General features: G+C 71.8%; 61 protein-coding genes (1 of these 61 cut by a window edge). 23 read left to right on the top strand and 38 right to left on the bottom strand.

The features are described from left to right. Nucleotides 1–509 carry the 5' portion of a DUF4157 domain-containing protein gene (locus tag VF746_15545; protein HEX8693836.1) on the bottom strand. 1,390 nt of this gene lie to the left of the window's left edge, so the window shows 509 of its 1,899 coding nt (coding positions 1–509); its start codon is at nt 507–509; the stop codon falls past the left edge of the window. A gap of 647 nt (nt 510–1,156) precedes the next feature. Here VF746_15545 and carB point away from each other — a divergent pair. Genes carB through VF746_15530 form a run of 3 tightly spaced genes read left to right on the top strand, consistent with a single transcriptional unit; the run spans nt 1,157 to nt 5,234 of the window. Further along, nucleotides 1,157–4,390 (top strand): carbamoyl-phosphate synthase large subunit, encoded by a 3,234-nt coding sequence (gene carB, locus VF746_15540; GenBank protein HEX8693835.1) that lies wholly within the window; start codon nt 1,157–1,159, stop codon nt 4,388–4,390. After that, a complete protein-coding gene (locus VF746_15535; protein HEX8693834.1) occupies nt 4,387–4,647 on the top strand; it encodes a hypothetical protein in 261 nt (86 codons plus the stop codon). The genes carB and VF746_15535 overlap by 4 nt, the downstream gene beginning before the upstream one ends. A gap of 5 nt (nt 4,648–4,652) precedes the next feature. Next, nucleotides 4,653–5,234, top strand: a complete 582-nt coding sequence (locus VF746_15530) for a hypothetical protein (protein HEX8693833.1) — start codon at nt 4,653–4,655, stop codon at nt 5,232–5,234. Nucleotides 5,235–5,249: 15 nt separating this feature from the next. Here the strand turns inward: VF746_15530 and VF746_15525 are convergent, their stop codons facing one another. Continuing rightward, a complete protein-coding gene (locus VF746_15525; GenBank protein HEX8693832.1) occupies nt 5,250–6,437 on the bottom strand; it encodes a DUF4157 domain-containing protein in 1,188 nt (395 codons plus the stop codon). Between the two features lie 510 nt (nt 6,438–6,947). Here VF746_15525 and VF746_15520 point away from each other — a divergent pair. From VF746_15520 to VF746_15505, 4 genes are all read left to right on the top strand, one after another. Beyond that, nucleotides 6,948–9,086: a S9 family peptidase gene (locus VF746_15520; GenBank protein HEX8693831.1), complete on the top strand. Its 2,139-nt coding sequence runs from the start codon at nt 6,948–6,950 to the stop codon at nt 9,084–9,086. 174 nt (nt 9,087–9,260) lie between these two features. Further along, a complete protein-coding gene (locus VF746_15515; protein ID HEX8693830.1) occupies nt 9,261–9,881 on the top strand; it encodes a hypothetical protein in 621 nt (206 codons plus the stop codon). A gap of 10 nt (nt 9,882–9,891) precedes the next feature. Next, nucleotides 9,892–10,182 (top strand): hypothetical protein, encoded by a 291-nt coding sequence (locus VF746_15510; protein HEX8693829.1) that lies wholly within the window; start codon nt 9,892–9,894, stop codon nt 10,180–10,182. Next, entirely contained in the window at nt 10,166–10,432 is a 267-nt protein-coding gene (locus VF746_15505; GenBank protein HEX8693828.1) for a prolyl oligopeptidase family serine peptidase, read from the top strand. Before VF746_15510 ends, VF746_15505 begins: the two co-directional genes overlap by 17 nt. Before the next feature lie 363 nt (nt 10,433–10,795). On the opposite strand, the gene VF746_15500 is transcribed toward VF746_15505, so the two are convergent. The 3 genes from VF746_15500 to VF746_15490 form a co-directional block, all read right to left on the bottom strand. Then, the gene (locus VF746_15500) at nt 10,796–10,990 is read right to left on the bottom strand and encodes a hypothetical protein (protein HEX8693827.1); all 195 of its coding nucleotides are present in this window, start codon (nt 10,988–10,990) and stop codon (nt 10,796–10,798) included. A 70-nt stretch (nt 10,991–11,060) separates the two neighbouring features. Beyond that, nucleotides 11,061–11,465: a hypothetical protein gene (locus VF746_15495; GenBank protein HEX8693826.1), complete on the bottom strand. Its 405-nt coding sequence runs from the start codon at nt 11,463–11,465 to the stop codon at nt 11,061–11,063. Between the two features lie 90 nt (nt 11,466–11,555). Next, nucleotides 11,556–11,939, bottom strand: a complete 384-nt coding sequence (locus VF746_15490; protein ID HEX8693825.1) for a VOC family protein — start codon at nt 11,937–11,939, stop codon at nt 11,556–11,558. A 423-nt stretch (nt 11,940–12,362) separates the two neighbouring features. Between VF746_15490 and VF746_15485 the strand changes: the two genes are divergently transcribed. Beyond that, nucleotides 12,363–12,698 (top strand): hypothetical protein, encoded by a 336-nt coding sequence (locus tag VF746_15485; GenBank protein ID HEX8693824.1) that lies wholly within the window; start codon nt 12,363–12,365, stop codon nt 12,696–12,698. Between the two features lie 108 nt (nt 12,699–12,806). Here the strand turns inward: VF746_15485 and VF746_15480 are convergent, their stop codons facing one another. The 4 genes from VF746_15480 to VF746_15465 all read right to left on the bottom strand — a co-directional run bounded on the left by VF746_15480 (nt 12,807) and on the right by VF746_15465 (nt 15,278). Further along, on the bottom strand, nt 12,807–13,289 hold the full coding sequence (locus VF746_15480) for a hypothetical protein (protein ID HEX8693823.1): 483 nt from the start codon (nt 13,287–13,289) through the stop codon (nt 12,807–12,809). Further along, the gene (locus VF746_15475; GenBank protein HEX8693822.1) at nt 13,286–14,482 is read right to left on the bottom strand and encodes a hypothetical protein; all 1,197 of its coding nucleotides are present in this window, start codon (nt 14,480–14,482) and stop codon (nt 13,286–13,288) included. The genes VF746_15480 and VF746_15475 overlap by 4 nt, the downstream gene beginning before the upstream one ends. Next, the gene (locus VF746_15470) at nt 14,479–14,940 is read right to left on the bottom strand and encodes a hypothetical protein (GenBank protein HEX8693821.1); all 462 of its coding nucleotides are present in this window, start codon (nt 14,938–14,940) and stop codon (nt 14,479–14,481) included. Before VF746_15470 ends, VF746_15475 begins: the two co-directional genes overlap by 4 nt. Before the next feature lie 95 nt (nt 14,941–15,035). Continuing rightward, a complete protein-coding gene (locus VF746_15465; protein HEX8693820.1) occupies nt 15,036–15,278 on the bottom strand; it encodes a hypothetical protein in 243 nt (80 codons plus the stop codon). 599 nt (nt 15,279–15,877) lie between these two features. On the opposite strand from VF746_15465, the gene VF746_15460 reads away from it, so the two are divergent. Continuing rightward, the gene (locus tag VF746_15460; GenBank protein HEX8693819.1) at nt 15,878–17,329 is read left to right on the top strand and encodes an alpha/beta fold hydrolase; all 1,452 of its coding nucleotides are present in this window, start codon (nt 15,878–15,880) and stop codon (nt 17,327–17,329) included. 336 nt (nt 17,330–17,665) lie between these two features. On the opposite strand, the gene VF746_15455 is transcribed toward VF746_15460, so the two are convergent. From VF746_15455 to VF746_15430, 6 genes are all read right to left on the bottom strand, one after another. After that, entirely contained in the window at nt 17,666–18,199 is a 534-nt protein-coding gene (locus tag VF746_15455) for a hypothetical protein (GenBank protein HEX8693818.1), read from the bottom strand. A 102-nt stretch (nt 18,200–18,301) separates the two neighbouring features. Continuing rightward, a complete protein-coding gene (locus VF746_15450; GenBank protein ID HEX8693817.1) occupies nt 18,302–18,739 on the bottom strand; it encodes a nuclear transport factor 2 family protein in 438 nt (145 codons plus the stop codon). A gap of 148 nt (nt 18,740–18,887) precedes the next feature. After that, nucleotides 18,888–20,396 (bottom strand): pyridoxal-dependent decarboxylase, encoded by a 1,509-nt coding sequence (locus tag VF746_15445; GenBank protein HEX8693816.1) that lies wholly within the window; start codon nt 20,394–20,396, stop codon nt 18,888–18,890. Nucleotides 20,397–20,619: 223 nt separating this feature from the next. Next, nucleotides 20,620–21,402 (bottom strand): hypothetical protein, encoded by a 783-nt coding sequence (locus tag VF746_15440; GenBank protein ID HEX8693815.1) that lies wholly within the window; start codon nt 21,400–21,402, stop codon nt 20,620–20,622. 5 nt (nt 21,403–21,407) lie between these two features. Beyond that, complete coding sequence (locus VF746_15435; protein HEX8693814.1) at nt 21,408–22,151, bottom strand: 3-keto-5-aminohexanoate cleavage protein; 744 nt, start codon at nt 22,149–22,151, stop codon at nt 21,408–21,410. 5 nt (nt 22,152–22,156) lie between these two features. Next, the gene (locus VF746_15430) at nt 22,157–22,768 is read right to left on the bottom strand and encodes a GNAT family N-acetyltransferase (GenBank protein HEX8693813.1); all 612 of its coding nucleotides are present in this window, start codon (nt 22,766–22,768) and stop codon (nt 22,157–22,159) included. A 311-nt stretch (nt 22,769–23,079) separates the two neighbouring features. Here VF746_15430 and VF746_15425 point away from each other — a divergent pair, with 311 nt between their 5' ends. Together VF746_15425 and VF746_15420 are read left to right on the top strand one after the other, a co-directional pair. Beyond that, a complete protein-coding gene (locus tag VF746_15425; protein HEX8693812.1) occupies nt 23,080–23,934 on the top strand; it encodes a neutral zinc metallopeptidase in 855 nt (284 codons plus the stop codon). A 104-nt stretch (nt 23,935–24,038) separates the two neighbouring features. Then, the gene (locus VF746_15420) at nt 24,039–25,412 is read left to right on the top strand and encodes an MFS transporter (GenBank protein HEX8693811.1); all 1,374 of its coding nucleotides are present in this window, start codon (nt 24,039–24,041) and stop codon (nt 25,410–25,412) included. 82 nt (nt 25,413–25,494) lie between these two features. Here the strand turns inward: VF746_15420 and VF746_15415 are convergent, their stop codons facing one another. From VF746_15415 to VF746_15360, 12 genes are all read right to left on the bottom strand, one after another. Continuing rightward, the gene (locus VF746_15415) at nt 25,495–25,797 is read right to left on the bottom strand and encodes a putative quinol monooxygenase (GenBank protein HEX8693810.1); all 303 of its coding nucleotides are present in this window, start codon (nt 25,795–25,797) and stop codon (nt 25,495–25,497) included. A 203-nt stretch (nt 25,798–26,000) separates the two neighbouring features. Next, the gene (locus VF746_15410; GenBank protein HEX8693809.1) at nt 26,001–26,435 is read right to left on the bottom strand and encodes a hypothetical protein; all 435 of its coding nucleotides are present in this window, start codon (nt 26,433–26,435) and stop codon (nt 26,001–26,003) included. A gap of 145 nt (nt 26,436–26,580) precedes the next feature. Then, nucleotides 26,581–27,021, bottom strand: a complete 441-nt coding sequence (locus VF746_15405) for a hypothetical protein (GenBank protein HEX8693808.1) — start codon at nt 27,019–27,021, stop codon at nt 26,581–26,583. A 14-nt stretch (nt 27,022–27,035) separates the two neighbouring features. After that, complete coding sequence (locus tag VF746_15400) at nt 27,036–28,199, bottom strand: FAD-dependent oxidoreductase (GenBank protein ID HEX8693807.1); 1,164 nt, start codon at nt 28,197–28,199, stop codon at nt 27,036–27,038. A gap of 330 nt (nt 28,200–28,529) precedes the next feature. Then, entirely contained in the window at nt 28,530–28,961 is a 432-nt protein-coding gene (locus VF746_15395) for a VOC family protein (protein HEX8693806.1), read from the bottom strand. Beyond that, nucleotides 28,958–29,461, bottom strand: coding sequence for a hypothetical protein (locus VF746_15390; GenBank protein HEX8693805.1), 504 nt, complete (start codon nt 29,459–29,461; stop codon nt 28,958–28,960). The genes VF746_15395 and VF746_15390 overlap by 4 nt, the downstream gene beginning before the upstream one ends. A gap of 83 nt (nt 29,462–29,544) precedes the next feature. Continuing rightward, complete coding sequence (locus VF746_15385; protein ID HEX8693804.1) at nt 29,545–29,745, bottom strand: hypothetical protein; 201 nt, start codon at nt 29,743–29,745, stop codon at nt 29,545–29,547. Between the two features lie 77 nt (nt 29,746–29,822). After that, entirely contained in the window at nt 29,823–30,404 is a 582-nt protein-coding gene (locus VF746_15380; GenBank protein ID HEX8693803.1) for a hypothetical protein, read from the bottom strand. A 124-nt stretch (nt 30,405–30,528) separates the two neighbouring features. After that, on the bottom strand, nt 30,529–31,053 hold the full coding sequence (locus tag VF746_15375; GenBank protein ID HEX8693802.1) for a DinB family protein: 525 nt from the start codon (nt 31,051–31,053) through the stop codon (nt 30,529–30,531). An 80-nt stretch (nt 31,054–31,133) separates the two neighbouring features. Next, nucleotides 31,134–31,925 carry an AmmeMemoRadiSam system protein B gene (gene amrB / locus VF746_15370; protein ID HEX8693801.1) on the bottom strand — a complete coding sequence of 264 codons (792 nt, stop codon included), beginning with the start codon at nt 31,923–31,925 and terminating at the stop codon, nt 31,134–31,136. 113 nt (nt 31,926–32,038) lie between these two features. Beyond that, on the bottom strand, nt 32,039–33,322 hold the full coding sequence (locus tag VF746_15365) for a hypothetical protein (GenBank protein HEX8693800.1): 1,284 nt from the start codon (nt 33,320–33,322) through the stop codon (nt 32,039–32,041). A 164-nt stretch (nt 33,323–33,486) separates the two neighbouring features. Then, nucleotides 33,487–33,867, bottom strand: a complete 381-nt coding sequence (locus VF746_15360; protein ID HEX8693799.1) for a transmembrane 220 family protein — start codon at nt 33,865–33,867, stop codon at nt 33,487–33,489. A gap of 165 nt (nt 33,868–34,032) precedes the next feature. On the opposite strand from VF746_15360, the gene VF746_15355 reads away from it, so the two are divergent. After that, the gene (locus VF746_15355; protein HEX8693798.1) at nt 34,033–34,239 is read left to right on the top strand and encodes a hypothetical protein; all 207 of its coding nucleotides are present in this window, start codon (nt 34,033–34,035) and stop codon (nt 34,237–34,239) included. 285 nt (nt 34,240–34,524) lie between these two features. Then, nucleotides 34,525–34,710, top strand: coding sequence for a hypothetical protein (locus VF746_15350; protein HEX8693797.1), 186 nt, complete (start codon nt 34,525–34,527; stop codon nt 34,708–34,710). 119 nt (nt 34,711–34,829) lie between these two features. Here VF746_15350 and VF746_15345 read toward each other — a convergent pair whose 3' ends face one another. Further along, nucleotides 34,830–36,026, bottom strand: coding sequence for an AI-2E family transporter (locus VF746_15345; protein ID HEX8693796.1), 1,197 nt, complete (start codon nt 36,024–36,026; stop codon nt 34,830–34,832). A gap of 144 nt (nt 36,027–36,170) precedes the next feature. Here VF746_15345 and VF746_15340 point away from each other — a divergent pair, with 144 nt between their 5' ends. Continuing rightward, nucleotides 36,171–36,623 carry a PilZ domain-containing protein gene (locus VF746_15340; GenBank protein ID HEX8693795.1) on the top strand — a complete coding sequence of 151 codons (453 nt, stop codon included), beginning with the start codon at nt 36,171–36,173 and terminating at the stop codon, nt 36,621–36,623. Between the two features lie 36 nt (nt 36,624–36,659). Here VF746_15340 and VF746_15335 read toward each other — a convergent pair whose 3' ends face one another. The 3 genes from VF746_15335 to VF746_15325 form a co-directional block, all read right to left on the bottom strand. Beyond that, complete coding sequence (locus tag VF746_15335) at nt 36,660–36,881, bottom strand: DUF433 domain-containing protein (GenBank protein ID HEX8693794.1); 222 nt, start codon at nt 36,879–36,881, stop codon at nt 36,660–36,662. A gap of 72 nt (nt 36,882–36,953) precedes the next feature. Continuing rightward, entirely contained in the window at nt 36,954–37,400 is a 447-nt protein-coding gene (locus VF746_15330; GenBank protein ID HEX8693793.1) for a DUF3592 domain-containing protein, read from the bottom strand. A 241-nt stretch (nt 37,401–37,641) separates the two neighbouring features. Then, nucleotides 37,642–38,073 carry a peptidylprolyl isomerase gene (locus VF746_15325; protein ID HEX8693792.1) on the bottom strand — a complete coding sequence of 144 codons (432 nt, stop codon included), beginning with the start codon at nt 38,071–38,073 and terminating at the stop codon, nt 37,642–37,644. A gap of 173 nt (nt 38,074–38,246) precedes the next feature. Here VF746_15325 and VF746_15320 point away from each other — a divergent pair, with 173 nt between their 5' ends. Continuing rightward, entirely contained in the window at nt 38,247–38,861 is a 615-nt protein-coding gene (locus VF746_15320; GenBank protein HEX8693791.1) for a TetR/AcrR family transcriptional regulator, read from the top strand. A 76-nt stretch (nt 38,862–38,937) separates the two neighbouring features. Beyond that, complete coding sequence (locus VF746_15315) at nt 38,938–40,131, top strand: cytochrome P450 (GenBank protein HEX8693790.1); 1,194 nt, start codon at nt 38,938–38,940, stop codon at nt 40,129–40,131. A 140-nt stretch (nt 40,132–40,271) separates the two neighbouring features. Here the strand turns inward: VF746_15315 and VF746_15310 are convergent, their stop codons facing one another. Then, a complete protein-coding gene (locus VF746_15310) occupies nt 40,272–40,592 on the bottom strand; it encodes an EthD family reductase (protein HEX8693789.1) in 321 nt (106 codons plus the stop codon). Between the two features lie 128 nt (nt 40,593–40,720). Further along, nucleotides 40,721–41,605: a hypothetical protein gene (locus VF746_15305; protein HEX8693788.1), complete on the bottom strand. Its 885-nt coding sequence runs from the start codon at nt 41,603–41,605 to the stop codon at nt 40,721–40,723. A 285-nt stretch (nt 41,606–41,890) separates the two neighbouring features. Here VF746_15305 and VF746_15300 point away from each other — a divergent pair, with 285 nt between their 5' ends. Next, complete coding sequence (locus VF746_15300; GenBank protein ID HEX8693787.1) at nt 41,891–42,280, top strand: hypothetical protein; 390 nt, start codon at nt 41,891–41,893, stop codon at nt 42,278–42,280. A gap of 26 nt (nt 42,281–42,306) precedes the next feature. On the opposite strand, the gene VF746_15295 is transcribed toward VF746_15300, so the two are convergent. From VF746_15295 to VF746_15280, 4 genes are all read right to left on the bottom strand, one after another. Further along, entirely contained in the window at nt 42,307–42,711 is a 405-nt protein-coding gene (locus VF746_15295) for a DUF3224 domain-containing protein (protein HEX8693786.1), read from the bottom strand. 149 nt (nt 42,712–42,860) lie between these two features. Further along, nucleotides 42,861–43,451 (bottom strand): hypothetical protein, encoded by a 591-nt coding sequence (locus VF746_15290; GenBank protein HEX8693785.1) that lies wholly within the window; start codon nt 43,449–43,451, stop codon nt 42,861–42,863. 114 nt (nt 43,452–43,565) lie between these two features. Further along, the gene (locus tag VF746_15285) at nt 43,566–44,186 is read right to left on the bottom strand and encodes a VOC family protein (protein ID HEX8693784.1); all 621 of its coding nucleotides are present in this window, start codon (nt 44,184–44,186) and stop codon (nt 43,566–43,568) included. Between the two features lie 212 nt (nt 44,187–44,398). After that, nucleotides 44,399–44,917 (bottom strand): transglycosylase SLT domain-containing protein, encoded by a 519-nt coding sequence (locus VF746_15280; protein ID HEX8693783.1) that lies wholly within the window; start codon nt 44,915–44,917, stop codon nt 44,399–44,401. Nucleotides 44,918–45,243: 326 nt separating this feature from the next. Here VF746_15280 and treS point away from each other — a divergent pair, with 326 nt between their 5' ends. From treS to VF746_15255, 5 genes are all read left to right on the top strand, one after another. Next, the gene (gene treS / locus VF746_15275; protein HEX8693782.1) at nt 45,244–48,528 is read left to right on the top strand and encodes a maltose alpha-D-glucosyltransferase; all 3,285 of its coding nucleotides are present in this window, start codon (nt 45,244–45,246) and stop codon (nt 48,526–48,528) included. 242 nt (nt 48,529–48,770) lie between these two features. After that, nucleotides 48,771–50,132: a hypothetical protein gene (locus tag VF746_15270; protein ID HEX8693781.1), complete on the top strand. Its 1,362-nt coding sequence runs from the start codon at nt 48,771–48,773 to the stop codon at nt 50,130–50,132. Beyond that, complete coding sequence (gene malQ, locus VF746_15265) at nt 50,125–51,639, top strand: 4-alpha-glucanotransferase (protein ID HEX8693780.1); 1,515 nt, start codon at nt 50,125–50,127, stop codon at nt 51,637–51,639. Before VF746_15270 ends, malQ begins: the two co-directional genes overlap by 8 nt. Further along, on the top strand, nt 51,629–52,357 hold the full coding sequence (locus tag VF746_15260) for an SDR family oxidoreductase (protein ID HEX8693779.1): 729 nt from the start codon (nt 51,629–51,631) through the stop codon (nt 52,355–52,357). Before malQ ends, VF746_15260 begins: the two co-directional genes overlap by 11 nt. Before the next feature lie 74 nt (nt 52,358–52,431). Beyond that, entirely contained in the window at nt 52,432–52,971 is a 540-nt protein-coding gene (locus tag VF746_15255) for a hypothetical protein (GenBank protein HEX8693778.1), read from the top strand. Nucleotides 52,972–53,074: 103 nt separating this feature from the next. Here VF746_15255 and VF746_15250 read toward each other — a convergent pair whose 3' ends face one another. Further along, complete coding sequence (locus VF746_15250; GenBank protein HEX8693777.1) at nt 53,075–53,518, bottom strand: hypothetical protein; 444 nt, start codon at nt 53,516–53,518, stop codon at nt 53,075–53,077. A 327-nt stretch (nt 53,519–53,845) separates the two neighbouring features. Between VF746_15250 and VF746_15245 the strand changes: the two genes are divergently transcribed. Continuing rightward, entirely contained in the window at nt 53,846–54,139 is a 294-nt protein-coding gene (locus VF746_15245; protein ID HEX8693776.1) for a GIY-YIG nuclease family protein, read from the top strand. The last annotated feature ends 231 nt before the right edge of the window (nt 54,140–54,370 follow it).

The following is a 54,370-nucleotide window of genomic DNA, read 5'->3' as shown; positions in this document are numbered from 1 at the left end:
GAGCGAACTACTTCGTGGACGATGGACGGTATTTCGGACTGTCCGACCTCGCTCGTTCCCACGTGCTTCGTCTGCAAGCTCACATCTTCATGGTCAGGTTGCTCGGTGCGGCATTCGGGGCACCCTCTACCACAGGCACAAGGCCGCTGTTGCTGCGTCATGGGCGTATGCATTACCTGTTCGGAGACGCGGTCTGCTTCCTGCTCGTATTCGTCTCCCGGCTTGTTGATCGCTAATTTCGTCTGTATTGCTCCTGCTGCAGGAAGATGTATGGGAGGGCGGGTACAATCGTGCCCAAAGTGAGGTGATGCCGTACCGCTCAATCCGGCTTCGAGTTCTTCGGCATGAGTCCGCGGCATCCGCTGCACTGTCAGACTACCGAGTGCGAGCTGCAAGAGTAGGTGAGGAGATGCCGCCTGATGTGTTTTGGACGCTGCCGTGTCAGGCCGAGCAAGGCGGGAGGATACTGGTTTTTTAGGTTGATTCTGTTTTTGTGCAAAGGTTTGCATGCTCCATCTCCATTTTTTGTTGCAGCAGCGCTGCCTAATATCGTATGTAGACTGCGCACCCCAGCGTATCCGCCGATACCGCACCTCCCGCCTCGCAGTGTAGTATTCTTGTCCTCCACATAAATGGACGTAGATTACGCACCATCCCTATGGTTTCTACGGCGCCGCTCTGGGGAGCGAGCGAGTCGAGGGGTTGTGAAAGGCAGTGCGCATGCCCGAGAAGGGCCGGATGGGAGCATCGGCCCGGCGTCGCGCAAACACAACCAGCAAGGCGCGTGCTCGCGTGACGGATTGGGATGACTCCATCAACGCGTTGCGGTGCCCAAACTTGCGCAGGATGTTCGAGCTACTCGCAACTCAGGACGTACTTGGGGTGAGGCACGGAGTTGCGGCATTATTGTCCCTAATCGCCCGAACGAAGCAGGCCGGGGCCTCTGCGGAACTACGCAGGCCGGATCTCCGCCTAGCGTGACGAAAGACGTGGAGCACCGTCTCGGCCAGACTGCCGCCCTCCTTTCGTCACCCACCGACGCCGGATATATTCCCGCCCCGACGATACATCCGAAGTCCGCCGGCGCCGGCCCGTCCCTCGCGGGAAGGGCCGGCGCTCGCGCACGCGCGCACGACAGCTTAACGCACCAGAAGCGATGCCCAGGCGAGACGACCTCCAGAGCATCCTGATCCTCGGCAGCGGGCCCATCGTGATCGGGCAGGCGGCCGAGTTCGACTACTCGGGGACTCAGGCCGTGCGCGCCCTGCGCGAGGAGGGGTACCGGGTGATCCTGGTCAACAGCAACCCGGCCACGATCATGACCGACCCCGACCTGGCCGACGCCACCTACATCGAGCCGATCACGGCCGAGTGGGTGGAGCGCGTGATCGAGAAGGAGAAGCCCGACGCCATCCTCCCCACCATGGGCGGCCAGACGGCGCTCAACGTGGCGCTCGAGCTGCACGACTCCGGCGCGCTCGCCCGCCACGGCGTGGAGCTGATCGGCGCCAACGCGCGCGCCATCCGCACCGCCGAGGACAGGAGCGAGTTCGCCAAGGCCATGACCCGCATCGGCCTCAGGCTCCCCCACGGCGGCTTCGCCACCACCATCGAGGAGGCGCTCCGGATCGTCGACGACACCGGCTACCCGGCCATCATCCGCCCCAGCTTCACCCTGGGCGGCACCGGCGGCGGGATCGCCTACAACCGCGCCGAGTTCGAGGAGCAGGTGCGCCGCGGGCTCGACCTCTCGCCCGTGCACGAGGTGCTGATCGACCGCTCGGTGATCGGGTGGAAGGAGTTCGAGCTGGAGGTGATGCGCGACCACGCCGACAACGTGGTCATCATCTGCTCGATCGAGAACGTCGACGCCATGGGAGTGCACACCGGCGACTCGGTGACCGTGGCCCCCGCGCAGACGCTCACCGACGTCGAGTACCAGCGGATGCGCGACGCGGCCATCGCCATCATCCGCGAGATCGGGGTGGAGGCGGGCGGCTGCAACGTGCAGTTCGCGGTGAACCCCGCCAACGGCGAGATGCTCGTCGTCGAGATGAACCCGCGCGTCTCCCGCTCCTCGGCGCTGGCGTCGAAGGCCACCGGGTACCCGATCGCGCGCATCGGCGCCAAGCTGGCCGTGGGCTACACCCTCGACGAGCTCCCCAACGCCATCACCCGCACCACGCCGGCCTCGTTCGAGCCCGTGCTCGACTACGTGGTGGTCAAGTTCCCCCGCTTCGCCTTCGAGAAGTTCCCCGCGGCCGACAACACGCTGGGGGTGCAGATGAAGGCGGTGGGCGAGTCGATGGCCATCGGCCGCACCTTCCGCCAGGCGTGGCAGAAGGCGATCCGCGCGCTGGAGATCGGCCGCCCCGGGTGGGAGGTCGGCACGCTGGCCGACGACCGGCTCAAGGACGACTCGCCCGACACCCTGCGCGCGGCGCTGCGCCGGCCCACCCCCGAGCGCGTCTTCCACGTCAAGCGCGCGCTCCTCTCCGGGATGAGCGTCGAGGAGGTGGCCGGGCTCACGGCCTACGACCCCTGGTTCGTCGCCGAGCTGGCGGACCTGGTGGCGGCGGAGACGTGGTACGCGGCGCTCCCCGACGTCGACGGCGACGCGCTCAGGCGGATGAAGCGGCTCGGCTTCTCCGACGCTCAGCTGGCGCGGCTGCGCGGCGAGCTGGAGGACGTGGTGCGCGAGCGGCGCTGGAGCTTCGGCGTGCACCCCGTCTACAACATGGTGGACACCTGCGCCGGCGAGTTCCCCGCGGCCACCCCGTACCTGTACTCCACCTACGCCGAGGAGAACGAGTCGGTGCGCTCCGACCGCCCCAAGGTGGTGATCCTGGGCAGCGGGCCCAACCGCATCGGGCAGGGGGTGGAGTTCGACTACTGCTGCGTGCAGGCGGCGCTGGCGCTGCGAGAGGCCGGGTACGAGACGATCATGGTCAACTCCAACCCGGAGACGGTCTCGACCGACTTCGACGTGAGCGACAAGCTGTATTTCGAGCCGCTCACGCTCGAGGACGTGCTGGAGATCGTGCGGCTGGAGGACCCGCTCGGCGTGGTGGTGCAGCTCGGCGGGCAGACGCCGCTCAAGCTGGCGCAGCCGCTGGAGCGCCTGGGGGTGAAGGTCCTGGGCACGTCGGTGGAGGCGATCGACCGCGCGGAGGACCGCGAGCGCTTCGAGGCGCTGGCCCGCGGGCTGGGGGCGCGCCAGCCGCCCAACGGGCTGGCGGTGTCGGTCGACCAGGCGGCGGAGATCGCGGCGCGCGTGGGCTATCCCGTGCTGCTGCGCCCGAGCTACGTGCTGGGCGGGCGGGGGATGGAGATCGTCTACGACGAGCCCAGCCTGCGCGACTACTTCCAGCGCGCGGTGGCGGTCAGCCACGAGCGGCCGGTGCTGATCGACCGCTTCCTGGAAGACGCCTTCGAGGCCGACGTCGACGCGCTCTCCGACGGCGAAACGGTGGTGATCGGCGGGGTGATGCAGCACATCGAGGAGGCCGGCGTGCACTCGGGCGACAGCGCGTGCGTGCTGCCGCCCTACATGCTGCGCGACGACCAGATCGAGGAGATGCGCGAGCTCACCCGGCGCTTCGCGCTGGAGCTGGGCGTGGTGGGCCTCATCAACGTGCAGTACGCGGTGTTCGAGGGGCACGTGTACGTGCTGGAGGTGAACCCGCGCGCCTCGCGCACCGTGCCCTTCGTCTCCAAGGCCACCGGGGTGCCGCTGGCGCGGATCGCCGCCCGCCTGATGGTGGGCGAGAAGCTGGCCGGCTTCGGGCTGGCGGACGAGATCCCGATCGGCGGGGTGGCGGTGAAGGAGAGCGTGTTCCCCTTCAACAAGATCGAGTCGGACACGCTGCTGGGCCCGGAGATGCGCTCCACGGGCGAGGCGATGGGCTTCGACGACAGTTTCGGGATGGCGTTCGCCAAGGCGCAGACCTCGGCGGGGATGGACCTGCCGCGGGAGGGGAGCGTGATCGTGACGGTGAACGAGCGCGACAAGCCCACCCTGGTGCCGATCGCGCGGCGGCTGCACGACATGGGCTTCCGCATCCTGGCCACCGAGGGAACGGCGCGCTACCTGCGCCAGCGCGGCATCCCCTGCGACCGGGTGTTCAAGGTGAACGAGGGGCGCCCGAACATGGTGGACCACATCATCTCGGGCGAGGTGGCGCTGCTGGTGAACACGCCGCTGGGGAAGCAGAGCCAGTACGACGACTACGCCACCCGCCGCGCGGCGATCCAGTACAAGGTGCCCTACATCACCACCATGTCGGCGGCCTCGGCCGCGGTCGACGCCATCAGCGCCCTGCGCAACCGCCGCCCCGAGGTGCGCTCGATCCAGGAGCGCACGGGGGCGCTGGCGGGGGCGGGCACGTGAGCGGGCCACCCTCCGACACCTCGCCCGAGGCCGAGCGGGTGCTGATCGAAGGCTACCGCCGCATGTCGCCGGCGGAGAAGCTGGAGCGCGTGTTCGCGCTCAACCGCATGCTGGAACAGCTCCAGCGCGCGCGCATCACCGCGGAGTACGGCGACATCCCCGAGTGCGAGATGCGTCTTCGTCTGGCCTCGCTACGCCTGGGCCGCGAGACGATGATCAAAGTCTTCGGCTGGGACCCCGACGAGATGGGGTGGTGAGTGTGATGGAGGAGGCGCTCGAGGTAACGCTGCGGGTGGTGCGCGTCCTGGAAGGTCTCGGTGTGCCGTATCTGATCGGCGGGTCGCTGGCCAGCTCGCTGCACGGCCAGCCGCGGGCGACCCAGGACGCCGACGCCGTCGCGGATCTCCGGCCGGAGCACATACCTCCATTCATCGCCGCCTTGCAGGATGACTTCTACCTCGACGAAGCCGCGATCCGTGATGCCGTGAGCCGGCGTTCCACGTTCAACGTCATCCACCTGGGCACCATGTTCAAGGTGGACGTCTTCGTGGCTCGGGACGACGCTCCGACGGCGCGGGAGTTCGAGCGCCGCCGGCCGTACGCTCTTCCGCAGGTCCCAGGCGCTGAGATCGTGGTTGCCAGCCCCGAGGACGTGATCGTACAGAAGCTGTACTGGTACCGCCTTGGCGACCACGTCTCCGAGCGCCAGTGGAGCGACGCGATGGGCGTGCTCAAGGTCCGCGGCAGGAAGCTCGACCTCGAGTACATGCGCGACCTCGCGGAGCAGATGGGCGTGGCGGACCTGCTGCTGCGCGGGCTGCGGGAGGCGGGGCAGGCCTCCTGATCCCGCCGCGCCGCGTCAGCGTGCCTCGTAGACGAACCGGGCGATCGAGTCCGCGTTGGTCTTCGCCTGCCCCTTGCTCAGCTTCGCGTACTCGGGATCGGACTTGTAGGCGAGGTCGAACGCGCACTGGTAGCGGTGCAGCCACTCGTGGATCATCGTGCGGGCCTTCGCGTCGAGCTCGGGATCGGAGAACCAGGCCGGATGGAGCTCGATGTCGGAAAACGGCACGCACCACAGGGACCAGGCCCGGGAGGTCCCCTCCATGTTGCACTCGTACTGCGTGTCGTCGCCGGCGGTGGCGAGCCTCGCCAGCCGCTTGGCGAGCCCGGCGGCCAGCGTTACGCTCGAGTCCTTCATGTTGCTGTCCAGCGACGTCTTGATCTCGGGAGGGTTGGTGCCGTCGTACTTCTTCAGCTTCTCGATGACCTGCGAGAGCATCTCCTGAGCCCGCTTGTGGGCCTTCTTGATGACCTCCTGCTGGTCCGCGGTGCAGTCGTCGAACGTGATCGCGCGCTGCACGAGGCCGCCGGCCGCCCCGCCGCCCGGGCCGCCGCGCGACTGCTGGACGGTGTGGGCGAGCTCGTGCGCGAGGAGGTGCCTGCCCCCGGGCGTGTCCGGCGCATAGGCGTCTCGCCCGAACACGATGTCGCTCCCGAGGGTGTACGCCCGCGCCCGGATCGCCCGCGCCGCCGCGGCGGCCTGGCCGCCGACGTGGATGCGCACCCCGCCGAAGTCGCGGCCGAAGCGCGTCTCCATGAACGCGCGGGTGGCCGGGTCGAGTGGCCGGCCGGGGGCGCGCGCCGCCTCGTCCACGATCGCAGGCGCGGCGGCGGGCCGGGTCCCCTCGGCGTGCGGGGCTCCCTCCTCCGCCACCCGCCGCTGCACGACGGTCCCCCGGGCGCGGCACTCCTCGCACTCTTCCTCCGTCCCGCCGCCGCATGCGCAGGCGCGCTGCACCCGCGGCTCCGGCATCCGCATCACCTGGCCGGCCACCCGGTCCGCCTCTTTCTCGTACGGGTCTCCCGGCGTGTTGACCGTCAGCTTGGCCTGGGGCTGCACCGGCGCGGTGAGGTATAGGGGGATCCGGCCGTAGTGGAAGGGGTAGGCCGCCGCCGTGGGCCCGGACGCAGCCTGGCCCGGGTGGACGGCCCTGGGCGAAGCCTGCTTTGGGGGCCGGTCCTGCTTTTGTGCGAACGTCCGCATCGCTCGTCTCCTTCTCCATTTTCGGCGGCGGGGCATCAACAAGGGTTTAAGTAGGCCCGCAATCCGAGAGCACGCAAGCCTGTCGGGACAGCTTCGGGTGTGCGGCGTTCGGGCGCCCGGCATCGCCGCGGCCGCGCCGGGGGGACGAAGCGCGCCACGCGTCGCCGTGGCGCGCTCGCCGGGGAGTGATTACAGTCGGGGTACCGGTCTCGAAATCCACCGGCACTCCCACCCGGTGTCATTCCGAGAGTTGAGAACCGGCTGGGCAGACGTGGGACGTCGCCCGCGACGGCGCCATGCTTAGGTGGCCTTACCAGTCGCCCCGGCGCGGCGCGGCGTGGCGGACCTGCTACAGCGTGCCTTGCGGGAGGTTGAACAGGGCTCGTGATCTCCTTGTGGAAGCAGCGTGAGCGCGCCGCCAGAACGATCCGGTGGCGCGCCCGCCGTTTTGAGATTATGGTCTGGATCGATCCCCCTTCATCGCCCGGTCCTCGTCTCCCGAGCCGTCGCATGACCCGAACGCTCCCCCTCCTCCGCGCCGCGCTGGCCGGCGCCGCCCTGCTGGCCGGCGCGCCGGCGCACGCGCAAGATCCGGCCGCCCCGCCGCGGCCGCCGGTGGCCAGGACCATCGCGCACGTGGACACCACGCACGGCGACGTGCGCGTGGACGAGTACTTCTGGCTGCGCGACGACCAGCGGAAGGACACGGCCGTCATCGCCTACCTGGAGGCGGAGAACCGCTACGCCGAGGCCATGATGGCCCACACCGCCCAGCTCCAGGAGCGGCTCTACCAGGAGATGCGCGGGCGCATCAAGGAAACCGACCTCTCCGTCCCCGAGCGCCTGGGCGAGTACTACTACTACCAGCGCACCGAGGCCGGGAAGCAGTACCCGATCTACGCGCGCAAGCGGGGGAGCCTGGACGCGCCCGAGGAGGTGATGCTCGACCTCAACCAGCTGGCCGAGGGGAAGCGCTTCCTGAGCGTGGCGAACTACGAGGTGAGCCCCGACGGCCGGCTGCTGGCGTTCCTGGTGGACACTTCCGGCGCCGAGCGGCCCACGCTGATGGTGAAGGACCTGGCCACCGGCCGGCTCCTCCCCGACCGCATCGACAGCGTGAACTACTCGCTGGCGTGGGCGGCGGACAACCGCACCCTCTTCTACGGCACCAGCGACGCCGCCAACCGCGCCTGGCGCGTCTGGCGCCACACGCTGGGCACCGACCGCGCGGCGGACGTGAAGGTCGCGGAGGAGCCCGACGAGCTCTTCGACGTGGAGGTGCGGCTCACCAAGGACCGGCGCTACCTGCTGGTCCGCCACAGCAGCTTCGACGCGTCGGAGGTCCGCTTCCTCGACGCGGCCACGCCCGCGGGCGAGTGGCGCCTGATCCGGCCGCGCCAGGCGGGGGTGGAGTACAGCGTGGAGCACCACGGCGGCCGCTTCCTGATCCGCACCAACGAGGGCGCGGTGAACTTCAAGCTGGTGGAGGCGCCCGTGGCCGACCCGCGCCGCGAGAACTGGCGCGACGTGGTGCCGGCCAGCGACTCGGTGCTGCTGGACGGCTTCGACGTCTTCCGCCACTTCCTGGTGCTGTACCAGCGCGGCAACGCGCAGCGCACCATCCGGGTGGTGAAGGCGGCCACGGGCGAGAGCCACGTGATCTCGTTCCCCGAGCCGGTCTACACGGTGCGCGGCGGCGGCAACCCCGAGTTCGACACCGACACCCTGCGCTTCGCCTACACCTCGCTGGTGACGCCGCAGTCCGTGTACGACTACGACATGGAGCGGCGCACGCGCGTGCTGAGGAAGGCCACCGAGGTGGTGGGCGGCTACGACCCCTCGCGCTACGGCACCGAGCGCACCTGGGCGCGCGCGCCGGACGGGGTGATGGTCCCCGTCTCCCTCGTCTACCGCAGGCCGCTGGAGCGCGACGGGCGGCGGCCGCTCCTGCTGTACGCCTACGGCTCGTACGGCTCCAGCACCGACCCCGCCTTCTCGTCGAGCCTGCTGAGCCTGCTGGACCGCGGCGTGGTGTACGCCATCGCGCACGTGCGCGGCGGGCAGGAGATGGGGCGGGCGTGGTACGACCAGGGGAAGCTGCTGAACAAGAAGAACACCTTCACCGACTTCATCGCGGCGGCCGAGCACCTGGTGCGCGAGCGGTACACGGCCAGCGACCGGCTGGCGATTCGCGGCGGGAGCGCGGGCGGGCTCCTGATGGGCGCGGTGCTCAACATGCGCCCCGACCTCTTCCGCGCCGCCGTGGCCGACGTGCCGTTCGTGGACGTGATCACCACCATGCTCGACGCCTCGATCCCGCTCACCGCGGGCGAGTGGCTGCAGTGGGGCGACCCGCGCCAGCCCGAGGCGTACCGCTACATGAAGAGCTACTCGCCGTACGACAACGTGGAGCGGAAGGACTACCCGGCGATCCTGGTGACGGCGGGGCTCAACGACTCGCGGGTGGGCTACTGGGAGCCGGCCAAGTGGGTGGCCCGGCTGCGGGCGATGAAGACCGACCGCAACCCGCTGCTGCTGCGCACCAACATGGGCGCGGGCCACGGCGGCTCGTCGGGGCGCTACGACGCGCTGCGCGAGCAGGCGTTCCGCTACGCCTTCATCCTGGACCAGCTCGGCATCCGCGACTGACCTTTCCACGGGTCGGGGCGGAACAGGGCGCCGTCACGAGCAGTGGCGGCGCTCTTCGTCGTAGCGCCACCGCGTGGTGTGGAGAAGCGGCCTTGACATCTCGTTTACTTCGTCCACTTTACTCCCGGTCCGGCCACTCGCCCCGCCCATCCTCTGGATCAGGAGCCCCACCCGATGTCCTCCGCGCGCAAGCTGCGACGCACCGCGCTTCACAGCGGCACCTCGGCCCGGCGAGGGGTCGAGGGGATCGAAATCGTCTACGACAAGCTCCACCGGTACGACTGGCAAACGCCGGAGATGGATGCCGTGATCACCCGGCTGCACCGCCTGGCGAACGAGTCTCCGCGCGAGGCGATTCCCGAGCTGCTCCGGATGGTCGAGCGGCACCCCCACGTGCCGCTCTTCTACAACTACCTCGCAGTCGCGTACTCCGCGGTCGGGGACCACGAGCGCGCGGACGAGACGATCGAGGAGAACTACCGCCGCAATCCCGACTACCTCTTCGCGCGCGTGAACTACGCGGAGCTCTGTCTCCGCGACGGCGACCTCGAAGGATGTCTCCAGGCACTCGGCGAACGGCTCGATCTTCAGGCGCTCTACCCCCACCGCAGGCGCTTTCACATCTCCGAGCTCACGGGCTTCACCTACGCGGTGGGGCTATACCAGCTGAAAACCGGAGACCGCGACGCGGCGCGATCCAGCCTCGAGCTGCTTCGCCTGGTCGCTCCCGGCGACCGGGCCACGAAAGCCCTCGAACGCCGGCTGCACCCCGTCCGATTCCTGTTCCGCAGATAGGAGACACCTCATGGATGCGTCCGAACGCTGGCGCGTGAAGATGGAAGTCACCCGGGACGGAGACGCGTATACCGCGTGGTCCGAGCAGCTCCCGGGCGTCTACGGCGAGGGAGGTACGGAGGACGAGGCGATCGAAAGCTTCTGGGAGTTCGTCGACTTCATGCGCGACGAGATGGCCGTCCCTGCGTGGCCGCACTCTCGCGAGGGGTGGTCGGAGGTCTTCCCCGAGCTAGCCGGGTTGGATGACGACTCGCCCGACGATTTCGCACCCGAGAGCTGGGCCGGTGACGAGCCGGAGTAGGCAGTGGGCGCCCGGTCCTCGCGACACGGCTGTTTGCATCCGGCTCTACCCGGCGATCCTGGTGACGGCGGGGCTCAACGACTCGCGCGTGGGCTACCGGGAGCCGGCGATGAAGACGGACGGCAACCCGCTGCTGCTGCGCACCAACATGGGCGCGGGCCACGGCGGCTCGTCGGGGCGCTACGACGCGCTGCGCGAGCAGGCGTTCCGCTACGCCTTCATCCTGGACCAGCTCGGCATCCGCAACTGACTCGAGGAAGCCTCACACCGGGTCGTCCGAGATTCGCTCGGGGCAGAGTCTGATACCAGATTCCGCGATCGATTGTGCAAAGGAGATGTCATCCTGAGGGAGCCGCTGCGCCGAGCCTGCCCCCGCCACTGATGTCTGGCGGCGACCGAAGGATCTACTCACCCCGGAGTGAGGCCGGCTTCCGCGCGCTGCATCTGGCCACCAGACATGCGGAGTAGATCCTTCGGTCGCGTCCAACCATTTGCGCGCGAGCGAATTACGCGCGGACGCTCCCTCAGGATGACTTTTGTGTGGCGTGGAATGCACAGTCGGTTTCGAAAGGTGGTATGATTCTAGAGCCTCACGCAACATCGGGGTTGGGTGTTACGCCGTGTCCTCCTCCGGTGGAGGGACGATCCAGACGCGGTCGCGCAGCGGCTCGTCCTGGAACTCGGCGTGCCGGCGCTCGGCCTCGCAGGCGGCGGCCTCGGCCAGCGCCCGCGTGGGGTACTCGCCGACCAGGTACTCTTCGCGCGCGAACGTGTCGTAGCCGAGCACCTTCCACACGCCTTCAGGCATGTCCGCGCCTCATCGAAGGAACTCCGGCCGGCCCATCTACCCTCCTCTCGGCGATCTCACCCGGCCGCGATCACTGCGCCAGGTTCTCCGGGCGATACAGCACCTCGACGTCTCCGGCCTGCCGCTGCGGAGATATCAGCTCCGCGCGCGGGTCGTAGGTGACCATCAGCGTGCGCGGCTGAACCCACTCCAGGAGCACCTTCGGCCCCGAGCTCGGCAGGGGGAACCTGGGCACCGAGCGGCTCGCCGTGGTGTCTCCGACCACCACCACCGGATCGACGTGCGACGTCGTCCCCACCAGGACGAGGGTCGACCAGTCCGCGGTCGATCCGCAGTCGCGCACGACCACCACCGCCTGGCGCTCGCGGTCCCGGGACGCGAGCCGTTGCACGGTCGAGTCGCCGCACACGGGGCCGCCGCACGCGCCGCAGGCGAGCGCGAGAGCGATGGACCAGCTCCACTCGTATCGCACCACCGTCCTCACCTCCGGGAGATCGTGGGTCCGGGCGACGGCCCGGAGGCGCGGATGCGAAGCGCGCCCGCCGAGCCGCCGGCCGGGCGGCGGTCAGACCTGGTAGAGCTGGATCAGGTTGCCGCAGGTGTCGTCGAACACGGCGACGGTGGCCGGGCCCATCTGCGTGGGCTCCGTGTGGAATGCCACGCCGAGCCCCTGCATCCGCTCGTACTCCGCCCGGACGTCGTCGACGGCGAAGGCGGCCAGCGGGATCCCCTGCTCGAAGATCGCCTTCTGGTACGTCCGGCCCGCCGGGTTGTCGTTGGGCTCCAGCAGCAGCTCGACCTCGTCCGGCGCCTCGGGCGAGACCACCGTCAGCCACTTGAACTTCCCCGCCGGGAGCTCGGTCTTCTTCACGAAGCCCAGGACCTCCGTGTAGAACCTGAGGGCCTTTTCCTGGTCGTCCACCAGCACGCTGCTCAGCTTGATCCTCACGGCGGTCTCCGTTCTCGTGGTCTGCCCGCCATCGGAGCACGAACCTCCTTGCGCGGAGACGGCGGGATCGTCTCCGGTCGCAGTCTCCATCGAGATCCACGGCAGCATAAACGGGGGCCGCGCGCGCACGCAAGGATCCGTCGCCGGCCCGCCGTGCTCCCCGGGCGCCACTCGCGCGACGGGTGTCCCGCGGGTAGACTCGACTCGCGGACCCATCCTCGGAAAACGCGGAGCGCGGGATGATCACCATCGAGCTCGGCATGGTGGTGGATGCGCCGGTGGAGCGCGTCTTCGACCTGGCGCGCAGCATCGACCTGCACCGGCGCTCGCTGGGCCACACGGGCGAGGAGGCGGTCGGCGGGCGCACCTCGGGGGCTGATCGGCCCGGGGGAGACGGTCACCTGGCGGGCGCGGCACCTGGGGGTGCGCCAGCACCTCACCAGCCGCATCATCGGGTACGACCGGCCGCGCTGGTTCCAGGACAGCCAGGAGCGCGGCGTCTTCGCCTGGTTCGTCCACGACCACCACTTCGAGCCGGCGCCGGGCGGCGGCACCGTGCTGCGCGACGTCTTCCGCTTCGCCGCGCCGCTCGGGCCGCTGGGCCGGCTCGCCGAGCGCCTGGTGCTGCGCCGCTACATGACACGCCTCCTCCATGCGCGCAACGACGCCATCCGGCGCGCCGCCGAGTCGGAGGAGTGGCGCGAGCTGCTGGGGACGGGTCCTGGGTGCGAACAGGAAGACGAACCCCCGTCTCCGTGAGTGGAGAGGCGGGGGCCTTCGGTCGTCCCGGGTGTTCCGCTTCAGCTCCGCCTGCCCCGCTTTTGGCAGGGGAGGGTCAGCCGGACGGAGCGTGAGGAGGAGGAGGAGCTACGATCCGCGGACGAACCGCTCCAGGATCTCGGGCGGGACGTTCTGCCCCGCCGGGAAGGACGCCGCCACCCGGCCGCGCCGGTCCAGCACCACGGCAAAGGGCGTGGAGCGATAGCCCAGCTTCTCCGCGACGATGCCGGCATCCAGGGGATCGATCCCCCGGATCGGGATCTCGACCCGCAGGCTGTCGAACAGCGCCTGCTGACGCGGCGACAGCGCGCCCCGGCCCACGACTCTGCCGAGCACCGGAACGTTCGTCTTCTGCCGCAGCGCGTTCCAGCGCTGGAGCAGGCCTCCCGATCCGAAGCAGTCCTCCGGCTGAAAGACGAAGACGATCGCGCCGGAGAGGGGCTCCTCGCCGCCGAGCGTCGCCGCCACCGGCTCCGCCGCCCGCAGCGCGTAGCGGGTGTCGCCGTACAGGCGGACGGAGAACGCGATGACCAGGCCGAGCGCACAGAGCAGGACGAGCCTCCGGATCATTGGCGCACCGTGCGGAGAGAGACACGCTGGACGCCGTCCTCGTCCGTCTCGCGGACCAGCACGGCGGCGGAATCGATGTCGAGGGGGAGGTGGTCCGCGGGGAGCAGGACGCTCCCGAGGGTCTCGCCCGCCGGAGAGAGCACGAGCCACTTGCTCGGCGCGCCGTCGCGAGCGGGGAACGTCTGGACCCACAGGTTCCCCCGGCGGTCCGCGCGCAGGTCGGAGAAGACCGGCGCCGCGGCGGCGCCGCGGCCCTGGAAATGGTGCCGGATCGCCTCCCGCTCGGCGCCGTCCTGCACCGCCTCTTCCAGGTAGGCGGAAAGCTCCTGCTCGCTCAGCCGGCGGCGCGGCCGCGCGGGGAATTCGATGGTCCGTACCACGGCGCCGGAGCGGTCGAACACCCGGAGCCGATTGGAATCCGACGATCCGTATGCGACGTGCTCGCCCGTGACCGCCACGTGTCCCGAACGGCCGAAGGGGAGCTGCGTGGTCCGGAAGCTCGCCGGGTGCTCGTAGATCAGCCACTCGACCCCCGGGAAGCGTCCCAGACGGCCGGCGATCTCGCCCGTGGGCGTGACCCGGAGGAGCTCGATGGTGTCCCTGACCGCCCCCGGCCCCCCGCGCGGGTCGAACTGCTGCTCGACGGCCACCGCGATCGTCCCGTCGGAGAAGACGCCGACGGGGCGCGCGGAAGCCCGGGTCTCGCGGAGCTGGAAGGAGCGCGCGAACGCGCCGCGCGGGTCCAGCACGCTGAAGCGCTGCGAGCGCAGGTCGAAGACGAGGACCGAGTCTCCGGAGCCCCGCCCGATCCAGTTGACGCCCCGGAACTCGCCGGGGCCGCCGCCCTCGCCGCCGACGGACGACAGGTAGGCGCCCCGCGCGTCGAAGAAGCGCACCTCGCGCGTTCCCGAGTTCCCCAGTGCGATGCGGCCGTCCGGCAGCACCAGGCCGCCGTACACGCGGTCCAGCGTGTACTCGGGCCGCCCCGAGGCCACGCCGATGCGGGCCCGCGGCGTGTCGGCGAGCGTCCACGCGGCAGTATCGGCCGGCGTGCGCGAATCGCCCGGCGCCGGGCCGTCGCCGCACGCGCACAGCGGCAGCACCACGGCCGTGGAGAGCGTCCGGCGGACTTTCCGGGCCCACGCCCGGCCGGGCTGGAGGACGGGCTCCGCGCGCATCCGCTTCGTGGTCAACGCCGCTCTCCGCGCGGGGCGTGGGCGTACGCGTCCGGGGGCACCGGCTGGACGCGGACGATGTGTCCCTCGCCGTCCACGGTCAGCAGGACGGGCGGAGCCGTGTAGCCGAGCGAGCGCAGGAGCCGCGCGAGCGGGGCGGCGCTCGCGCCAGCTTCGCCAGACGGCCAGGGGAGGGTCCGAAGAGGCAGCGGAGGGCGGCCGGGGCCGGCGTCGCCGCGTGCCGGGACCATCCGCCGTGCCGCCACGGTGTCCCTCGGATGGCCGACCACCAGCAGGTATCCGGCGGAATTCTCCGCGGCCGGAGACAGCAGGCTCGCGCGCGGCGGAGCGGGAAGGAGGACGGCCGCCCCGACCTTCCAGGCCAGGAGGGCGAACAGGAGCAGCATCGCCGCGAACACCGGACCGTCCGCCGGTCGGAAGCGGCGAAGCCGGGCCAGCGGATTCTCGCCGGACATCGTGCTGGTTCATCGGATCGAAGTGGGGGAGGATTGCCTGGAGAGCCTCCACCGGCGGCGAAGGTGCCGCCGGGCGGAGGCAGGCCGCCGGGAGCTCAGCCCGGGGTGCTGGGACGGATGGGAGACACCGTCCCCTTCTCGTAGTAGTAGAACGACCAGCTGCAGCACCCGCCGCCCGAGCACTCGCGCGTGCACTCCTGCTGGCAGAGGTTGCCGTCGAACCTGCCGCACGCCTGCGCCTGGAGGGCGTCCGGGCGTGTCGCGGCGTCGAACGTGAAGCCCCCGAGGGCCACGACGCCCGCCAGCGCCAGCATCAACGTGCTCCTGATTCTTTTCATGCTCTACTCCCGATGTGGAATGGGAATGATCGTGAGGCTGGTCAACGCGTCCGGACGGGTCGACTGGAATACAACTAATGTTTGGCGCTTTCGGTGTCAACCATTTTTGGCGTAAGCTGCCCGGTACGGTCGCACGTGGACCACGCCCGCGATCTGGCTCCGCCCTCCTCCGCGGCACTTTCAGCTCGGAGCCCCACGCATCACCTACCGCCCGACTCCGCTCGCGTACGAGTGCCTGAAGACACTCGCTCGAACTACGGAAAGCCTCGCAAACTGCGCGAGGCTTCAACGGCAGGTCTTCGAGAGATTACATCTGGTTCGAACAACGGGCGCGGCCCTGGCCTCCTCTCAGGCGGCAGGGCTCCTCTCTTCGATGACCGTACCGGCCAGGCGGGCGCGGGCGAGGGGGACGACGCTGCCGCAAGGGGGTTGCGCGATTCCGAGTTGCTGGATCAAACGGGTGGACGGTAGCTTCGTATCTCCCGCGGCCGCGGTGGAGGGGACCAGGCGGCTTGTAAAGCATGCTTGACAAATCGTCAACCAAGCTTTACTCCTGGTTCCCGCGAGTCCGCGGCCGGACGCTTCTTCCCAGAGGAGTCATGAACACTCCACGACGCATCCTCGCCGCCTGCGTGGCGGCTTCGCTGGTGTCCATCGTCGACCCGCTCGGTCCCGCACCCCTCGCGGCGCAGGCGCGCTCCGGGGACGACCGCTTCCTGGGGAACTGGCAGGGGGCGCTCCAGGTGAGCGGGCTGTCGCTGCGGCTGGCGCTCACCTTCGAGCGCGACCCGGCGGGGAAGCTGGGGGGCACGCTCACCAGCATCGACCAGGGCGGGGCGAAGCTCCCCATGGAGGTGACGGTGGCGGGCGACAGCGTCCGCGCAACCCTGGCGAGGATCCAGGCGGCGTTCGCCGGGCGGCTGAATTCGGCGGGCGACTCCATCGACGGCGCCTGGACGCAGGCGGGGACGACGCTCCCGCTCAGGCTGGGGAAGGTGGCGGCGGTGGCCGCGCTCGTCCGCCCGCAGGAGCCGAAGCCGCCGTTCCCGTACCGCGCGGAGGAGGTGGCGTTCGACTCGGAGGAGGGGGTGAAGCTGGCGGGGACGCTCACGCTGCCGCAGGGCGCGGGGCCGTTCCCGGCGGTGGTGCTGGTGACGGGCTCGGGGCCGCAGGACCGCGACGAGAGCCTGCTGGGCCACAGGCCGTTCCTGGTGCTCGCCGACCACCTGACGCGGCGGGGGATCGCGGTGCTGCGCTACGACGACCGCGGGTTCGGGAAGTCGACCGGCAGCTTCGCGGCGGCCACCAGCGAGGACTTCGCGGAGGACGCGCTGGCCGGGGTGCGCTTCCTCCGCGCGCGGCGGGACATCGGCAGGGTGGGGATCGCCGGGCACAGCGAGGGCGGGCTGGTGGCGCCGCTGGCGGCGGTGCGCTCGGACGACGTGGCGTTCCTGGTGCTGCTGGCCGGGACGGGGCTCCCCGGCGACTCGATCCTGAAGCTGCAGGGGCGGCTGATCGCGCGGGCGAACGGCGTCTCGGCCGACCTGGTCGACGCCAGCGCGCGGGCGCAGGCGCGGATGTTCGCCGTCATCAAGGCGGGCGGCGACAGCGCGGCGATGGTGGCGCGGCTCTCCGAGATCGGCAGGGCCATGGTCGACAGCCTGAGCGAGGAGCAGCGGCGGGAGGCGCAGGTCGACCCCGCGTCGATGGAGCGCAACATCCGCCAGCTCGTCTCTCCCTGGTTCCGCTACTTCCTGGCCTACGACCCGCGGCCCACGCTGCGGCGGGTGAAGGTGCCGGTGCTGGCGGTCAACGGCGGGCTGGACCTGCAGGTGCCGCCGAAGGAGAACCTGGCGGCGATCGAGGCGGCGCTGCGCGAGGGCGGCAACCGCGACGTGCGGGTGGTCGAGCTCCCCGGCCTCAACCACCTCTTCCAGACCACGACCACCGGCGCGCCGAGCGAGTACGGCACCATCGAGGAGACGATGTCGCCGGCGGTGCTGAACGCGGTCTCCGGCTGGATCCTGGAGCGGTTCGGGCCGGGACGGTGAGGGAAGTGCGAAGTGCGAGGTGCGAAGTGCCGGCGGGGGGGCCCTCACCCGCCGCCTTAGAGCGGCAACCCTCTCCCAGGTTTGAGAGAGGGTGGACTTTACGTGGGTTCGGCGCGGAAGATGGTGGTCCGTAGGGGCGAGGCATGCCTCGCCCGGTGGATGCCAGCCCTTGCACGACAGGTGGGGTTACGAGACGAAGCCAGACTCCGCGCGGACTCGCATGCTCGCCCCTACGGACCCCGAGAGCTCGCACGACGAGACCGCGCGCGCAGCCCGGCCCGGAGCGCAGCGGAGGGACACGCCCGGATCACGCCGTTGCCGTTCCGGGAGGGGAGATCAGAAGCCGATCACCAGGGTGGCGCCGCCGATCCAGCCGTCGCCGGGGGCGTCGCCGGAGATGCGCCGGTAGCCGACGAACCCGACGCCGACCGCGTAGAGCGACATCCGCAGCTCGGCGCCCAGGTAGGTCTGGTCCGGCTCCACCCAGAGCGGGGAGCCCCAGGTGCGCAGCACGCTCGCCTGCCAGCGGCCGGCGCCCAGGTGCGGCCCATAGCTCGCCCACCCCGCGGAGGCCTGCACGCCGCCGACGCCGGCCTCGAGCGCCACCACGGGCCCCGACGACTCGCCGTACGGGCCGGGAGCGCGGGTCTGGAGCCACGACCAGCCCAGGTAGAGGGAGTGGTGCATCGGCCCCCGCTCGCGGAAGCCGAAGACCAGGGGGAAAGGCGGGCCTGGAGGGCGCAGCCAGAGCGAGTCTGCGCGCGTGGCCGGCGGCCGTGCGGGGTCGGGCGGTGCGTCCTGCGCGGGCGCGGCGGCCGGCAGGGCGGCAGCCAGCAGCAGCGCCAGGAGCGGGGCCCGGCGTGGGGTCATGGTCGCCTCCGGGTGCGCAGGGGAGGGTGCGCCGGGGCGGGAGGGTCCGCCCCGCCGGGGAAGGCAACGCGCGAGCGCCGGGGTTTGCGACGGCGGCGGCCGTCAGCGGATGAACCAGACGTTCTGGATGCGGCCGCCGCGCACTTCGTAGATGGCCACCACGCGCACGTCCTGGCCGTCGGCCCAGCCCACGGAGTGCTCGTGGTCGATCACGTAGGCGCCCTGCACCATGCGCTGGGTGACCTCGACGCGCAGCTCGGGGTTGTCGCGCCACTGGGTGCGGTAGCGCGCGCGCAGCGCCTCGGTGCCCGAGGCCACCACCTGGCTGGGGTGCAGGTAGATGCGCGCGGTGCGGGCGTAGAGGGCCAGGAACGCGGTGAGGTCGTGCCGGTTGTACGCCTCCACCTGCGCGTCCACCACGCGCGCGGCGGCGGTCTCCGTGGCGGTCTCGGGCGCCGGCCCGCCGCCCAGGCCGATGCTGTTGAGCACCTGGCAGGCGGGCAGCGCGAGAACCAGGGCGAACAGGATGCTGCGCTTCATCCGGGCTGCCTCCGTCGGGGTCCTGATGATGGGGGAACGGTGCGACGTTAACCGCCCGGGGCCCCGCCGCGCAACCGCGTCCCGGCGGCGACGGGTGCCTCCGTGCCGCCACGACGGGATCTGATTCCGTGGGCGTATCAGATCCCGCTCATCCTTCCATCAGCCGCCGCCCGGTCCGTTCCACCAGCCGCACGAGCGCCTCGACGCCCTCGCGGGTGGCGCGAGGGTTGATGATGCAGGCGCGCAGCACGTAGCGGCCGCTGGCCGCCGTGCTGGTGAGGAACGCCTCGCCGCCGAGCTGGACTTCGCGCAGCAGCCGGCGGTTGAGCGCGTCCGCCCGCTCGGGGTCGGCCGCCAGCTCCGGCGGGGCGTAGCGGAAGCAGACGATGCTCAGGCTGCACGAGGCGAGCTGCAGCTCGGGGCTCTCCTCGACCCGCGCGGCCAGGTGCTCCGCCAGGGCCACGTCGCGCGCGATGGCGCGCCGGTAGCCCTCCAGGCCGTGGTGCTTGAGCGCCATCCACACCTTGAGCGCCCGGAAGCCGCGCGTCTGCGCGAAGCCGTACTCGCTGAGCCACGGCCCGCCGCCCACGGCCGGGTCGGTCTGCAGGTAGGCGGGGACCAGGGAGAAGGTGCCGCGCATGGCGTCTGCGTCGCGCACCAGCACGGCGCCCGCCTCGACGGGGACGTACAGCCACTTGTGCGGGTCGAGCGCCACGCTGTCGGCCAGCGCCACGGGCTCCAGCGCGGCCCGCCAGCGCTCCGTGAGGATGGCGGGAAGCCCGTACGCGCCGTCCACGTGCAGCCAGACGCCGTGCGCGCGGCAGACGGCGGCGAGCTCGGCCAGCGGGTCCACGGCGCCCGTGCCGGCGCTCCCCGCGCTGGCCACCACCGCCATCGGCCGCAGCCCGTCCGCCAGGTCGCGGCGGAGCGCGCGGTCCAGCTCGTCGGGCCGCATCCGCCGCTCCCCGTCCGCGGCGACGATGCGCAGGCGCTCGCTGCCGATCCCCAGCAGCTCCACGGACTTGCGGATGGCCGCGTGCCCCTCGGGCGAGGTGTAGACGGCGAGCGGCCGCGGCAGCCCGGCGACGCCCGCCGCGCGCACGTCCACGCCGTCCCGGCGCGCGGCGGCGGTGCGCGCGACCGCCAGCGCCGTGAGCGTGGCCATGGAGCCGCCGCTCACCAGCAGCCCCATGCTCTCCGGCGGGAAGGCGGCCAGCGCCTTCAGCCACTCCAGCACCTGCCGCTCGACGAACACTGCCGCGTGGTTTCCGCCCGCGACGCTGGGGTTCATCGCCGCCGCCAGCGCCTCGGCGAAGACGCCGAGCACCGCGGGCGGCGAGTTCACCCAGCCGTGGAAGCGCGGGTGCCCGTTGCCGAACGGGTACGGCTCGACCGTTTCCGCGAACTCGGCGAGGATCGACGCCGGGTCCGCTCCCTCGATCGGAGCGGACTGCGGGGCGGTCATCGCTTCCGCCAACTCCGCGGGGAAGGGGCGGAAGACGGGGCGCCCGGGGAGCGACGACAGATGCGCGGCGATCAACTCCACCACCTGGTGGCCGACGCGGCGGACCTCGTCGGCGGGCCACTCCCAGCGCGCGCGCTCCTCGGGGGAGAAGTCGAGGGCGGCCGCGGGGGCGTCGTCGCCGGGAGTGGCCATCGTGGTCGGGCGTGCGGGTGGACGCGGGCCGCTCATGCTCTTCGCGATTCGGATCAGGTAATTCGCAGGGGCGAGGCATGCCTCGACCGGCGGATCTCGGCGCGTGTGCGGAAGCCCGCCTCCTGCGCCGACGCCGCCCATGCCCGGACTCGCATGCTCGCCCCTACGAGCGCATCGCGTCGAGAAGCCAGCTCCGCTCGCAGGGTCAGATCCGCGAAGAGCTTCAGGGGGGGACGCCGGCCCGGCGCAGCTCGGCCTCGCGCAGCCGGAAGTCCCGCGCGGCGCGGAGGAACATCGGGGCGGGGAAGAGCCGCGCGAGCGCCGGGTTGCGCTCCGCCCAGCGGTCGAAGGAGCGGAAGTCGACCCGCTCGTCCCAGTGGACGGGGAAGGTCTCGGCCATCGACCAGTACTCGTCCAGGTTCAGCCAGCGGCGCTGGGGCTCCTTCTCGTACCCGGCCAGCCAGCTCCACGCGGGGTCGACGGGATACGGCTCCCGCGAGATCCGCGGCGCGTCGAAGGTGGGCACGCCGCCGATCCACCCCGGGCGCGGGCGGAGCACGGCGGTCAGCACGGCGCGCCCGCCGGGCCGCATCCACAGCGCCCCCCGCCGCCACGCCGCCGAGCCGCAGTTCGCGCCCAGCTCCCAGGGCACCAGGATCGCCTCGCTCCCGCCGCCCCGGAGGCGCTCCCCGAATCCCCGGCCGAGGCTCCACGTCGCCCGCAGCACGCGCACGCGCTGCCCGTAGACGCGCTGCCACGCGCCGCTCTTCCGGGCGAAGTCGCGCGGGTGGAGCCAGTCGCGCAGGCGCACGCCCTCCAGCCGCCCCGCGCGCCCCACGTAGACCGACTCCGCCATGGGCACCACCATCAGCAGCGTCTGGCTCGGCGTGCGCACCACCGTCGGGCCGATGATGCTGCACGCGGACAGCGGGCGCGCGGCGGCCGCCGCCGCCGCGGCGAGGGCGGCGAGGAGGACGAGGAGGGGGAGCGGGCGGGGGCGGGACATCGGCGTCACCCTCGACGGCCGTCGTTCGAGGACTCCGACGCCAGGCGGACGGCGGCGGCGACCAGGGCGGCGTTGCCGGGGGCGGGGGTGCCGTCGGGGAGAAGGAGCGCGTCCTCCAGCCCGATCCGCGTGTCCCAGCCCAGCTCCAGCGCGGTACGGAGCACCGGCCAGGCGGTGGCGTTCACGCCGTGCAGCAGGCGGGGCGCGCGGATGCCGGCCGAGTCGAGCGCGGTGGCGATGCGTCCGACGTTCCGCAGCGCGGCGTCGGACTCCCCGTCCATCGGCTCCAGCATCACGCGCAGGCAGCGCTCCGCCAGCCCGCTCTCGGCCAGCAGCTCCGCGTCTTCCGCCGTCCACACCCCCGCCTCGACGCCGATCCCGCGGGCCAGGAGCAGCTCCATCAGCGCCACGGCGCCCGCCTCGCGCACGTTCACCGAGGCGTAGTCGGGGAGCGCCTCCCAGGCGCCGACCAGCCGCAGCCGCTCCTCCGGGTCCGTCACGATCCACGCCCCGGTGCTCACGCCCACCGGCAGCCCCGGCGCGCGCTCGCGGATGGCGGCGAGGGTGCGGGCCACGTCTTCGGCGGCCAGGCTCTCGCGCCCGTCGGCGCCGCGCACGTGCAGGTGCACCGCCCCCGCGCCCGCCCCGGCGCACGCCGCCGCGTCGCCCGCGAGCTGCTGGGGGGTGACGGGGAGCGCGGGGTGCTCGCGCGGGGAGCGGCCCCCGTTCAGCGCGGCCTGGATCAGCATCGTCGTCACGTCGTCCCGGGAGGTCGGTCGCGCGGCTCGATCACGCAGCGCATGACCGGGCGCGAGTCGGAGCGGCGGGCCGCCTCCACGAAGCCGGCCCGCCGGAAGGCGGAGGCGAACCCCGTCCAGGCAAAGGCGCCGGGGACGCCGTCCCTGCGCGGCTCCACGGGGTAGCCCTCGACCACGCGGCCGCCCCGCGCGCGCACGTGCTCGACCGCGGCCCGCAGCAGGCGCGCCGTCACCCCGCGCCGGCGCCAGCCGCGGGCGACGAAGAAGCACGTCACCGACCACACCGGCTCGTCGTCCACCCGCCGCAGGTTGCGCGAGCGCTCCAGCGCCGGGTACGCCTCGCGCGGCTCCACCGCGCACCAGCCCACCGGCCGCCCGTCCGCGTACGCCAGGATGCCGGGGACGCGCCCCGAGTCGACCAGCGCCCGCAGCGCCCGCCGGTTCCCCTCGCCCTTCTGCTCCGTGTACTGCGAGCGGGGGAGCCGCCACCACATGCACCAGCACCCGCCGCACGCCCCGCGCGCCCCGAAGAGCTCCTCCAGGTCCGCCCAGCGCTCCGGCGTCAGCGGATGGAAGGCGAGGTCGAGCGTCGTCTCGGCAGTGGACATCGTTTCGGGATGGTGACTCGATAGCGTTCGTGGTCGTGGGGGCGAGCCTGCGAGTCCGGGCACACCCGGCTTCGGCGCAAATGGCTGCCTGCCGCGCATGGGCCGGCATCCGCCGGTCGAGGCAGGCCTCGCCCCTACGGGATCACCGATCGGATCCCAAGGCCGCCCCGCGCGCTTCACGTATACCGCCGCCGCGGGCCGCCAACAAGGCTCGGGCGGACCCCGGGCGCGTCTAGCACTCCCCTTGCGGGAGAGGAGGGCGCCGCGGCCCCGGGAGGCGCCCGGGCCGCAACCTGTTTCGGGAGATCGCGATGCGCTGGGGAGGCCTTCGCAGGAGCACGAACGTCTCGGATCGGCGGGGGATGGGGGGCATGGCGGTGGGCGGCGGGGTCGGCGCCGTGCTGCTGGCGCTGGTGGCCATGCTCCTGGGCGTCGATCCGGGCACGGTGGCGCCGGGCGGCGGGGGAGGGCAGCAGCCCGCTCCGCAGGGCGCGCCCGCCAACGACCAGGGAGCCCAGTTCGTCGCGGCGATCCTGGGCAGCACCGAAGACGTCTGGGGCGCCGTCTTCCCGCAGCAGGTCGGCCGCCCGTACCAGCCGGCCCAGCTGGAGCTCTTCTCGGGCTCCACGCAGTCGGGGTGCGGCTTCGCGCAGGCCCAGGTGGGGCCGTTCTACTGCCCGCGCAACGCCAGCGTCTACATCGACCTGAGCTTCTACCGCGACCTGCAGCAGCAGCTCGGCGCGCCCGGCGACTTCGCGCAGGCGTACGTGATCGCGCACGAGGTGGGGCACCACGTGCAGAACCTGCTGGGGCTCTCGGACCGGGTGCACGCCGCGCAGCAGTCGGCCCGCAGCGAGGAGGAAGCCAACCAGCTCTCGGTGATGCTGGAGCTGCAGGCCGACTGCTTCGCGGGCGTGTGGGGCTACCACGTCAACCGCCAGCGCACGCAGCAGGGCGAGGCGATCCTGGAGCCCGGCGACGTGGAGGAGGCGCTCACCGCCGCCAGCGCCATCGGCGACGACCGGCTGCAGAGCCGCTCGCAGGGCTACGTGGTCCCCGAGAGCTTCACGCACGGCAGCTCCGAGCAGCGCGTGCGCTGGTTCCAGCGCGGCTTCCAGACCGGCTCGATGGACCAGTGCGACACCTTCAACGCCCCGTCGCTGTGAGCGCGGCCTGACCTCGCAGGGGGCGCCCCCGGACCCGAGCCCGGGGGCGCCCCACTTTCGCACTCACGCACTCACGCACTCACGCGCTCACGCACTCTCCGCCCGTGACCCGCTCCGACCGCCTCGACCGGCTTCCCTTCACCCCGCTGCACCGCCGCCTGCTCGGCGTGGCGGGCGTCGGCTGGGCGCTGGACGCGATGGACGTGGGGCTCATCTCCTTCGTGATGGCCGCGCTGGCGAAGCAGTGGGACCTCTCGCCCGGGACGCTGGCGTGGATCGGCGCGGTGGGCTTCGTGGGGATGGCGATCGGCGCGAGCGTCGGCGGGAGCCTGGCGGACCGCATCGGGCGGCGGGCGGTGTTCGCGGCCACGCTCTTCCTGTACGGGCTGGCGACGGGGGCGGCGGCGCTCTCGTGGAGCGTGGCCTCGCTCCTGGTCTTCCGCCTCCTGATCGGGCTGGGGCTGGGCGCCGAGCTGCCCGTGGCCTCCACGCTGGTGAGCGAGTTCGCCCCGGCGCGCATCCGCGGGCGGGTGGTGGTGCTGCTGGAGGCGTTCTGGGCGGTGGGGTGGATCCTGGCGGCGCTGGTCGGCTACTTCGTGATCCCCCTCTCCGACGCCGGCTGGCGCTGGGCGTTCGTGCTGGGCGCCGTCCCCGCCGCGTGGAGCGCCGTGGTGCGCCGCACCGTCCCCGAGTCGGTGCGCTACCTGGAGCGCCAGGGGCGCGGCGCCGAGGCCGAGGCGGTGGTGCGCCGCTTCGAGGCCCAGGCGGGGATCGCGCCCCCCGCCGCGGCGGACGCGGCCGCGGATGCCGGCGCGGGCTCGGCCGGCGAGGCGAGGGCGGGGCTGGCGGGGCTCTGGAGAAGGGCGATGCGGCGGCGGACGGCGGGGCTGTGGCTGGCGTGGTTCGGGATCAACTTCGCCTACTACGGCGCCTTCATCTGGCTTCCCACGCTGCTGGTGGAGCGCGGCTTCACCCTGGTGCGCTCGTTCGAGTTCACCCTGTGGATGACGCTGGCGCAGCTCCCGGGCTACGCCGTTTCCGCCTGGCTGATCGAGCGCTGGGGGCGGCGGCCGACGCTCGCGACCTTCCTCGCGGGCTCCGCGCTCGCGGCCGTGCTCTTCGCGCTGGCGGCCTCGCCGGGGGCGATCCTGGGGGCGGGGATGCTGCTCTCCTTCTTCAACCTGGGCGCGTGGGGGGCGCTCTACGCGGCCACGCCGGAGGTGTATCCGACGACGCTCCGGGCCACGGGCGCGGGGTGGGCGGCCGGCTTCGGGCGCATCGCCTCGATCCTGGCGCCGCTGGCCGTGCCGCCGCTCCTGGCGCGGGGCGGCATCCCCGCCGTCTTTGGCACCCTGGCCGCGTTCTTCGGCGTGGCGATCGCCGGCGCGCTCCTCCTCCCCGAGCTGCGCGGCCGCCACCTGTCCGAGACGCTGGCCGAAGAGGAGACCCGGCTCGCCGGCGCCGCCAGCCCGGCGTAACCGGCGGACCGCGAGGTCCAGCGCCCGCCGCCTGGCGGAGGCGCAGGCGGCAACCCTCCGCCGTGCGGAGCCCTCCTCAGCGTCAGGCCGCCGGCTGCAGGCCGTATCCGCCGACGGGCGTGGTGACCACGTGCTGGTCGAAGCCGGCGATCAGCGGCCGGCCCTTCCCGATCGCCTCCCGCACGGCCGGGAGGGACAGCGACGCCTGGTGGGCGGCCTGGCTTTCCCAGACTTCGGTGATCCAGACCACGTCCGCGTCGGAGGGGTCGGTCGCGACCACGTAGCTCAGGCAGCCGGGCATCTCCCCGGTGCCCTCGAGCAGGATCGCCACCAGGGCGTCCCGCCGGCCCGGCACCGCCTTCATCCTGCCGATCAGTCCGTACATCGGTCGTCCTCCCCGCGGAGCGGCCCGGAAGGGTACCCCGATCGTGGCCACGGCGGCCGCGCCCGCCGTGAAGACGAACTCGCGTCGCGTCAGGTTCATCGCCGCAAGCTATTCGTGCGTGCAAGGCCCTGCGATCAGGGTCCGGAGAAGGTGCCGCCGGAACGAGCGGTCCGGCGCGCGACCCACCGGAGGACTGGTGCCGGTCAGCAGCTCACGTGCAGGAGCACCCGTGCCGCTCGCTCGAACACCTCCGGCGAGACGGCGACATCCGAGGCCAGGATTACGTTCGGATACCGTGCACGGAGTTTTGCCACGTAGACTCCGCCACCGGGATAGGGAAGGTGGCCCAGAGGGCTCCCGTCGGCTGCCAGAAAGGTGACGCCGTACCGCAGCCGGGCGTCGCGATGCGGGTTCGACAGCGTGAGCATCGTGACGACCCTTCCTCCGCGTTTCAGCGTGACGTGGGATCCTCCACTCATGGAGCAGTTTTCGCCTTTCCAATCCCAACGGGGGATGAACAACCTGTCGTTCTTGACCCCCGGCGCCATCTCGACGGCAACCGGTTCCACCCATTCCCAGGCCGTGGTCGCGCAGCCGGCCGACGCGAGCACCAGCACCGCCAGGACGAAGCGCATCATGGGCTCACCCCCGCTCACAGGATCTCCGTCGCCTCGTTCGGTGACCTCGTTCTTCTGCCTCCCGCCCAATCGCGTCGTCGAGCTGGGCGCGCGGGTCGAGCTCTGAGCCGCCGGCCGGGAGCGGCTGGCAGGAGAACGGTGCCGGTCAGCAGCTCGCGTGCAGGAGCACCCGGGCGACCTGCTCAAACACCTCCGGCGGGAGGTTGCCGGTCCAGGCCCGCATCACGTTCGGGTACCGTGCCTCGAGGTCCGCCACGTAGAGCCCGCCGCCGGGGTAGGGAAGGTGGCCCAGGGGGCTTCCGTCAGCCGCGAGGAAGGTGATGCCGTACCGCAGCCGGCTGTCACGATGCGGGTTCGACAGCGCGAGCATGGTGACGACCCTTCCGCCGTGTTTCAGCGTGACGTGAGATCCGCCACGTATGGAGCAGTTCCCGACCTGCCAATCACGGTTGAAGTGGAACACCCGGTCACCGTGGGCTCCCATCCGGATGCCGTCGGTGACCGGCTCCGCCCACGTCGGCCTCGCGGACGCCGCCGCGCAGCCGGCCGACGCGAGCACCAGTCCCGCCAGGACGAAGCGCATCATGGGCTCACCCTCGCTCACAGGATCTCCGTCGCCTCGATCGGCCGGCCCTCGGCGAAGCGCTCGGGGCGCAGCGCGTGCACGTCGAGCGTGGTGGCGCGGCCGTCGAGGATGATCTCGGCCAGGAGGTGGCCGAGGGCGGGGGAGTGCATCACCCCGTGGCCGGAGGAGCCGTTGGCGAGGAACAGGTTCTCCACACCGGGCGCGCGGCCCAGCAGCGCGTGCCGGTCGGGCGACATCTCGTAGAGCCCCGCCCAGCACTCCTCCGGGTCGATGCCCGCCTCGCGCAGGCAGGGGACGTCGCGGTGCGCGTGGCGCAGGACCGTGGGGAGCCAGCCCGGGTCGAACGTGGTGTCGAACGGGTCGGCCGTGGGCGGGCCGTCGCCCCACAGCAGGAGCACGCGGCCGTCGCGCACGCGCAGCTGGAGCCCCGAGTCGACGAAGACGGTGAGCGGCATCTCCTCCGGCAGGATAGCGAACGGCCGCGTGAGCGCCACCTGCCGCCGCAGCGGGCGCACGGGGACGTCCACCCCCGCCATCCGCGCCACCTCGCCCGCCCAGGCGCCCGCCGCGTCCACCACCGCGCCCGCCGCCACCTCTCCGCGCTGCGTGCGCACCGCGGCGACCCGCCCGTCCCCGTCCCTGCGCATCCCCACGACCGCCGCGCCGTGCTCGAAGCGCGCGCCCAGCCGCCGCGCGCCCGCCGCGTAGCCGCGCAGGATCTGCAGCGGCCGGATGAAGCCGTCCGTGGGGCAGAAGACGCCCCCCAGCAGCCCGTCGTCCCTGACCGCGGGGTTGATCTCGCGCGCCTCGGCCGCGTCCACGCAGCGCACCTCGTGCAGCCCGGCGCGCCGCTGCGTCGCCTGGAGCGCGCGGAGGAGCTCCAGCGTCTCCGGCCGGTCGGCGAGGAAGAGGTAGCCGTGCGGGCGGTAGCCCGGGTCCGCGCCCACCTCGTCGCCGAAGCGCAGCAGCTTCTCGCGGGCCAGGAGCGAGAGGCGGACGTTGACCTCCGAGCCGAACTGCGCGCGGAAGCCGCCGGTGGCCCGCCCCGTGCTACCGAGCCCCGGCTTCGCGGCGCGCTCCAGCACCAGCACGTCGGAGCACCCGCGCGCGGCCAGGTGCCAGGCCACGCTCGCGCCCACCACCCCGCCGCCGATCACCACCACGTCCGCGGTTTTCAAGTGCGAAGTGCGAAGTGCGAGTGATTTAGTGCTTAGTCCTTAGTGCTTTAGTGGGATGCGAGGGTGCGAGAGCCCACTAACGCACTAACGCACTAAGCACTAACGCACTGCGGTTCGGGCGTGTCCCTCCGCTGCGCTCCGGGCCGGGCTGCGCGCGCGGTAGGGCAACAAACCACGTTGCCCAACCGCGCCGGGCCACGTTCGCGCCAAACCCCCGGCGCGCCCGTGTCCCGGCCCTCCGGGCGCGCATCCCTCACGCGAGGGTTCGCGTGGAGGAAGCCTCGCGAGGTTGGCGAGGCTTTCCGCCGTTGTTGCCGCGGCGTCGCGGCTTCAGCCGGCCTCGGCCGAGCCGCCCTCCGCCGGGAGCTCGTCGTCCGCCTGGATCAGCTCCAGCCGGTTGCCGAAGGGGTCGAAGGCGTAGAGGCGGCGCACGCCCGGCAGCGAGTCGTCGGGGACCACGGTGGCGCCCGCGGCGGCCAGGGCGGCGCGGCACGCCTCCAGGTCGGCCACGCGGAACGCCGGGTGCGCCTTCGCCGCGGGGCGGAAGCCGGCCTCCACGCCCAGGTGCACGCCCACGCCCGCCGCCTCGAACCAGCACCCGCCGCGCGCGCCGAGCGGCGCGGGCTTCGGCACCTCGCGCATCCCCAGCACCCCGCCGTAGAACGCGCGCGCCGCCGCCTCGCCCCCCGCCGGCATGGCGACCTGCACGTGGTCGAGCCCCACGATCCGCACGCCCCCGCCCATCGGCGCCTCGCCCGTCACGTCCGCACGGCGACGGCGCGCGCGGCGCTCGCCAGGGCGCAGGCGTCGCGCAGCGCCGCGGCGCTCGCCCCCACCTGGAACCAGTGCGAGGCCCAGGCGCCGGCCGGCGTCCCCGCGCCGTGCGAGGTGTCCAGGTGCGCGCCCGTGGCGCTGAACGCCTCGCTGCGCACCTGCCGCGCGCGCCGCCGGGCGCAGTCCACCTCCCACAGCACCAGCAGCGCGTGCAGCGGCGCCCGCTCTCCGGCCGCCGCCAGCGCGGCGGTCCCCTGGTACACGCTCTTGGTCCACACGGTGTGCCGGCCGTCGCCGGACGCGCGCAGGGTGGACGACGCCAGGAGCATCACCACGCCCTGCGCCGAGTCCACGGCGGCCCAGCTGCCGGCGGAGACGTCGGGCGGGTCGGCCGGCGGCGTCCGGTCGCCGGAGCCCGTGGAGGCGCAGGCGGCGAGCAGGAGGGCGGGGGCCGCGGTCGAGAGCTTCCATGCCGGCGGGCGCATCATCGCTTCCTCCTCGGCTGGAGGGGTGACCCGCCTGGGCGGGGGAGGGAGGTGGGGGCAGGCGGCCGCGCGGGGGGCGGACCCGCTCAGTCGGGGGCGTCCAGCGAGGCGCGCAGCCCCGCGGCCAGCGCCGCGTCGCCGCCCACGATCGACTCCCAGGAGAGGTCGATCCCCTTGCGCTTCCCCTTCTTCACCAGCTTGAGGCCCGCGGGGTCGATCGTCAACGTGTACGTCGTCCCCGCGACCTCCACGTCGCGCTTGAGCGGCTTGTCGAGCCTGGTCGCCATCGTCTCTCGGGTCCGGGAGAAAGAGGAGCCGCCGCCCGCGCGCGGGGCGCGGGCGGCGGGCGCCGCGGAAGCGTCGGTCAGGCCGCGGGCCGCGCCGGGCCCGGGAAGAGCGCGCGGACGGAGTCGCGCGTCAGCGTCACCAGCGTGAACACGCCCAGCACCGTGCCGAGCGGCACGTTCAGGCACATCAGCGCCGCCACCACCATGCAGAAGGTGTGGCGCTCGCGCCGCTTGAGGTACTGCCCGGCCTTGAAGGTGGCGAACGCCATCGCCCAGCCGCCCAGCACGAACGCGCCGCCCATCACCAGGAACATCCACCCCATGAACCCCGCCGCGGGGTCGCCGTCGGCGAAGACGTCCGGCGAGAGCAGCATCCCCACCCCGAACGCCACGTGGATCAGCGGGAAGCAGGCGAAGAGCGCCGTGATCCCCGCCAGCACGTAGTGGAAGATGGAGAGCAGCCGCAGGTGCTCCAGGTCGCGGCTCACCAGGTCGGGCCGGGGGGCGAACGGCTGCCGCGCGCCGTACGGCCCCTGCAGCGGCTGTCCCCACGGCGTCCCCAGCGGCGGAGCGTGCGGCGCCTCCGGCGACCCCCACCCGCGCGGCGCCTCCGGCTGCGTGCCGCGCGGCGTCTCCCTGAACGAAGGATCTTCCTGCATGCGTCCCCGCCTCACCCTGCGGTGGTTCGAGATCGGGTCGAGGCCGGGGGCGGCCCCGCCGTCCGGCCCGCCTTTACGTGACAGGCACTTACGCGGTTTCGCACCTCGCACCTCGCACTCGTCGTCAGAAGCTCTCGTCCGCCGACGGCCCGTACAGCCCCGGCACCGGCACGTCGAGCTGCCGCAGGTACACGGTGAGCTGGGCGCGGTGGTGGATGATGTGGCTGATCCCCAGGGTGCGGATGGCGGCCGCGCGAGACAGGCTCGTGATCACGTGCTCGCCCTGGCGCAGCTCCCAGGTGCGCAGCAGCGCTTCGTCGCCCGCGGCGTCGAGCGCGGCCTGCATGGCGGCCGCGTTCTCGTCAAACCGCCGCAGCAGCTCGTCCCGGGTTTTGGGCGCGGCGGCGTAGTCCGGCGGCGGGACGGTGGCCACGTCGAAGAAGTCGCTCGCCAGCACCGTCGCCTGCCAGCGCGGCAGGTTGGCCACGTGCGCCGCCAGGTGACCCAGGCTCATCGACTTCTGGTGCGGCTTCCAGTCCCAGTGCTCGTCGGGGACGCGCTCGAGCACGCGGCGGGTCTGCTTCATCTCGCGCTCCAGGTCGCCGAGGGCCAGCTGCCGGACCGGGGGCGGGGCGGTGGTGGTGTCCATGCGGCTCGCCGGGTCGAAAGGTGGATGCGGGCGCTGCCCGGCCTTCAAGGTCGGCCGCCCGGCGCCGCTCCGCAACCCGGTCACGGCTCGAAGAACGCCCACGCGCCGTAGCCGACCACGCGGTCCGCCGGGCCCGCCGTGTCGCCGGAGCTGCGCAGGTCCAGCGTCTCCACGCGCATCCCCCGCCCGCGCGCGGCGAGGAGGAGGCCGCAGAGGGGGATGCGTCCGCACGCGCGCTCCGGCCCGACCGCCTGGGCCTCGAGCGCCTCCACCGCGCGGCAGGTGTCCGCGTCCACGCGCCGCGCCGTGGCGTAGTCCAGGAAGTGGCTCAGGTCGCTGCTGACGCTGACGAAGGTCTCCGCGCCGCCCCAGAGCGCGTCCAGCACCCGCCGCACCTCCTCCGGCGCCGCGTCGCCCACCACCAGCGGGACGACGGCGAAGTCGCCCAGGACGGCCTGGAGGAAGGGGAGGTGCGTCTCCAGCGAGTGCTCCGGCGCGTGCGCCGCGTCGAAGAGCCGCACGCCCGCCACGCCGAGCGCCTCGCGCACGCCCTCCGCGTCCACCCGCACGCGCCCGAGCGGCGTGTCGAAGGCCGCCGCCCCGCTCGCCGCCACGCCGCGGAAGGGGACGTGGTGCGCCGGCCCCAGCAGCACCACGCGCCGGACGACCTCGCGCGCCGCCGCCGCCCGCGCGAACGCCGAGGCCGCCACCGGCCCGGAGTACGGGTAGCCCGCGTGCGGCGCCACCACCGCCTTCGGCGCGGGACCGACCGCAGGCGCCTCGGCCAGGAGCGCGGCGACCGTCCGCCGCAGCGCCGCCGGCTCGGCGGGATAGAAGGTGCCGGCCACCGCCGGCGGGCGCACGAAGCTCATCCGTCCACCCTCCTCGCTGCCGCGCCGAAGTCCCTCCCCTGGAGTTCGCTGGAGTTCGGGGGAGGGACAGGCGCGTCAGGCGCCAGGGAGAGGGTCCCGCCGCCGCGCCGATTCTACCGCAGCTCCTTCAGCTGGCCGTCGTGGTCCCGCCCCTTCACGAAGCCGAAGTGCGCGAACCGCAGCTCCCGCGTCCAGGTGCCCACGTTGAAGTAGCGCTGCACGCTGATCCCCTGGTCCTGGAAGAGCGGCTGCATCCGCGGCTGGTGGGTGTGGCCCAGGAACGTCCGGACGTGCGCGCCGCGGTCGAGCTTCGGGAACGGCGCCGCCGCGTCGCGGGTGAAGCGGCGGATCAGCCCCTCCGTGTAGCCGTCCCAGCGGGCGGCCGGGTGCACGTCCTCGCCCGGCCAGCCGCGCCGGGCCCGGGGCGCGGGCCCGAAGCCGGCCCCGGGCGTCAGCTCCGCGAGCGCGGGGACGCCCTGCTTCGCCAGCTCCTCGCCCGCCTTCTGCACCAGGAAGTCGTCCACGGTCGCCGGCTTCCCCTCGCTCTCCCAGCAGCCGTGGATGACGTCGATCTCGAAGTTGCGCACCATCTCCGGCACCAGCCCCTCGTCGCAGGCGCGGAAGTAGTCGATGAAGCACTGCATGGTGAAGCGCGTCCTCCCCTCCAGCCGCCTGCGGACGAGCCCCACCAGGAAGCCCAGCTTGTCGACCACGGTGGGCTGCACCACGTCGAACTTCTCCTGGTAGCGGTTCCACGCGAAGCGGAGCGGGTAGTAGCCCGGCGCCTCGCGCGTCCAGTCCTCCGGGTCCGCGAACGACGACTCGGCGCCGGCGAACTGGTTGCCGTGCTCCACGTAGGCCTTCAGCTCCCGGTCTTCGTGGAAGAAGCCGAAGTCCAGCCGCCCGGGCTCCGCCAGCCCGCCGCCCGCGCCGTCCTCCAGCAGCTCGCGCAGGTGGTCCTGCAGCGCGGGGTTCACCATCGCGTGGTCGTGGTTGCCGAAGAGGTACACCACGCGAGCGCGGCCCTCCCCCAGCACCTCGCGCAGGCCGGCCGTGAAGCCGCGGTGCTTCTCCAGCGCCTGCTCCAGCTGCCACCCGCAGAAGTCGGTCGCCCTGCGCCGCGCCTCGGCCGTCGCGGCGGGGAACACCAGGTTCCCGCGGATCGCGGCCACCGGGTCGGCGCCCGCCAGCTCCTCGTCGGCCGCGATCTCCCAGAAGTCGATCACGTCGCCGTTCAGCACCAGCGTCACGCGGGAGTCGCGCGCCTCGCCCGCCACGCCCCGGCAGAAGTCCAGGAACTCCTCGTCGCGGAAGGCGCCGGTCTCCTGGCGGAAGTCGTCCTGGTTGGTGCCGCGCCCCAGGTGCAGGTCGCTGACGACGATGAGCGTGTCGGCCATTGGATCGGTTTCCAGGGGTGAGGACCGGGAGGACCCGGTGGAGGAAGCGGAGGCGGAGGATCGGCCGTCGTGGCGCGGCGGGCGGGACCGCGGACGCGCCGATGCATGATGCGTCCGGGCGCGGGAGGGAGCAACGATCTCGATTCGGCCTCGCCGGACGCCGCTCACGCCGGGGAGTCCGCGCGCCGCCATCCGCGCGGGACGACCGCCAGCACCAGCATCCACGCGGCGACGATCAGCAGCCCGCCCGTCTCCCGCGCCTCCTCGACCGCGGTGTTCGCCATCTCCCACTCCGCGAAGAGGTCGCCCGGGCGCACGCGGCCCCACACGCCCGGCGCCAGCGCGGCCGCCCACGCGAGCGCGGCCAGGCCCACGGCGGCGGGCAGCCAGCGCGGCAGGCGCCCGGCCGCGGCCAGCCCGCACGCCGCGGCGGCCGCCAGGTAGAGCGCCATCCAGCGCAGCGGGTCGGGGTCGTTGTACTGCACGGCCGCCGCGAAGACGAAGAGCGCGGCCATCGGCAGGTTGATGAGACGGAAGGCGCGCATCGCCCGGGAGCGCTGGGAGAGGAATCGCCGCGGGTGGAGAACGACAAGATACGGCGGGCGCGCTCGTGTGGCAGGAGCACCGCGGGAACAGAAAGCGGGCGGAAGCGACAGCGCCGTGCTATATTGGAGGACACCGGAAAGATTCCTCATTGCCCGGGAGGTACCATGGGCGGCAACAAGCTGGTGTACAAGGAAGCGTTCGAGCGCGCTCGCGACGGCAAGTCCCGCAGCCTCTGGGAGCGCCTCCTCTTCCCTTTCCAGGACGAGTACACCCGGCAGTCGCGTGAGCAGGGAGAGCGCGACGGCGCCGCCGCCCGCGCGGAAGCCGCTCGCGGCGGACAGGACGCTCCCGGGCCGAGCACGGCGAACTGAGGTGAAGCCCGGCCTCGCGGCCGGGCTTCGCCGTCCTCGGAGCGGGCGCGGGAGCGCGTGGCGGACGGGGGTTCGGCCGTCGAGCTCCCGGCCGGGCCCCGTGTCGGCAGACCCGCCGCCCGGCGGCCCCGACGAAGTTCCGCGAGCTCCGGGCACGACCGGGGAAGCGGCAGAGCGAAGGAAGGTGCCCCACGGCCGCAAGCCGGCGGGGTTTTGCATTCACGGGGCTGATCCGGCACGGCTCCCGGGAGCCGGGGCGGACCACCCGCGAGAGACGGAGGGAGCATGGCCAGAAAGCCGAACTACGGCTTCGAGAAGCGGCAGAAGGAGATGCAGCGCAAGGCCAAGCAGGAGGAGAAGGCCGAGCGGAAGAGGCTGCGCAAAGAGGGGGCGCACGCGGGCGAGGGCGACGTGGACTCCGCGCCCGAGGCGTCGGACGAGACCCCGGACCTGGACGACGACGGCGCCTGAGGACGGCTCCGCGCCGGGGGCGGCCTGCCGCCGCGTGCGTACGACTAGGGAGGACACGGAGGACTTCGCGGTGCGAGTCCTCCGTGTCCTCCGTGCTTTCGTGAGACGAGCGTCGCCCGTCACGAGCGCACGGTCGCGCGCCGCTCGCCCTCGTCGCGCATCCCCAGGAACTCGCCCACCGCCGCGAGCGACTCGATGTGGTCGCAGAAGATCTTGAAGGTGGCCAGGAGCGGCACGGCGATGAAGGCGCCGGGGATCCCCCAGATCCAGAACCAGAAGGCCAGCCCCACCAGCAGCGCCACCGGGTTCAGCGACAGGCGGTGGCCCATGAGCATGGGGCTCACGAAGTTCCCCTGCACCAGGTTGATGGCCAGGAACGCGCCCGGCACCAGCAGCGCCCGGCCCACGCTGTCGAACACGGTGAGGGCGGCCACGGTGAGGATCACGGTCATGACGAGCGCCCCCAGGTAGGGGATGAACTCCAGCAGCACCACCAGCGCGCCCCAGAGCAGCGGGCTCGGCATCCCCAGCAGGTACATCGCCAGCGCCACCACCAGCCCCTCGCCCACGTTCACGGCCGCCACGGTCAGGAGGTAGGTGGAGATGGAGGCCTCCGTCTTCCGCGCGATCTCCACCGCCAGCTGCTTGTCGCGGAAGCTCGGGAGCACCTTGATCAGCTTCTGCAGGAACAGGTCGCCCACGGCCAGGAGGAAGTAGAGGAGGATCACCACCTCGAGCACCCCGGCCACGAGCCGCTGCGTGGTGCCGAACACGCGCGAGACCAGGCTCGGCTGCCGGACCACCACCTCGGGCGCCTCCTCGGGCCCGCCCACCGCGCCCTGCACCTGCTCGGCGGTGCGGCTGGCGCGCTCGATCGGGCGGAGCAGGCGGCGGAGCTTCCCCTGGGCCGTGGAAAGCGTCTCGGGCGCGTCGGCGGCCCAGTGCTGCACCGGCCCCGCGAGCTCGTACACGCCGAGCCCCAGCCCGCCCAGGAGCGCCAGGACCACCAGCCCGGCCCCGAGCGGCGGCCGGATGTGCAGCCGCGCCAGCGCCCGCACCACCGGGCTGAACAGGAAGCTGAGCAGGAGCGCCACCACGATCGGCAGGAGGAAGGGGCGCGCGAAGTAGAGCGTGTACAGCAGGGCGAGCACGGTGAGCGTGGTGAGGCCGAGCGAGCGGCCGCGCGGGCTCTCGATGGCCTCGCCGGTCCTGGCCAGGTCCGGCCGCGGCGCGCCGGGCTCCACGGGCTCCGCCTGCCGCGAAGGGTCGACGTGGGGCTCCAGGACCGATTCGTCGCGGGGGGAGTTCGCGTCCATGGCTGCGTGCTCGCGGGTGCCTGCCTCGTGCGGGACGACAGCCGGGCCTTTGCACGAGTTGCGCCCGGTGCGCGTGGACGGCCCGCGCCTTGCCTCTCCGCGCGCCGTCGCAGCGCCTTCTCCCCCACCGCAGGAGCAGATCCGGTGTCCGACGGCCTCGCGGCGGCAGACTCCCGCGTCAATCCCCGCCGCGCGTTCATCCGCCACACGGCCGGCGTGCCGATCGAGGTGCGCGCGGTCCCCGGGAGCCCCGCCCGCACGCAGCAGAGCGTGAACGTGAGCGTGGGCGGCCTCTCGTTCACCTCCGACTGCGACCTCGAGCCCGGGAGCACGGTCGGCATCCGGATCACCGAGGTGGAGCCTCCCTTCGAGGCGAACGCCCGCGTGGTGTGGTCCACTCCCGAGGGAGGCCGCTACTGCATCGGCGCCCAGTTCCTGGACTCCAGCGACGCGTTCCGCGCCCGGATGGTGGAGCAGGTGTGCTCGATCGAGCGCTACCGGAAGGAAGTGGAGGAGCGCGAGGGGCGGGTGCTCACCGCGCAGGAGGCGGCTGCGGAGTGGATCGGCAAGTACGCCGGCCGCTTCCCCACGACGTGAACGGGCGCGCGGTTATCCCCCCGCCGCAGGAATTCCTTACGGGATGGAGAACAGCCGGCGCTCCCGGTCGGCCGCGAAGAGGAGCGCGGCGCGGATGTCTTCCGCGGCGAGATCAGGGAAATCAGCGAGGATTTCCTCGTGCGACATCCCGGAGGCCAGGTATTCCAGGATGTCGTAGACGGTGATCCGGGTGCCCTTGATGACGGGCTTGCCGCTGCGGATCTCGGGATCGAGGTGGATTCGCTGCATGTAGTCCATGCCGGCCGATCCGGCGCACGGCAAGGCGTGCCGCACCTCGGCACCGACTTTCCGAGGGGACGCGCGAGCCCTCTACTCCCACCAGCCGAGCAGCGCGCCGGCGATGGCGCTGGTCATGAACAGGCCCAGCGCGAGCCACACCCACACGGCGGCCGAGACGCGGCTCTCCAGCGTCGACACCCGCGGCCGGCGCGGGTGGTGGCGCACCTGCACCGGGCGGCCAGCGGGATAGACCGTCGTGGTCCGCAGCGCGTCCCCGCGGTTCATGTTCAGCGCCCCGCCGAAGCGCACGCGCCCGCCGGTGTACGCACGCCCGCCCACCGTGTACTCGTAGCGCACGTCGTAGCGCGCCTGGTGCCGGTGGCCGGCGACCACCACCGAGCGGGTGACGCGCCCCGGCGCCGTGGGCCAGCGGCGGCTCGCGAGCGCCGCCCAGCACAGCCACAGCAGGTACGCCGTCGGCGCCCCGCAGACGAGCAGGCCCACGGTGCCGGGAACGACTCGTTCGAGCGTGCTCATGGTCGGCGCGGGAACCGGATCGGGTGGGATGGAAGGGAGTGCCCGGGGCGGCCGGGAAGCCCGGCGGCGGGCGGGTGAGCTGGGTCGGGAGCGTGATGGGAAACGCCTGGAAGATCTATCGCCGCGGGGACGGACACAAGCCCGCCGCGTCACGCCCAAAGCGGGTGCCGACCAAACGCCGAAGTCCCTCCCCCGGGCCGCCGGGGGAGGGACTTCGGAGCGCGGTGCCGGGACGGGCCCTCTACCGGTCGACGATCTCCACCAGCTCGAGCTGGAAGGTCAGGTCTTCGCCGGCCAGGGGGTGGTTGGCGTCCAGCGTCACCTCGTCGCCCGAGACCTCGGTGACGGTGACGACGAAGGTGTGGCCCTGCTGGCTCATCTGCAGCTGCTGGCCCACGGCGGGCTGGATGTCCGGGGGGAACTGCTCGCGGCGCACGGTGCCGACCATCTCCGGCCGCCGCTGACCGTACGCGTCGTCGGCGGGGATGGTGACCCGCTTCTCCTCGCCCGGCTGCATCCCGGTGACGGCCTCGTCGAAGCCCGGGATCACCTGGCCCGCGCCCACCGTGAACTCCAGCGGCTCCCGTCCCTGCGAGCTGTCGAACACGCTCCCGTCGCCCAGCGTGCCCGTGTAGTGGACGCGCACCGTGTCACCGGCCCTCGCTTCGGCCATGCTCTTCCCTCCCATCGTGCGTTGACGGCTCCCCCGCCGCGCGCGGAGGTGGCGGGGGCCGGGGGCTGCAAGAATGCCGCCGATCCCCCGGCCAGGGGGGTGGCCTGCGTGATCCGCCCAGCCTGTTTTCGATACTGTTGCGTTCCGGAAATCGGGCCGGTAGATTGGGGATTATGGAACGAGATCGTATCGTATCACGCGCCGCGGAAAGCCGCCGCCCCGGGCGGCCGAGGAGCGAGGAGGCGCACGGCGCCATCCTGGAGGCCGCCGTGGCGCTGATCCGCGAGGTGGGCTACGACGCGGTGGCGATGGACGCCATCGCCGCGCGGGCGGGGGTCGGCAAGGCCACCGTGTACCGCCGCTGGGCGTCGAAGGAGGCGCTGGTGGTGGAGGCCGTCGGGCGGATCGTGCGCGCGATCCCCGTTCCCGACTCCGGCACCGCCGAGGGCGACCTGCTGCTCCTGCTGCGCTCGGCGGTGCGGATGTACCAGGACCCGGCCAGCGCGATGCTCCTCTCGGGCCTGGTGGCGGCCATGGCGCGCAGTGCGCCGATCGCCGAGGCCGTCCGCACCGGCTTCGTCGCCACCTGGCGCGAGGCCGTCCGGCGCGTGCTGGAGCGGGGGCAGGCGCGCGGCGAGCTCCGCCGGGGGCTGGACCTGGAGCTCGCGATCGACCTGCTGGGCGGCGCGCTCTTCTACCGCTACCTGCTCACCGGCGGCCCCGTGGACGAGCGGCTCACGCGCGGAGTGGTCGACGCCGTCCTGCGCGGGCTCGCGCCGCCGGGCTGACCGTTCACACGCGGCGACGGGCCCGGCCGTGCGGGTGCACGCCGCCCGTGCCGCGAGCACATGGAGGCCGTGAGAGATGCTGGACCTCACCTCCGCCGAGGTGCGCCGCGACCCGTACGCCCTGTACGAGCGGCTGCGGAGCGCCGCGCCCGTCTTCCACGACCCGCGCTCCGACCGGTGGATGCTCCTGGACTACGAGAGCGTCCGGCGGGCGCTCACCGACCACGCCTCGTTCAGCTCCGTGGCGGCGCCGCCGGCGTCGAAGCCCGGCCAGTGGTTCATCTTTTCCGACCCGCCGCGCCACACCAGGCTGCGCGCCCTGGTCTCGCGGGCCTTCACCCCGCGCTCGGTCGCGGGCCTGGAGCCGCGCATCGGGGAGATCTCGCGCGGGCTCCTGGACCGGGTGGCCGGGCGCGGGGAGATGGACCTGGTCGCGGAGTTCTCGGCCCCGCTCCCGATGATGGTGATCGCGGAGCTGCTCGGCGCGCCCGCCACGGACTGGCGGCGGCTGCGGGGCTGGAGCGACGCCGTCCTGGCGCTGGTCCTCACGCTCTCGGGCGGGGCCGAGGCGGAGCGGGCGGTCGGCGCGTTCGCCGCGGCGCACGCCGAGATGGAGGCATACCTCGCGGAGCTGGCCGAGGAGCGGCGCGCGGCGCCCCGGGACGACCTGCTGACCCGCCTGGTCGAGGCCGAGGTGGACGGCGAGCGGCTGGCGGAGGGGGAGATCCTGGGCTTCTTCCAGCTCCTGCTCCTGGCCGGGCACGAGACCACCACCAACCTGATCTCCAACGCCGTCCTGTGCCTGGGCGAGCACCCGGACCAGCTCGAGCGCCTGCGGGCCGCGCCCGGGCTCCTGCCGGCGGCGGTCGAGGAGGTGCTGCGCTACCGCTCGCCCGTGCAGGCGGTCTTCCGCGTGACCACGCGCGACGTGGCGGTGCACGGCCGGACGATCCCGGCCGGGAAGCTCGTGTTCGCGATGATCGGCTCCGCCAACCGGGATCCCCGGCAGTTCGCGGACCCCGGCCGCTTCGACGTCGCGCGCGACCCCAACCCGCACATCGCGTTCGGGCACGGCATCCACTTCTGCATCGGCTCGCCGCTGGCGCGCCTGGAGGCCCGCGTCGCCCTCGCCCAGCTGCTGGAGCGGCTGCCCGGCCTGGAGCTCGCGGGCGGCGCCCCGTGGGAGCCGCGCGAGGCGTTCCACGTGCACGGCCCCTCGCGCCTGCCGGTCCGCTTCCAGCCCGGCCCGCGCGTCCTCGCTCCGGCCTGACGGGCGTGCGCCGGGCGAACGAGAAAGGGCCGGGGGAAAAGCGTCCCCCGGCCCTCCGTCTCGTTTCCGCCGGCGCTTGAAGCCGCACGCCCAGACGATCCAGACGACGGGACGCGCCGCTCGCCGCCAGGGAATGCGTGTCACAACCCGGCCGTCTCCTCCACGAACAGCATGTGCGTGCGCTCCATGTCCAGGTAGTTGGCTTGGTCGGCGAGCGCGGCGCTCCCCTCCGGCGTGGCCACGGCCGCCTGGAATGCCTCCGGCCCGTCGAACCAGAGCTCGGCCACCGCGTCGCACGCGCCGTCCGCGCCCGCCGGGTTGAGCGTGACGTGGCTCACGGCGTAGCGCCTGAGCCCCGGCACGCGCGCCACCAGCGGCATGTGCACCTCGCGGCTGTACCGCTGGAAGTCGTCGGCGCTGAGATCCGGACGGCGGTACAGGAAGAACATCAGCTTCAGCATCGGTCCTCTCGGGCGTGAGGGCAGGACTCCGGACCTCATCGAGGTCGAGCTTCTCCGTTTCAACACGGAGCATCCGGGGGGGCACGCCGGCGCGATCGGGAGCACGGCCTCCGATGGAACCCACAATCCTACTTGGGCGAGCTAACCGAATCCATGGGGCATACTGAAAACACGTGGGCAGACGAGGGAGGCGCCTGAGAGCTGTAGAATGTATAGTATTCGCTCGTATCCAGGACCTCCAGATCCACGCTCATCCGCGTGATCTTCCGTGAATCTGCGAGCTTCCAGAACAGGTTCTGCAACTGCGTACATTCGCTTTGGAGATTGCCCTGGCAATCCGGCTTGAAGTACCCGATCAGCAGCTTCTCGAGAAGGAGACCCTCGGTTTGGATGTCGACCTCGTCGGTCATCGCGTTGCTGAGCCAGTAGACGATGTGAGGATCGCTGGCGAGGCAGCGAACTGCGAATGTGTTGTAAAAGAAGAAAATGTCTCGACTCGCATCGCGCGTGAGTGCCAGTGTTCTGGTTCGTCCGTCGTGTTTCCGCAACAAAGGGCGCGTGTCGGGATTCTTCGTCATTCCTACATAGTGGATGCACGTGTTGATTCCGAGATTAATCCCGGCGTCGAGTAAGAAATCATGAATAGACGTAGTGACCTTTTGTCCACCTGGATACGTGCACGTGATTGCGATATCGGAGTTCTCTACCTGGGGAAGCACACTGCGTCCAATCCCGCTGATGCGGCGGAGGAGCGCAGCGGGGACGACACACCTCTTCAGCCGTCGTTCGGAGCCGATCTCCAGATGAATTACGAGTTTTCGTCTGAGAAATGAGAAGCGGGCCTGCCGCTGGACGGAAAAGCGCACTTTCTCTCGAGAGCAGATAAAATAGACGAAGCGTCTATTGAAGTAGTCCTCGTGTTTTCTCTTGAGCTGCCTGATCACACCCTTCATCGCCGTACGGGAGTCCACCTCGGGATGTAGGTTCCGCAGCACAAGCTCGTACCAGATCATCTGCGAATCGAGAAGGTCTACTCGCCAAAGCTTCTCTCCCGATGGATTCACCACCCCACGCAGAACTCCTCGCATCTGCAGTCCTCGCCTCAGACGGGTTGAGTGTTACGGCAACACTGCAATGGTTGCAGTCGGCTCCAGCGCCGGTTCGGATCCGGACTGGATCGGAGAGAGAGACGCATGTGGGCTTGTCGGTCTGATGTCGTATGGCTCTAATGAATATCACCCGAGGTTCATTTTCATGAGTTCCACTGCGAGTGCGGCATGATGTCTGGTGATGGAGAGATGACGAGCCGCGCTTTCGTGTGCCCCGCGTGCGGCGCCGCCGAGCTGAAGATCGTCGCATCGCTCGAGCTCGGCGCCGACCGCATGAGCGACGAGATCACGGTGCAGGCGGTCGCCTGCTCCTCCTGTGGGCTGCTGGCGGCGGCGGTCTACGAGGAGTCGCGGCGGGGCAGCCTGGATTCCGACTGCTGGATCCACGACGGCTGGCGGCTCCCCCCGGAGCGCGTCGCGGAGCTCCTCGCGCTCATCCGCGGCTGCCCGCGGCCGTCGGACTCCGGTTGCCGCTGTCCCGCGCACGCCGCGCTCGGGGCGAGGGACGAGACCGGCCGCTGGGTCGGGCTGGCCGGCTGGGCGCCGGGGGAGCGCTTTCCGCTTCGCTGGCCGGAGTAGCGCGCCGATCCCGGGCGGACCGGCGTTCAGGGGGAGGCGGGGAGCGTGTACTCGAAGGTGTAGGAGTGCTTTCCGTCCGCGATGTCGATCGTCATCGTCCCCGCGAGCCCCGCCAGCCGGCCGGTGCCCGAGTCGGGGACGACGGTGATGGTGAGCTGCGGCGCGCCGCGGTTCAGGGTGCCGCTGTGCTGGAGCACGAAGGTGCCGGCGCGGCCGTGCAGCGTCCCGGTCACCCGCTCGATGGCGACGTAGCCGGCCGAGCCGTCGACCAGCGTGCCGGCGCTCAGCATCTCGCCCTTGCTGGTCGCCTCCAGGTCCCCGTGGAACTGCTTGTCGATCGACAATCTGCCTAGCGCCGCGCCCTCGTCCTGGTTGTACGGCGCCAGGGGGTTCAGCTTCACCTCGAACGTACCGGTAGCACGATTCGTCACGGCGGTCTCCTGTGGGGGTGCGCCTGGATTGGGCGCCTGCGTCTGCGCACGCGCCGGGCCGCCGGGGCCGGCGAACAGCAGGGCACCCGCGACGAGCGCCGCGGCTGCGCGAATGTGGTTCCTCACGGTGGCTCCGTTGTGTGGATGCATCACGCCGCCTTCCCATCCTTGAGCCAGAAATCGGCAATCTCCTGGACCCGCGGAGCCGACTCCGGGATCAAGCCCGAACCATAGCGAGGATTATAGCGTTCGCCGTGGATCCGGCCCAACTGGTATCCCCAGTACGCAGACTCGTGAGGCCGGAGGACGCAGTTCGTGGCGTCCTCCACCAGGAGCGCGTCGCGGGACTCCATGATGCGCACCTGGGCCCACTGCGTGTTCTTGTACTGGCTCTGCGCCTGTTCCAGCGCGCTGCGGACGGCCCGCAGCTCCCGCTCGGTTTCCGGCGTCGGCTCGACCAGGTGCCGCCGCAGGCAGTCCACGCCCTCGGCGATCAGCCGGCCGAACGTCTCCCGGCGTTCGGGAGCCAGGTGCTCCGGCGGTGCCTCCTCGAAGCTCCGCTGCGCCAGCTGCGCGAGATGAAGGGCGAAGCGTGCCGCATCTGCCGGCTCGGCACACAGCCGCTTCAGCGTAGTCAGGCGCGTGATCGGGAACGATGCTCCCTGGCGGAGCTCCTCGGCCATCCGGGCGAGCTTGTGGGCAGCGGTTGCCCGCGCGTCGGCCGCACGGCGTGTGTCCATGGGTCCGGGTTTGATGGGATGGCGTGACTTCCTGAGGGATCAGGCCGCACCGGGGCCGTCGTCCTTCAAGCTCCGTCTTCTCGAACGTCAGGTGAAGCCGCTGCTGGGCGGCCTCTAGAACTCGATTCTGCCGCGCGGACAGGAGAGAGCCATCCCGATCCGCGACTGCGCACCCTCCGTCACCGGCACCGCGAGCCCGAGCGGATCGACGATGGCCTGCAGGTCGGCGGGGTTCGGGTCTTCCAGGCGCAGCGATTCCAGCGTGCACCCCGCGGGTGAGGTGGCCGACGGATGAGCCGTCCCTGCCGCCCAGTGGATGAAGAAGGGCGCCAGGGGATGGTCCGGCGCGAGCACGCCGAACGTGGCCCACTCCAGGCGCGTCCCGTCCGGCCGCGCCCGGGAGCCCGGCTGGGTGGGGCTGAGGCGCAGTCCGCGGCCTTCCAGGTCGCCGCGCACGCGCTCGACGTCTCCGACCGCGACAGCCCATCCTACCGGCGTCAGCGACTCCAGGGCCCGGAGCTCCTGGATCATCGGCGAGCTCACCTGCTGCTGCGGATCGGGCGCCATGATCTCCAGGTAGCGGCCCGCTCCGAGCGAGAGAAGCGCGTTGTGCGTGCCGCGCCCCGGGTGGGCTCCCCCGTAGGCGGCCCGGACGCCGGTGCGCTGCTCCAGCGCATCGACTCCGCGCTGCAGGTCGCTGACGCCGAGGATCACGTGGTCGATGCCCAGGTCCATGGCGGCTGCTGGTCGTGGAGCTTGGGTCGTTTCCGGGGCGCGCGCGGCCGGAGGCACCGCGGCGGAGCACCCCGTCAGCAAGAGGAGCGGCAGGACGACATGGTGCGCTCGCATTCAGCTCCCCTTTCGGCAATCGTGGTCTGGCTCGGGTGTGTCACGCCGCCTGCTTCGGCGCAACCTCGACCCGGACTCCATCCTACCTACCATCGCGTTTATAGCCCGAGCTGCTTTTTCGTCCTCGCCTTGATCTCGTCGATGTGGTGGCCTTCGCGCAGCACCGACCAGTACCGCGCCGCTCCGCGAGACTTGCTTCCTTTACCGCTGGCGACCACGTGGTCCTTCGCGAGCAGTCTGGCCATGATCTTGACGCCGCACCGCAGGTTGACCAGCGGATCTTCCAGGCTCTTCTTCTCCCGGTCCAGCGGCTCCAGTGCATACGACGGCTGGTCCTCGTAGCTGAGCTGGAGCAGTCCCACGGAGTCGATCCCGAGCGGCGGGGGCTCGTGATAGATGGTATGCGGGTTCCAACTGGACTCGAATTTGGCCATCCCGATGATCAGCTCCGCCCAGAACTTCACCTGCTGCTCAGGTGTGAGCTTCTGGTAGCCAGCGATGAAGTCGTCGGGACGGCCGCTGTCGAGATCGGCCTTGTGGGCGGCGATCGCCTTGAGAAGCTCGGCCGACCAGGCCTTGCGCTCCTCCTTCGTGTCCCAGCTGAGAGTCGTGGCCATGGCTGCTCCGAAGGGTGTTCTGGTGGCGTCGACGTGAGGGACGATGATAGATGGCTCATTCAACCCGTTTTCCGCGCCCGACGGTCTGAACACCTTTCGATCCGCTGGTGAAGCCGTGCTCCGCCCGTAAGGGGGAGGGGCTGCTCCCACCTCTCACCGGACACTATACAGGCGGGGCGCAAAGCCTCCAAGTGTGCGTGTTGCCTGCCACCGGGAACGCTTCCTGCAGCGCCCCGCGCGCGCTATCCTGTCCCGCTGCCAAGGCCGGCGCTCGCTGCGCCGGTTCGCGTTTCGGACCCGGAACGGACCCGAGAGGAGCCCCGCGCTTGAGCACCCACGACGACCCCCTCTGGTACAAGGACGCCGTCTTCTACGAGCTGCACCCCAAGGCCTTCCAGGACTCCAACGCCGACGGCATCGGCGACTTCGGCGGGCTGATGCAGCGGCTCGACTACGTGCAGGAGCTGGGGGTGGACTGCATCTGGCTCCTCCCCTGCTACCCCAGCCCCCTGCGCGACGACGGCTACGACATCGCCGACTACTACAGCGTCCACCCCAACTACGGCACGCTCGAGGACTTCGACCGCTTCATCGCCGAGGCGCACCGGCGGGGGCTGAAGGTGATCGCCGACCTGGTGCTGAACCACACCTCCGACCAGCACCCCTGGTTCCAGCGCGCCCGCCGCGCGCCCAAAGGCTCGCCCGAGCGCGACTTCTACGTCTGGACCGACGACCCGGAGCTGTACAAAGAGGCGCGCATCATCTTCATCGACACCGAGCCCAGCAACTGGACCTACGACCCCGTGGCCGGGCAGTACTTCTGGCACCGCTTCTTCAGCCACCAGCCGGACCTCAACTGGGACAACCCGGTGGTCGAGGAGGAGATGAGCCGGGTGATGGAGTTCTGGCTGGAGCGCGGCCTCGACGGCTTCCGCGCCGACGCGGTGCCGTACCTCATCGAGCGCGAGGGGACCAACTGCGAGAACCTCCCCGAGACGCACGTGATCCTCAAGCGGCTCAGGAAGCGCCTGGAGACGAAGTACCCGGGGCGCATCCTGCTGGCAGAGGCCAACCAGTGGCCCGACGACGTGCGCCCCTACTTCGGCGACGGCGACGAGTTCCACATGGCGTTCCACTTCCCCGTGATGCCCCGGATCTTCATGGCCGTGCGCCAGGGGATCCGCAAGCCGATCACGGAGATCATCCAGCGCACCCCCGAGATCCCGCCCGAGTGCCAGTGGTGCATGTTCCTGCGCAACCACGACGAGCTCACCCTGGAGATGGTGACCGACGAGGAGCGCGACTACATGTACTCGGAGTACGCCAAGGACCCGCGGATGCGCCTGAACCTGGGGATCCGCCGCAGGCTCGCGCCGCTCATGGAGAACGACCGGCGCAAGATCGAGCTGCTCAACTCCATCCTCTTCACCATGCCCGGCTCGCCGATCGTGTACTACGGCGACGAGCTGGGGATGGGCGACAACATCTGGCTGGGCGACCGCGACGGCGTGCGCACCCCCATGCAGTGGTCGCCCGACCGCAACGCCGGCTTCAGCCGCGCCGAGACGGCCCGCCTCTACCTGCCGCTCATCGTCGACTCCGTCTACGGCTACCAGGCCATCAACGTCGAGGCGCAGCAGAACACGCCGTTCAGCCTGCTCAACTGGATGAAGCGCCTCATCCAGGTGCGCAAGCAGCACCACGCCTTCGGCCGGGGCAGCATCACCTTCCTGGAGCCCGAGAACCAGCACGTGCTGGCGTACCTGCGCGAGCACGAGGGCGACGTCATCCTCTGCGTGCACAACCTGTCCGGCGCCGCGCAGGCGGTGCGGCTCGACCTCTCCCGCTTCTCCGGCTCGCACCCGGTGGAGCTGCTGGGCGGCACCGAATTCCTCCCCGTGGACGAGACGCCGTACGCGCTCACGCTGGCGCCGTACGGCTTCTTCTGGTTCGGCCTGCGCAGGGCGGGGCAGGGGCCGTCCACCGTCACCGTCGCGAGGGAGTGGGGCGACGCGCCGTCGGACGCGCCGCTGGCGCTGGTGGAGAGCGGGAGCGTGGAGCACGTGGTGGGCACCATCCCGCACGAGTGGATCCGCGCGCAGCGCTGGTTCCGCGGCAAGGCGCGGGCGATGGTCTCGGTGGAGCTGGCCGACGTGGCGGTGGTCTCCGAGGCGGGGTACGACCGCGACCTGCTGACGCTGGTGCGCGTCGCCTACGACGCGGGCGACCCGGAGACGTACCTCCTCCCGCTCCTGGTGCGCTCGCGCGAGACCGACCGCGACCCCTCGGACCCGGTGTGCCTGGTGGCCTCGCCCGAGGGGGAGCTGAGGGTCCACGAGGCGTTCCGCTACGAGCACTTCGGCGCGCGGCTGCTGGAGGCCATCGAGCGCCAGGGCGAGGTGCCCACGCGCGCCGGCGTGGTGCGCGCCCGCAACACCGGCGTCCTGCAGCAGGTCCCCGGCTCGCGCACGCCGGTGCGGGTGGGCTCGGCCGAGCAGAGCAACACCTCGATCCTGTACGGCGACTCGCTGATCCTCAAGGTGTTCCGCAAGGTGGAGCCGGGGACCAACCCGGACCTCGAGGTCACGCGCTTCCTCACCACGCGCACCGACTTCCGCAACTTCCCGGCGCTGGCGGGGTGGCTGGAGTACGTGGCCGACGAGGGCACGGTGGCCTCGGTGGCGGCTCTCTCGCGCTTCGTCCCCAACCGCGGCGACGGGTGGCAGCTGGCCCAGGCGCATCTGCGCGAGTTCTTCGCCGCGGTGGCCGGGGCGGAGGAGGTCGACGAGGAGACGCGGACGGCGCGGGTGCGCGAGCTGGCCGGCGGCTTCCTGGAGGAGCTCTTCCGGCTGGGCGAGGTGACGGGGCGGCTGCACGCGGCGCTCGCCTCCGACGCGGGCGAGGACGAGGACTTCGAGCCCGAGGTGGTGACCGAGGACGACGTGGCGCGCTGGCTGGAGGGGATGCAGCGCCAGGCCTCCATCGTGCTGGGCGAGCTGGACAAGCGCCTGGAGACGATCCCCGGCTCCTTCCCCGCGACGCTGCGCAACGAGATCGCGGCGGTGGTGCGCGACGAGGCGCACTTCCGCTCGTGCCTGGAAGAGGTGCGGTGCTTACGCGACGCGGCGGTGGTGAAGTCGCGCGCCCACGGCGACTACCACCTGGGGCAGGTGCTGCTGGCCTCGGAGGGGAGCGAGCTGGCGGGCGAGTGGGTGGTGATCGACTTCGAGGGCGAGCCGCAGCGCCCGCTGGAGGAGCGCCGCGCCAAGGTGTCGCCGCTGCGCGACGTGGCGGGGATGCTGCGCTCGTTCAACTACGCCTGGCACGCGGCGCTGCGCGACCGCGGCGAGGAGAGCAAGCGCGGCGAGCACGCGGTGCTGGAGCCGTGGGGGATGGCGTGGGAGGCGGCCGCGCGCGAGGCGTTCCTGGCCGGCTATGCGGCGGCCGCGGCGGGCGAGCCCTTCTTCCCGCGCGATCCGCAGGTGCTGGCGCGGGCGCTGCGCGCCTACGAGCTCGACAAGGCGCTCTACGAGCTCAACTACGAGATGAACAACCGCCCCGAGTGGCTGTCGATCCCGCTGCGGGGGGTGAGGAAGTGCGGGACGGCGTGAGTGCGAAGTGCGAAGTGCGAAGTGCGTGAGCGTAGGGGCGAGGCACGCCTCGCCCGCTGCCCGCACCGCACGGGTGGTTGCGTCAGGCATCGAAGGTGGGGGTGCAGTCCGCGAAGGCGGACTTCGTGCTGTTGTAGCCCCGATTTCAATCGGGGGAATCGCGGCAATCGGGGGCAAGGTTCCGAACGAGATGATCCCCGGTCGTCGTTCGGGGATCTTTTGACCTGCAGCGGATGGGGAAGTTGACTCCGGTCGTCTACAACCTGTTCCCGCGCCTGGTGGGGCCCACCACGCGCTGGGCCGAGCACGCGGCGCGGGCGCGCGAGATGGGGTTCGACTGGCTGTACCTGAACCCCTGGCAGTTCCCCGGCTTCTCGGGGAGCCTGTACGCCATCAAGGACCCGCGGCGCCTCAACCCGCTCTTCGTCCCTCCCGGCGCCGACCCCGCGAGCCTGGAGCCGCTCCGCCGGGCGCTCTCCGAGATTCGCGCCCTGGGACTCCGGCCCATGATGGACCTGGTGGTGAACCACACCTCGAAGGACGCGCCGCTGATCCGCGAGCACCCCGAGTGGTTCCGCTGGGAGGGCGACGGGCAGGTGCGCAGTCCCTCCGTGGTGGACCCCGACGACCCGTCGAAGGTGACCGTCTGGGGCGACCTGGCCGACGTCGACAACCAGCCCGCGCACGGGCGCGAGGAGCAGTGGCGCTACTGGGCTTCGCTCGTCCGGGAAGCGCTGGAGCTGGGCTTCCAGGGCTTCCGCTGCGACGCGGCGTACAAGGTGCCGGCCGCGCTCTGGCGCTTCCTGATCGACGAGGCGAAGCGCGCGGCCCCCGACACCGTCTTCTTCGCGGAGACGCTGGGCGCGCCGGTGGAGGACGTGGCGGCGCTGGCGGGGGCGGGGTTCGACTTCTTCTTCAACTCGTCGAAGTGGTGGAACTTCAGCGAGCCGTGGGCGCTGGAGCAGCACGAGGCCTTCCGGCACGCGGCGCCCTCGGTCTCCTTCCCCGAGTCGCACGACACCGAGCGGCTGGCGGCGGAGACGGGCGGCGACGAGGCGGTGCAGCGCCAGCGCTACGCCTTCGCGGCGGCGTTCTCGGCCGGGGTGATGATGCCGGTGGGCTACGAGTTCGGCTTCCGCACGCGCATGGACGTGGTGCGCACCATGCCCACGCACTGGGAGCGGCGCTGGATGGACCTGCGCAACTTCGTCGCCCGCGTCAACCACCTGAAGCGCGACCACCCCGTGCTGCACGGCGAGGGGGTGCTCCGCGCGCCGGGCGGCATCCACCAGGACACGCTGGTGCTGGAGCGGCGGGCCTCGGACGCGCCCGCGGCGGCCAGGGGGTGGGTGCTGGTGAACAAGGTGTGGGCCGAGCCGCGCGAGGTGCGCCTCGACGAGCTGGCGCCCGAGGCGCTCTCGCACGCCGGGTACCGCCTCTTCCGCGTCTGCATCGACCGTGCGCCGCAGATGGGCGAGCCGGTGCGCCCCGTGGTCGCCCTCGGCCGCGCGGAGGTGGCGTACGTCCTCCCCGAGCTGAGCGGCGACGCGCCCCCGCCGCCGGTGCCGACCGCCGCCGCGCCGCCGCCGGTGATCCATGAGTGACGCGGGCGTCGTCGGGCGACGGGCGGGCGGCATCCTCCTGCACCCCACCTCGCTCCCCGGCGACGGGGTGGGCGACCTGGGCCCGGCGGCGCACCGCTTCGTGGACTGGCTGGCCGAGGCGGGCCAGGCGTACTGGCAGGTGCTCCCCCTCGTCGCGACGAACGAGGGGGGCTCGCCGTACAACGCGCTCTCGGCGTTCGCGGGGAACGTCTCGCTCCTCTCGCCCCGCCTGCTGGTGGACGACGGGCTGCTGGAGGAGGACGAGGTCGCCTGCCCCGAGGGGCTGCCGGGCGACTGCGTGCGGTTCCGCGAGGTGGCGCGCTGGAAGGACCGGCTGCTGCGCCGCGCGCACGGGGCGTTCCGCGCGGGGTGGGCGCCGGCGCTCGGCCACGCGTTCGCCGCGTACCGCGAGCGGCACCGGGAGTGGCTGGACGACTGGGCGCTCTTCCGCGCGCTGCGCGACGAGCACGGGGGCGGCTCGTGGCTCGACTGGCCCGCGAAGCTCCGCCGCCGCGAGGGCGACGCGCTCACCCGCGCGGCGTCGAAGCTGGCCGACGAGGTGGAGCGGCACGCCTTCGGGCAGTTCCTCTTCGACCGGCAGTGGGGGGCGCTCCGGCGCTACGCCAACGAGCGCGGGGTGAAGGTCATCGGCGACGTGCCGATCTTCGTGGCCCACGACAGCGCCGACGTGTGGGCGCACCCGGAGCTGTTCGAGCTGGACGCGAAGGGGCGGCCCACCGTGGTCTCCGGCGTGCCGCCCGACTACTTCAGCGCCACGGGGCAGCGCTGGGGGAACCCGCTCTACCGCTGGGACGTGCTGGAGCGGGACGGCTACCGCTGGTGGGTGGAGCGCTTCCGCCGCACGCTGGAGCTGGTGGACGTGGCGCGCATCGACCACTTCCGCGGCTTCGAGGCGTACTGGGAGATCCCGGCCGAGGAGGAGACGGCCGTCACCGGCCGCTGGGTGCCGGGGCCGGGGCACCGCCTCTTCCGGGCGCTGGAGCGCGAGCTGGGCCCGCTGCCGCTGATCGCGGAAGACCTGGGGATCATCACCCCCGAGGTCGACACGCTGCGCGAGGAGCTGGGGCTGCCGGGGATGCGCGTCCTCCAGTTCGCCTTCGGGGGAGACGACCCGGAGAACCCGCACCTTCCCGCGAACTACCCGGCGGCCACCGTGGCCTACACGGGGACGCACGACAACGACACGGCCGCCGGCTGGTTCCGGGGCGCCACGCGCGAGGAGAAGGCCGGCCTGCGCGAGCTGACCGGCGCGCCGGCGGGGGAGATCCACTGGGGGATGATCGAGGTGGTGATGAGGTCGAAGGCCGACCTGGCGGTCGTCCCGCTCCAGGACGTGCTGGGGCTGGGGAGCGAGGCGCGGATGAACACGCCGGGGACGGGGGAGGGGAACTGGGAGTGGCGCTTCCGCGAGGGCGACCTGACGCCCGGGCTGGCGGCGCGCCTGCGCGAGCTCACCCGAAGCAGCGGACGGCTCCATGGCGAATGAGCGCGCGGCGGCCGGGGGGCCGGTCGCCTTCGTCTCCGGCGGGGCGGGGAACCTGGGGCGCGCCGTCTCCCGCGCCTTGCTGGAGGCGGGGTGGCGGATCGCGGTGGCGCTGCACCACACCGACGCGAAGGACGCGCTCGACGCGCTCAAGGCGGAGTTCCCGGGGCGGGTGACGGAGTTCCTGCTGGACCTCACCACCTGGCGCGGCGCCGAGGCCGCCATCCGGCAGACGGCGGAGTGGGGCGGCCGGCTGGACGCCGCGGTGCACCTGATGGGCGGCTGGGCGGGCGGGGCGAAGGTGGCCGAGACCGACGTGGAGCTCTGGGAGCGGATGATGGACCTGAACCTCAAGTCCGCCTACCTGGTGGCGCGCGCCTCGATCCCGCGGATGCTGGAGGGCGGCGGCGGCTCGCTGGTCTTCGTCTCCTCGCGCTCGGCGCGGGTGGGCCGCGCGGGGATGGGCGCGTACGCCGTCGCCAAGGCCGGCCTCCTCGTCCTCGCCGAGACGATCTCCGAGGAGTACCGCGACCAGAACGTCCGCGCGAACGCCGTGCTGCCGGGGACGATCGACACGCCCGCCAACCGCCGTTCGATGCCCAAGGCCGACCACTCCGCCTGGACGCCGCCGGAGGAGATCGCGCGGGTGATCCTCTTCCTCGCCTCCCCCGAATCCGCGGCGGTCAACGGGGCGGCGGTGCCGGTGTACGGGCGGAGCTGACGAGTGCGAAGTGCGGCAGGACGCCGTCGTTCGGCTCGATGTGGGACCGAACCACTTTCGACGAGGAGGACGTGATGAGGGCACTCAGGCTGTGGTCACTGGCGATGCTGCCGCTCGCGCTGGCGGCGTGCGGCGGCGGCGACGCGGATGAGAGGGGCGGGGAAGGCGACACGACCGCGGCGGTCGCGCCGATGCCGACCGATACGGGCGCGATGGTCGCGCCGGCGCCGATGGGGGCCGACACGGGCGCGGCCGCGGCCGGCCAGAACACGATCGTCGTCACTCTGAGGCCGGTGAACAACTCCGGCATCTCGGGCGAGGCGGTGATCACGGCGCAGGAGAGTCAGGCGCAGGTGGTGCTCACGCTGCGGGGGGCGCAGGGCGCGGGGACCCACCAGGCCCACGTGCACAGCGGCACCTGCGACTCGCCGGGTGCGCCCGTGGCGCCGCTGGAGCCGGTCACCACCGACGCCAGCGGCACCGGCTCCAGCACCACCACGATCCAGCCGGGGATGAACGCGCTGATGGGTGGCGGCCACATCGTCTCCGCCCACCAGGCCGGCGGTAGCCCCGGCCCGATGGTCACCTGCGGGCTCATCGAGCACCAGATGTAGCGCCCGCGCGGCCCGGTGCGAATGCGCGAAGGTGCGGCGCCGCTGCGATGCGGGCCGCACCTTTGTGGTTCCGTACCTCGTACTCCGCACCCCGTACCGGGGTTTACGAGACGAGGTAACCCCAGACGCTCACCTTCCGCTTGACCGGCGCGCGGTTGTAGACGAAGACCTCGATGAAGGGGCCCATCACGGGGAAGCGCGCCACGTAGGTGCTGATGTTGTGCGGGCTGCCGTGCCAGGTGCCGCGCCCCGACACCTCGATGAAGTTGGTGGCCTGCGGCGCGGCGACGTTCTCCTCCAGGTTCACGTAGCGGCGGGCGCCCATGGTGCCCTGCTTGTCGAACGCGAACACCACCCCCAGGTCCACGGGCGGCTCGTCGGGCTTCTCCTGGTTGAAGCGCACGAACAGGTTGATGTGCCGGTACCCGTCGATCTCGTCGTAGCCGGGGAGGCTGATTCCCACGTTCGGGTTCACCTCCTGGTCGGTCATGAACCGGATCACGTTCGTGCACGCGGGGTTGCAGGGCCCCTTCTCTCTCGTCGGCATGGCTGTTTCTCCCGGTAGGATGTGTGATGGGGTGCGGGGAATCCGTCGCATGAACCGCGGCCGACGGGCTCGATTGAGGACGGCGGCCGTCGCGCAGGATACGCCACCGGGAGAGCGCGCGTCAAGCAGAATCGTTTCTTCTCGCCCACGACCCTCAACATGTCATTCTGAGGGAGCCCCTGCGCCCAATCCGCATCTGCACCATCGTTGGGGGGCGACCGAAGAATCTACTCACCTCCAGGCGTGGCCGGGTATTGCGCGCAAACCCGCAGCCGCGATTCTTCGCGCCCGCTTTCCGCACCTCTACAGCCTCGTGCTCACCAATCCATGAAGCAATACTACGTCTACATCCTCGCCAGTCTGTCCCGGAAGCTCTACATCGGCGTGACGAGCGACCTCGCGCGCCGCGTCTATGAGCATAAGCACGAGGTTCTGCCTGGCTTCACGGCGAAGTACGACATCGACCGGCTCGTCTACTTCGAGGTGGTGGAGAATCCGAGAACCGCAATCGCGCGGGAAACACAGTTGAAGGGATTGCTGCGCAAGAAGAAAGTGGAGCTGATCGAAAGCGCGAATCCCGGCTGGAGGGACCTGGCGGTGGAGTTGGGGCTGATCGACTGAGCCGGTAGTGACATCGGTCATCGGTCAACTATCGGCCACGGGCCGATTGGCGGACATGGCTCCTCCCGTTATGACTGGCCACCAGCACGGGTGATACCACGTTTCCGAGCATTGTTCTGGTTCGCGAGAAACAGATTGGAATCACACAGAGGACACGGAGGACACGGAGAGAACTTCAATCTCTCCGCTGTTCCTCTGTGTTCTCTGTGCCCTCTGTGTGAGACCTTTTCA

The organism is Longimicrobium sp. (genome assembly GCA_036389795.1).
Lineage (GTDB): Bacteria > Gemmatimonadota > Gemmatimonadetes > Longimicrobiales > Longimicrobiaceae > Longimicrobium.
Note: the sequence above shows the minus strand (reverse complement) of the source record. Positions and strands in the feature narration are given on the sequence as shown.

What these genes read in the sequence shown, in the direction of transcription:
- carB (HEX8693835.1), top strand. Translation starts at nt 1,157, where the DNA reads ATGCCCAGGCGAGACGACCTCCAGAGCATCCTGATCCTCGGCAGCGGG.
- VF746_15530 (HEX8693833.1), top strand. Translation starts at nt 4,653, where the DNA reads ATGGAGGAGGCGCTCGAGGTAACGCTGCGGGTGGTGCGCGTCCTGGAA.
- VF746_15525 (HEX8693832.1), bottom strand. Translation starts at nt 6,437, where the DNA reads ATGCGGACGTTCGCACAAAAGCAGGACCGGCCCCCAAAGCAGGCTTCG.
- VF746_15520 (HEX8693831.1), top strand. Translation starts at nt 6,948, where the DNA reads ATGACCCGAACGCTCCCCCTCCTCCGCGCCGCGCTGGCCGGCGCCGCC.
- VF746_15515 (HEX8693830.1), top strand. Translation starts at nt 9,261, where the DNA reads ATGTCCTCCGCGCGCAAGCTGCGACGCACCGCGCTTCACAGCGGCACC.
- VF746_15510 (HEX8693829.1), top strand. Translation starts at nt 9,892, where the DNA reads ATGGATGCGTCCGAACGCTGGCGCGTGAAGATGGAAGTCACCCGGGAC.
- VF746_15500 (HEX8693827.1), bottom strand. Translation starts at nt 10,990, where the DNA reads ATGCCTGAAGGCGTGTGGAAGGTGCTCGGCTACGACACGTTCGCGCGC.
- VF746_15480 (HEX8693823.1), bottom strand. Translation starts at nt 13,289, where the DNA reads ATGATCCGGAGGCTCGTCCTGCTCTGTGCGCTCGGCCTGGTCATCGCG.
- VF746_15470 (HEX8693821.1), bottom strand. Translation starts at nt 14,940, where the DNA reads ATGTCCGGCGAGAATCCGCTGGCCCGGCTTCGCCGCTTCCGACCGGCG.
- VF746_15465 (HEX8693820.1), bottom strand. Translation starts at nt 15,278, where the DNA reads ATGAAAAGAATCAGGAGCACGTTGATGCTGGCGCTGGCGGGCGTCGTG.
- VF746_15460 (HEX8693819.1), top strand. Translation starts at nt 15,878, where the DNA reads ATGAACACTCCACGACGCATCCTCGCCGCCTGCGTGGCGGCTTCGCTG.
- VF746_15455 (HEX8693818.1), bottom strand. Translation starts at nt 18,199, where the DNA reads ATGACCCCACGCCGGGCCCCGCTCCTGGCGCTGCTGCTGGCTGCCGCC.
- VF746_15450 (HEX8693817.1), bottom strand. Translation starts at nt 18,739, where the DNA reads ATGAAGCGCAGCATCCTGTTCGCCCTGGTTCTCGCGCTGCCCGCCTGC.
- VF746_15445 (HEX8693816.1), bottom strand. Translation starts at nt 20,396, where the DNA reads ATGGCCACTCCCGGCGACGACGCCCCCGCGGCCGCCCTCGACTTCTCC.
- VF746_15440 (HEX8693815.1), bottom strand. Translation starts at nt 21,402, where the DNA reads ATGTCCCGCCCCCGCCCGCTCCCCCTCCTCGTCCTCCTCGCCGCCCTC.
- VF746_15435 (HEX8693814.1), bottom strand. Translation starts at nt 22,151, where the DNA reads ATGCTGATCCAGGCCGCGCTGAACGGGGGCCGCTCCCCGCGCGAGCAC.
- VF746_15430 (HEX8693813.1), bottom strand. Translation starts at nt 22,768, where the DNA reads ATGTCCACTGCCGAGACGACGCTCGACCTCGCCTTCCATCCGCTGACG.
- VF746_15425 (HEX8693812.1), top strand. Translation starts at nt 23,080, where the DNA reads ATGCGCTGGGGAGGCCTTCGCAGGAGCACGAACGTCTCGGATCGGCGG.
- VF746_15415 (HEX8693810.1), bottom strand. Translation starts at nt 25,797, where the DNA reads ATGTACGGACTGATCGGCAGGATGAAGGCGGTGCCGGGCCGGCGGGAC.
- VF746_15410 (HEX8693809.1), bottom strand. Translation starts at nt 26,435, where the DNA reads ATGATGCGCTTCGTCCTGGCGGTGCTGGTGCTCGCGTCGGCCGGCTGC.
- VF746_15405 (HEX8693808.1), bottom strand. Translation starts at nt 27,021, where the DNA reads ATGATGCGCTTCGTCCTGGCGGGACTGGTGCTCGCGTCGGCCGGCTGC.
- VF746_15390 (HEX8693805.1), bottom strand. Translation starts at nt 29,461, where the DNA reads ATGATGCGCCCGCCGGCATGGAAGCTCTCGACCGCGGCCCCCGCCCTC.
- VF746_15385 (HEX8693804.1), bottom strand. Translation starts at nt 29,745, where the DNA reads ATGGCGACCAGGCTCGACAAGCCGCTCAAGCGCGACGTGGAGGTCGCG.
- VF746_15380 (HEX8693803.1), bottom strand. Translation starts at nt 30,404, where the DNA reads ATGCAGGAAGATCCTTCGTTCAGGGAGACGCCGCGCGGCACGCAGCCG.
- VF746_15375 (HEX8693802.1), bottom strand. Translation starts at nt 31,053, where the DNA reads ATGGACACCACCACCGCCCCGCCCCCGGTCCGGCAGCTGGCCCTCGGC.
- amrB (HEX8693801.1), bottom strand. Translation starts at nt 31,925, where the DNA reads ATGAGCTTCGTGCGCCCGCCGGCGGTGGCCGGCACCTTCTATCCCGCC.
- VF746_15365 (HEX8693800.1), bottom strand. Translation starts at nt 33,322, where the DNA reads ATGGCCGACACGCTCATCGTCGTCAGCGACCTGCACCTGGGGCGCGGC.
- VF746_15360 (HEX8693799.1), bottom strand. Translation starts at nt 33,867, where the DNA reads ATGCGCGCCTTCCGTCTCATCAACCTGCCGATGGCCGCGCTCTTCGTC.
- VF746_15355 (HEX8693798.1), top strand. Translation starts at nt 34,033, where the DNA reads ATGGGCGGCAACAAGCTGGTGTACAAGGAAGCGTTCGAGCGCGCTCGC.
- VF746_15350 (HEX8693797.1), top strand. Translation starts at nt 34,525, where the DNA reads ATGGCCAGAAAGCCGAACTACGGCTTCGAGAAGCGGCAGAAGGAGATG.
- VF746_15345 (HEX8693796.1), bottom strand. Translation starts at nt 36,026, where the DNA reads ATGGACGCGAACTCCCCCCGCGACGAATCGGTCCTGGAGCCCCACGTC.
- VF746_15335 (HEX8693794.1), bottom strand. Translation starts at nt 36,881, where the DNA reads ATGGACTACATGCAGCGAATCCACCTCGATCCCGAGATCCGCAGCGGC.
- VF746_15330 (HEX8693793.1), bottom strand. Translation starts at nt 37,400, where the DNA reads ATGAGCACGCTCGAACGAGTCGTTCCCGGCACCGTGGGCCTGCTCGTC.
- VF746_15325 (HEX8693792.1), bottom strand. Translation starts at nt 38,073, where the DNA reads ATGGCCGAAGCGAGGGCCGGTGACACGGTGCGCGTCCACTACACGGGC.
- VF746_15320 (HEX8693791.1), top strand. Translation starts at nt 38,247, where the DNA reads ATGGAACGAGATCGTATCGTATCACGCGCCGCGGAAAGCCGCCGCCCC.
- VF746_15315 (HEX8693790.1), top strand. Translation starts at nt 38,938, where the DNA reads ATGCTGGACCTCACCTCCGCCGAGGTGCGCCGCGACCCGTACGCCCTG.
- VF746_15310 (HEX8693789.1), bottom strand. Translation starts at nt 40,592, where the DNA reads ATGCTGAAGCTGATGTTCTTCCTGTACCGCCGTCCGGATCTCAGCGCC.
- VF746_15305 (HEX8693788.1), bottom strand. Translation starts at nt 41,605, where the DNA reads ATGATCTGGTACGAGCTTGTGCTGCGGAACCTACATCCCGAGGTGGAC.
- VF746_15300 (HEX8693787.1), top strand. Translation starts at nt 41,891, where the DNA reads ATGACGAGCCGCGCTTTCGTGTGCCCCGCGTGCGGCGCCGCCGAGCTG.
- VF746_15290 (HEX8693785.1), bottom strand. Translation starts at nt 43,451, where the DNA reads ATGGACACACGCCGTGCGGCCGACGCGCGGGCAACCGCTGCCCACAAG.
- VF746_15285 (HEX8693784.1), bottom strand. Translation starts at nt 44,186, where the DNA reads ATGGACCTGGGCATCGACCACGTGATCCTCGGCGTCAGCGACCTGCAG.
- VF746_15280 (HEX8693783.1), bottom strand. Translation starts at nt 44,917, where the DNA reads ATGGCCACGACTCTCAGCTGGGACACGAAGGAGGAGCGCAAGGCCTGG.
- malQ (HEX8693780.1), top strand. Translation starts at nt 50,125, where the DNA reads ATGAGTGACGCGGGCGTCGTCGGGCGACGGGCGGGCGGCATCCTCCTG.
- VF746_15260 (HEX8693779.1), top strand. Translation starts at nt 51,629, where the DNA reads ATGGCGAATGAGCGCGCGGCGGCCGGGGGGCCGGTCGCCTTCGTCTCC.
- VF746_15255 (HEX8693778.1), top strand. Translation starts at nt 52,432, where the DNA reads ATGAGGGCACTCAGGCTGTGGTCACTGGCGATGCTGCCGCTCGCGCTG.
- VF746_15250 (HEX8693777.1), bottom strand. Translation starts at nt 53,518, where the DNA reads ATGCCGACGAGAGAGAAGGGGCCCTGCAACCCCGCGTGCACGAACGTG.
- VF746_15245 (HEX8693776.1), top strand. Translation starts at nt 53,846, where the DNA reads ATGAAGCAATACTACGTCTACATCCTCGCCAGTCTGTCCCGGAAGCTC.